At 63.0% G+C, this 57,671-nt stretch carries 47 protein-coding genes and 1 tRNA gene (1 of these 48 running past the window's edge); 19 read left to right on the forward strand and 29 right to left on the reverse strand.

Annotated features, from left to right (window positions below; all coding sequences use genetic code 11):
- Positions 1-206 precede the first annotated feature (206 nt).
- The 4 genes from B5E66_RS07890 to B5E66_RS07905 all read right to left on the reverse strand — a co-directional run bounded on the left by B5E66_RS07890 (position 207) and on the right by B5E66_RS07905 (position 4,194).
- A complete protein-coding gene (locus B5E66_RS07890) occupies positions 207-1,412 on the reverse strand; it encodes an ATP-grasp domain-containing protein (RefSeq protein ID WP_087231128.1) in 1,206 nt (401 codons plus the stop codon).
- A gap of 27 nt (positions 1,413-1,439) precedes the next feature.
- Positions 1,440-2,192, reverse strand: a complete 753-nt coding sequence (locus tag B5E66_RS07895; RefSeq protein WP_087231131.1) for an esterase family protein — start codon at positions 2,190-2,192, stop codon at positions 1,440-1,442.
- A gap of 10 nt (positions 2,193-2,202) precedes the next feature.
- Positions 2,203-2,973: an alpha/beta hydrolase gene (locus tag B5E66_RS07900; RefSeq protein WP_087231134.1), complete on the reverse strand. Its 771-nt coding sequence runs from the start codon at positions 2,971-2,973 to the stop codon at positions 2,203-2,205.
- Between the two features lie 141 nt (positions 2,974-3,114).
- Positions 3,115-4,194, reverse strand: coding sequence for a branched-chain amino acid aminotransferase (locus tag B5E66_RS07905; RefSeq protein ID WP_087231137.1), 1,080 nt, complete (start codon positions 4,192-4,194; stop codon positions 3,115-3,117).
- Positions 4,195-4,453: 259 nt separating this feature from the next.
- Here B5E66_RS07905 and B5E66_RS07910 point away from each other — a divergent pair, with 259 nt between their 5' ends.
- The 6 genes from B5E66_RS07910 to B5E66_RS07935 all read left to right on the forward strand — a co-directional run bounded on the left by B5E66_RS07910 (position 4,454) and on the right by B5E66_RS07935 (position 10,894).
- A complete protein-coding gene (locus B5E66_RS07910; RefSeq protein ID WP_087231140.1) occupies positions 4,454-5,107 on the forward strand; it encodes an HAD family hydrolase in 654 nt (217 codons plus the stop codon).
- Between the two features lie 3 nt (positions 5,108-5,110).
- Complete coding sequence (locus B5E66_RS07915; protein WP_087231143.1) at positions 5,111-5,914, forward strand: Cof-type HAD-IIB family hydrolase; 804 nt, start codon at positions 5,111-5,113, stop codon at positions 5,912-5,914.
- A gap of 142 nt (positions 5,915-6,056) precedes the next feature.
- Positions 6,057-6,440: a desulfoferrodoxin family protein gene (locus tag B5E66_RS07920; protein WP_087231146.1), complete on the forward strand. Its 384-nt coding sequence runs from the start codon at positions 6,057-6,059 to the stop codon at positions 6,438-6,440.
- A gap of 225 nt (positions 6,441-6,665) precedes the next feature.
- The gene (locus B5E66_RS07925; protein WP_087231150.1) at positions 6,666-7,199 is read left to right on the forward strand and encodes a hypothetical protein; all 534 of its coding nucleotides are present in this window, start codon (positions 6,666-6,668) and stop codon (positions 7,197-7,199) included.
- Between the two features lie 56 nt (positions 7,200-7,255).
- Positions 7,256-9,373, forward strand: coding sequence for an AMP-binding protein (locus B5E66_RS07930; RefSeq protein WP_087231154.1), 2,118 nt, complete (start codon positions 7,256-7,258; stop codon positions 9,371-9,373).
- A 51-nt stretch (positions 9,374-9,424) separates the two neighbouring features.
- Positions 9,425-10,894, forward strand: a complete 1,470-nt coding sequence (locus B5E66_RS07935; protein WP_242958130.1) for a class I adenylate-forming enzyme family protein — start codon at positions 9,425-9,427, stop codon at positions 10,892-10,894.
- A 180-nt stretch (positions 10,895-11,074) separates the two neighbouring features.
- On the opposite strand, the gene B5E66_RS07940 is transcribed toward B5E66_RS07935, so the two are convergent.
- The 5 genes from B5E66_RS07940 to B5E66_RS07960 all read right to left on the reverse strand — a co-directional run bounded on the left by B5E66_RS07940 (position 11,075) and on the right by B5E66_RS07960 (position 16,018).
- Positions 11,075-12,574 (reverse strand): lipopolysaccharide biosynthesis protein, encoded by a 1,500-nt coding sequence (locus B5E66_RS07940; protein WP_242958131.1) that lies wholly within the window; start codon positions 12,572-12,574, stop codon positions 11,075-11,077.
- Between the two features lie 14 nt (positions 12,575-12,588).
- Positions 12,589-13,140: a M48 family metallopeptidase gene (locus B5E66_RS07945; RefSeq protein ID WP_087231157.1), complete on the reverse strand. Its 552-nt coding sequence runs from the start codon at positions 13,138-13,140 to the stop codon at positions 12,589-12,591.
- A complete protein-coding gene (locus tag B5E66_RS07950) occupies positions 13,130-14,062 on the reverse strand; it encodes a DMT family transporter (RefSeq protein ID WP_087231160.1) in 933 nt (310 codons plus the stop codon). The genes B5E66_RS07945 and B5E66_RS07950 overlap by 11 nt, the downstream gene beginning before the upstream one ends.
- A complete protein-coding gene (locus B5E66_RS07955; protein ID WP_087231163.1) occupies positions 14,059-14,607 on the reverse strand; it encodes a hypothetical protein in 549 nt (182 codons plus the stop codon). Before B5E66_RS07955 ends, B5E66_RS07950 begins: the two co-directional genes overlap by 4 nt.
- Positions 14,608-14,740: 133 nt before the next feature.
- On the reverse strand, positions 14,741-16,018 hold the full coding sequence (locus tag B5E66_RS07960; protein ID WP_087231166.1) for a glycoside hydrolase family 10 protein: 1,278 nt from the start codon (positions 16,016-16,018) through the stop codon (positions 14,741-14,743).
- Positions 16,019-16,168: 150 nt separating this feature from the next.
- Between B5E66_RS07960 and B5E66_RS07965 the strand changes: the two genes are divergently transcribed.
- The 3 genes from B5E66_RS07965 (at position 16,169) to B5E66_RS07975 (ending at position 18,038) form a co-directional block, all read left to right on the forward strand.
- Positions 16,169-16,245 (forward strand) — tRNA-Ile (locus B5E66_RS07965).
- Between the two features lie 214 nt (positions 16,246-16,459).
- Positions 16,460-17,332, forward strand: coding sequence for an NAD(P)/FAD-dependent oxidoreductase (locus B5E66_RS07970; protein ID WP_087231169.1), 873 nt, complete (start codon positions 16,460-16,462; stop codon positions 17,330-17,332).
- Positions 17,322-18,038: a Crp/Fnr family transcriptional regulator gene (locus B5E66_RS07975; protein WP_087231172.1), complete on the forward strand. Its 717-nt coding sequence runs from the start codon at positions 17,322-17,324 to the stop codon at positions 18,036-18,038. The genes B5E66_RS07970 and B5E66_RS07975 overlap by 11 nt, the downstream gene beginning before the upstream one ends.
- Before the next feature lie 60 nt (positions 18,039-18,098).
- Here B5E66_RS07975 and B5E66_RS07980 read toward each other — a convergent pair whose 3' ends face one another.
- The 5 genes from B5E66_RS07980 to B5E66_RS08000 form a co-directional block, all read right to left on the reverse strand.
- Entirely contained in the window at positions 18,099-19,226 is a 1,128-nt protein-coding gene (locus tag B5E66_RS07980; protein ID WP_087231174.1) for a hypothetical protein, read from the reverse strand.
- A 12-nt stretch (positions 19,227-19,238) separates the two neighbouring features.
- Positions 19,239-20,246 (reverse strand): asparaginase, encoded by a 1,008-nt coding sequence (locus B5E66_RS07985; protein WP_087231176.1) that lies wholly within the window; start codon positions 20,244-20,246, stop codon positions 19,239-19,241.
- A gap of 112 nt (positions 20,247-20,358) precedes the next feature.
- Complete coding sequence (locus tag B5E66_RS07990; protein ID WP_087231179.1) at positions 20,359-22,269, reverse strand: heavy metal translocating P-type ATPase; 1,911 nt, start codon at positions 22,267-22,269, stop codon at positions 20,359-20,361.
- Positions 22,270-22,507: 238 nt separating this feature from the next.
- Positions 22,508-22,726 (reverse strand): cation transporter, encoded by a 219-nt coding sequence (locus B5E66_RS07995; protein ID WP_087231182.1) that lies wholly within the window; start codon positions 22,724-22,726, stop codon positions 22,508-22,510.
- A 29-nt stretch (positions 22,727-22,755) separates the two neighbouring features.
- Positions 22,756-23,082, reverse strand: a complete 327-nt coding sequence (locus B5E66_RS08000; protein WP_087231185.1) for an ArsR/SmtB family transcription factor — start codon at positions 23,080-23,082, stop codon at positions 22,756-22,758.
- A gap of 468 nt (positions 23,083-23,550) precedes the next feature.
- Between B5E66_RS08000 and B5E66_RS08005 the strand changes: the two genes are divergently transcribed.
- Positions 23,551-23,937, forward strand: coding sequence for a thioesterase family protein (locus B5E66_RS08005; protein ID WP_087231188.1), 387 nt, complete (start codon positions 23,551-23,553; stop codon positions 23,935-23,937).
- 2 nt (positions 23,938-23,939) lie between these two features.
- On the opposite strand, the gene B5E66_RS13515 is transcribed toward B5E66_RS08005, so the two are convergent.
- Positions 23,940-24,065, reverse strand: coding sequence for a hypothetical protein (locus B5E66_RS13515; RefSeq protein WP_255396632.1), 126 nt, complete (start codon positions 24,063-24,065; stop codon positions 23,940-23,942).
- Between the two features lie 305 nt (positions 24,066-24,370).
- On the opposite strand from B5E66_RS13515, the gene B5E66_RS08010 reads away from it, so the two are divergent.
- Both B5E66_RS08010 and B5E66_RS08015 read left to right on the forward strand, forming a co-directional pair.
- Positions 24,371-25,732, forward strand: coding sequence for a hypothetical protein (locus tag B5E66_RS08010; protein WP_087231191.1), 1,362 nt, complete (start codon positions 24,371-24,373; stop codon positions 25,730-25,732).
- A gap of 103 nt (positions 25,733-25,835) precedes the next feature.
- Entirely contained in the window at positions 25,836-26,330 is a 495-nt protein-coding gene (locus tag B5E66_RS08015; protein WP_087231195.1) for a MarR family winged helix-turn-helix transcriptional regulator, read from the forward strand.
- Between the two features lie 139 nt (positions 26,331-26,469).
- On the opposite strand, the gene B5E66_RS08020 is transcribed toward B5E66_RS08015, so the two are convergent.
- The 7 genes from B5E66_RS08020 to B5E66_RS08050 all read right to left on the reverse strand — a co-directional run bounded on the left by B5E66_RS08020 (position 26,470) and on the right by B5E66_RS08050 (position 34,653).
- Positions 26,470-26,883: an EamA family transporter gene (locus B5E66_RS08020; protein ID WP_087231198.1), complete on the reverse strand. Its 414-nt coding sequence runs from the start codon at positions 26,881-26,883 to the stop codon at positions 26,470-26,472.
- A gap of 94 nt (positions 26,884-26,977) precedes the next feature.
- Entirely contained in the window at positions 26,978-28,663 is a 1,686-nt protein-coding gene (locus B5E66_RS08025) for a DUF2264 domain-containing protein (protein WP_087231201.1), read from the reverse strand.
- A gap of 52 nt (positions 28,664-28,715) precedes the next feature.
- Positions 28,716-29,876 carry a glycoside hydrolase family 88 protein gene (locus tag B5E66_RS08030; protein ID WP_087231204.1) on the reverse strand — a complete coding sequence of 387 codons (1,161 nt, stop codon included), beginning with the start codon at positions 29,874-29,876 and terminating at the stop codon, positions 28,716-28,718.
- Between the two features lie 106 nt (positions 29,877-29,982).
- On the reverse strand, positions 29,983-30,843 hold the full coding sequence (locus B5E66_RS08035) for a carbohydrate ABC transporter permease (protein ID WP_087231207.1): 861 nt from the start codon (positions 30,841-30,843) through the stop codon (positions 29,983-29,985).
- A gap of 15 nt (positions 30,844-30,858) precedes the next feature.
- The gene (locus tag B5E66_RS08040; RefSeq protein WP_087231210.1) at positions 30,859-31,785 is read right to left on the reverse strand and encodes a carbohydrate ABC transporter permease; all 927 of its coding nucleotides are present in this window, start codon (positions 31,783-31,785) and stop codon (positions 30,859-30,861) included.
- Between the two features lie 101 nt (positions 31,786-31,886).
- Positions 31,887-33,209: an extracellular solute-binding protein gene (locus tag B5E66_RS08045; protein ID WP_087231213.1), complete on the reverse strand. Its 1,323-nt coding sequence runs from the start codon at positions 33,207-33,209 to the stop codon at positions 31,887-31,889.
- Positions 33,210-33,450: 241 nt separating this feature from the next.
- The gene (locus B5E66_RS08050) at positions 33,451-34,653 is read right to left on the reverse strand and encodes an MFS transporter (protein WP_087231216.1); all 1,203 of its coding nucleotides are present in this window, start codon (positions 34,651-34,653) and stop codon (positions 33,451-33,453) included.
- A gap of 342 nt (positions 34,654-34,995) precedes the next feature.
- On the opposite strand from B5E66_RS08050, the gene B5E66_RS08055 reads away from it, so the two are divergent.
- The 6 genes from B5E66_RS08055 (at position 34,996) to B5E66_RS08080 (ending at position 42,936) form a co-directional block, all read left to right on the forward strand.
- Positions 34,996-36,777, forward strand: a complete 1,782-nt coding sequence (locus B5E66_RS08055) for a sensor histidine kinase (protein ID WP_087231219.1) — start codon at positions 34,996-34,998, stop codon at positions 36,775-36,777.
- A gap of 4 nt (positions 36,778-36,781) precedes the next feature.
- The gene (locus tag B5E66_RS08060) at positions 36,782-38,044 is read left to right on the forward strand and encodes a response regulator transcription factor (RefSeq protein ID WP_087231222.1); all 1,263 of its coding nucleotides are present in this window, start codon (positions 36,782-36,784) and stop codon (positions 38,042-38,044) included.
- Positions 38,045-38,055: 11 nt separating this feature from the next.
- Positions 38,056-39,855, forward strand: coding sequence for a heparinase II/III domain-containing protein (locus B5E66_RS08065; protein WP_087231225.1), 1,800 nt, complete (start codon positions 38,056-38,058; stop codon positions 39,853-39,855).
- Positions 39,856-39,878: 23 nt separating this feature from the next.
- Positions 39,879-40,697, forward strand: coding sequence for a carbohydrate-binding protein (locus B5E66_RS08070; RefSeq protein WP_087231228.1), 819 nt, complete (start codon positions 39,879-39,881; stop codon positions 40,695-40,697).
- Entirely contained in the window at positions 40,694-42,118 is a 1,425-nt protein-coding gene (locus B5E66_RS08075) for a hypothetical protein (RefSeq protein WP_087231231.1), read from the forward strand. Before B5E66_RS08070 ends, B5E66_RS08075 begins: the two co-directional genes overlap by 4 nt.
- A 236-nt stretch (positions 42,119-42,354) precedes the next feature.
- Positions 42,355-42,936: a sugar O-acetyltransferase gene (locus tag B5E66_RS08080; RefSeq protein WP_087231234.1), complete on the forward strand. Its 582-nt coding sequence runs from the start codon at positions 42,355-42,357 to the stop codon at positions 42,934-42,936.
- Between the two features lie 99 nt (positions 42,937-43,035).
- Here B5E66_RS08080 and mgtE read toward each other — a convergent pair whose 3' ends face one another.
- The 3 genes from mgtE to nifJ all read right to left on the reverse strand — a co-directional run bounded on the left by mgtE (position 43,036) and on the right by nifJ (position 49,865).
- Positions 43,036-44,619 (reverse strand): magnesium transporter, encoded by a 1,584-nt coding sequence (gene mgtE / locus B5E66_RS08085; protein WP_087231237.1) that lies wholly within the window; start codon positions 44,617-44,619, stop codon positions 43,036-43,038.
- A gap of 783 nt (positions 44,620-45,402) precedes the next feature.
- Positions 45,403-46,038: a hypothetical protein gene (locus tag B5E66_RS08090; RefSeq protein ID WP_087231240.1), complete on the reverse strand. Its 636-nt coding sequence runs from the start codon at positions 46,036-46,038 to the stop codon at positions 45,403-45,405.
- 281 nt (positions 46,039-46,319) lie between these two features.
- On the reverse strand, positions 46,320-49,865 hold the full coding sequence (nifJ, locus tag B5E66_RS08095) for a pyruvate:ferredoxin (flavodoxin) oxidoreductase (protein ID WP_087231243.1): 3,546 nt from the start codon (positions 49,863-49,865) through the stop codon (positions 46,320-46,322).
- A 441-nt stretch (positions 49,866-50,306) separates the two neighbouring features.
- On the opposite strand from nifJ, the gene B5E66_RS08100 reads away from it, so the two are divergent.
- Entirely contained in the window at positions 50,307-50,855 is a 549-nt protein-coding gene (locus tag B5E66_RS08100; protein ID WP_087231246.1) for an NUDIX domain-containing protein, read from the forward strand.
- 99 nt (positions 50,856-50,954) lie between these two features.
- On the opposite strand, the gene B5E66_RS08105 is transcribed toward B5E66_RS08100, so the two are convergent.
- From B5E66_RS08105 to gyrA, 4 genes are all read right to left on the reverse strand, one after another.
- Complete coding sequence (locus tag B5E66_RS08105) at positions 50,955-53,975, reverse strand: ABC transporter ATP-binding protein/permease (RefSeq protein ID WP_087231250.1); 3,021 nt, start codon at positions 53,973-53,975, stop codon at positions 50,955-50,957.
- Positions 53,976-54,098: 123 nt separating this feature from the next.
- Positions 54,099-54,677, reverse strand: a complete 579-nt coding sequence (locus tag B5E66_RS08110) for a manganese efflux pump MntP (RefSeq protein ID WP_087231253.1) — start codon at positions 54,675-54,677, stop codon at positions 54,099-54,101.
- Between the two features lie 541 nt (positions 54,678-55,218).
- Positions 55,219-55,470, reverse strand: coding sequence for a hypothetical protein (locus B5E66_RS12850; RefSeq protein WP_143406948.1), 252 nt, complete (start codon positions 55,468-55,470; stop codon positions 55,219-55,221).
- Between the two features lie 189 nt (positions 55,471-55,659).
- Positions 55,660-57,671, reverse strand: the 3' portion of a protein-coding gene (gene gyrA / locus B5E66_RS08120) for a DNA gyrase subunit A (RefSeq protein ID WP_087231259.1). The gene runs 562 nt beyond the window's last position; only the last 2,012 of its 2,574 coding nucleotides appear in the window; the start codon falls outside the window, past its right edge; it ends in the stop codon at positions 55,660-55,662.

Below are 57,671 nucleotides of genomic sequence, written 5' to 3' on the forward strand. Positions count from 1 at the left end.
AAAAGATAGAGACCCAAAACAGGTTCAAAGGAAGGTCCTTTCCTTTGTGTGCCTATCATAACATACCCCCCCCGGTGTCAAGACCCAATTTCAAAATTTCCCATTTTTTCTTTATTTTCTTTAGTTCGTGTGCTCTAACTTTGGAAGCAAAAGAAAAAACGCCCCGCTTTCGCAGGGCGCTCGTTTGTGTTTGGTTTTGCGTTTCGTTACTCGTTGCAGGCCAGCACGTCGTGGTAGAACTGGTTCATCTCCTCCTCGGTGGAGAAGTTGGCCACATACATCTGGTTGCCCATGGCGTCGGCCAGGGCATCGGGGATGCGGCCTACCATCCGCATATTGTCCTGATACTTCTGCATGATCTGCTCATGGCTGTAATGGAAGGGCTTGCCGTCCCGGCGGCCGGCGTAAGCGCAGAAATAGTGCTCGCCCACCGGCATATCGGTGCCCCCAAAGGCCACCATGTCGGCCCAGATCTTGTAGACGTTGGTGGAGCGGGCAAAGTTGATCATATCGGGGGTGAAGCCGCCGCAGGGGCGCATATTCACCTCCAGGGCCACGATCTTGCCCTTTTCGCCCATGCTGGGCTGGTCCTCGGTCATCCGGAAGAACTCAAAGTGAACGAACCGGCTCTTGACCCCGAAACTCTTGACGGCGGCGCGGCCGGCGGCGCGGGTGTCGTCGGGCAGGTCCTTGACGATGTAGTAAATGGAGTTGTCGTTGTTGTTGACGATGTCCATGATGGACATGGGGGTCACGTTGCCCGCCTCAAAGATGGGGTTGCCGTGGGCGTCGATGATGGCGTCGTAGCTGTTCACCTCGGCGTGGACGAACTCCTCCATGATGTAGGGGGCAAAGGGATGGGCCACATACTTGTAGGCCAGGAAATCCCGCAGCTCCTGGTCCGAGGAGAGCTTGTAGGTATCCGAAGCGCCCACGCCGTTGTCCGGCTTGACCACCACCGGATAGCCCACCTGGTCGATGAACTTGCGGCAGCCGTCGAAGTTGTCCACCATGTGGTAGCGGGCGGTGGTGATGCCCGCCTTCTGGTAGTATGCCTTCATCTTGCTCTTGTACTTGATGCGGGGCATATCCTCCAGGTGGAAGCCGGTGTTGATGTTGAAGTCGGTGCGCAGCCGGGCGTCCTGCTCCAGCCAGTACTCATTGTTGGATTCCAGCCAGTCGATCTTGCCGTATTTGAAGGCAAAGAAGGCCACCGCCCGGTATACCTCGTCGTAATTCTCCAGGCTGTCCACCTTGTAGTATTCCTGCAGGCTGTCCTTCAGCTCGTCCATCAGCTCGTCGTAGGGCTGGTCGCCGATGCCCAGCACGTTCATGCCGTTGTTTTTCAGCTCATGGCAGAACTGCCAGTAGTTGGTGGGAAAGTTCGGGGAGATGAAGATGAAGTTTTTCATACAGATTCCTCCTTGTGTATGCCCCGCTCAGCCCAGCAGATAGGGCATGTAATAAATGACCTGCTTATACCACCAGGGCCAGTCGTGGCAGACGTCGTGCCCCCACAGATCCACCCAGACGGGGATCCCTTTCTGCTCCAGGATCTCTTTCAGCCGCCAGGTGGTGGCGGGCATTTCCCAGTCGCCCTGGCCGCAGCAGATCACCTCTTTCTTGGCCCGGTAGTAGTCCATGAAGGGGTGATCGGCGGGGAAGTTGGCCATATAATCCACCGGCGAATTGCGGTAGACCACATCGTCCATATAATCCCCGAAGCCATAGCTGGCGGTATAGATGCCGCTGAGGGCCAGGCACCCGTCGAACAGGTCGGGGTGGCGCAGATAGAGGTTGACCGCATGGGTGGCCCCCAGGCTACATCCAAAGGGGATGATGCCGGGCAGGCTGTCCCAGCCGTTCTTTTCGCAGGCGATGTGCTGCAGCATGGGGCCCGCCTGCCCCACGATGTAGTCCAGCCACTGCTCGTAGCGGCGGATCCGCCAGTAGGGGTCGCCCCCCTTGTCCGACCAGCTCTCGGCGTCCATGGTGTCGATGGACAGCACCATCACCTGGCCCGACTCGATCCAGGGCGCCAGGGTGCCGGCCATGTGGTAATTCTCAAAATCGAAAAAGCGTCCGTCCTGGCAGGGGATAAAGAGCATGGGCCGGCCTTTGTGGCCGTACAGCTTGCACTCCATCTCCCGGCCCAAAGCCGGGCTGTATTCCTTGAAATATTGGGTCTCCATTGCAGCCTCCTTACAGCTCCAGATCGTAGAACAGGGTCTCCATCACAAAGGGCAGCTGCCGCTCCCAGCTGGCCTCGCTGTGGGTGCCTCCCGGCACGATGCGCATGGTCAGATGGACCCCGCGCGCCATCACCTTGGCCCCGAAGGCCCCAAAATCCCGGCGCATCCCGTTGTGGCTGCCCATCTCCCGGGAGCCGTAGTCCATATACAGCACAGTCCCCGGCTGCAGGGCGGCCCGGGCCACCAGGGCCTTCAGCTTTTCGGGGGCCACCCAGATGGACGGGGACAAAGCCGCCGCCCGGCCATAGATGTGGTTGTAGCGGAACAGGGCGTACAGGCTCATCAGGCCGCCCATCGAGCTGCCCGCGATGAAGGTGTGCTCCCGGTCGGGCAGGGTGCGGCAGTTCTGGTCCACCCAGGGCTTGAACTCCCGGATGAACCACTCCATGGTGTCATCCCCGTGGCCGTCAAAGTGGCCCCAATGGTCGTCGTCAAAGCGGTAGGGCGAGTATTCGTCCAGCCGCTCGTTGTTGCGGCCGGTGTTGCACTCCAGGGCCGCCACGATCAGGGGCACCTGGTTGTCATCCAGAAACCGCTCCATCCCCCAGCTTTTGCCGTAGGTGGCGTCCTCGTCCCAAAAGACGTTCTGCCCGTCGAACATATACAGCACCGGATAGCGGCGGCCGGGCTCCTCCTCGTACCCCACAGGCAGGTAAAGATATGCGTCCCGCTCCTCCTGTCCTCCCACCGCAGGATAGGGGACGCTCCATTTTCTGACCATAGTCCAGCTCCCTCCCGGCCCGGCCCAAAGGCCGGTCCGCTTCTGTTAGTTTATCACAGTAAAGCAAAGAAGTAAAGACCTTTGCCACCAAAAAACTCCCGCCTTTGTGCGGGGCGGGAGTCAGGATGGCTGTGCAGAGGCTCAATAGACCGGTTTGACCGGGACGATCCAGCCCTTGGTGTCGGGCAGGCGGCCCCACTGCATACCGGTCATGGTGTCATACAGTTTCTGGGTGACGGGGCCGATCTTGCCGTCGCCGATGTAGGCGTGCTCGCCCTTCCACACCAGCTCCTTGACGGGGCTGACCACGGCGGCGGTGCCGGTGCCAAAGACTTCTTCCAGCTTGCCGTCCCGGGCGGCCTGCATCACGTCGGCGATGGCCAGCTTGCCCTCGATCACCTCATAGCCCCAGTCCTTCAGCAGCTCGATGCAGCTGCGGCGGGTGACGCCGGGCAGGACGGTGCCGACGGTGGCGGCGGTATAGACCTTGCCGTCGATCTTGAACATGATGTTCATGCTGCCGACTTCTTCCACATACTTCTTTTCCACGCCGTCCAGCCAGAGGACCTGGGCGTAGCCCTGCTCCTCGGCCAGTTCGCCGGCCTTGATGGAAGCTGCGTAGTTGCCGCCGCACTTGGTGAAGCCGGTCAGGCCGGGAGCGGCGCGGATGTAGTCATCCTCCACATAGATGCGCACCGGGTCGATGCCCTCGGCGTAATAAGCGCCCGAGGGGGAGCAGATGATGCAGAAGGTGTAGTGGCGGGAGGCATGGACCCCCAGACCCACGTCGGTGGCAAAGGCAAAGGGGCGGATGTACAGCGAAGCGCCAAAGGTGTGGGGCACCCAGTCGCGGTCCACGTCCACGATGGCCTCCACGGCCTGGATATAATCCTCCTCCGGGATGGCGGGGATGCACAGGCGGTCGGCGGAATCCTGCATCCGCTTGGCGTTGCAGTCGGGGCGGAACAGCTGCACGGTGCCGTCGGCGGTGCGGTAGGCCTTCATGCCCTCAAAGATCTCCTGGGCATAGTGCAGCACGGCGGTGGCGGGGTCCAGCTGGAAGGGGCCGTAGGGCACGATGCGCGCATCATGCCAGCCCTGACCGGCGGTGTAATCCATGACGAACATATGGTCGGTAAAGATCTTGCCGAAGCCCAGCTTTGACTCATCCTCAGGCTTTGCCTTGGGGGTGGAAGTTCGGGTGATTTTGATATCCAACATGATACTCCCTCTTTTCTGCAAGTCGGGAAAGCCGCAAAGGCCCACCGGCCTTCGCTTTCGCCGAAGGTTTATTCCAATTATAATTGCAAGTACAAATTTTACAAGAGGGGCGGCAAATATTTTCATCTTTTCATAATGTAAGTTGCGGCGAATTGTGCTATAATAAAAGTGAGATCCGCCGCCCGGATACGGCCGCGGCAGGCGGAAAACGACCACGACCATGAGGGCATCTCCTGGAGTTTGCCCCGCAAGAGGATCTATGATACAAGGTGTTCTTTTTGATATGGACGGCCTGATGTTCGACACCGAGCCGCTGTGGGGCCAGTCCTGGGAGCCGGCCCTGGCGGCCCATGGGCTGTCCTATAAACCCGGCCTGGCCGAAGCCTGCCGGGGGGCCGGCAGCTCGGTGAACCGCCAGCGTCTGCTGGACTGGTACGGTCCCGACTGTCCCGCCGACGCGGTGATCCGCGATATGCACGACATCGCAGAGGCCAAATTTGCCGCGCCGGTGCCCAAAAAGCCGGGCCTCGACCCGCTTTTGGCCTGGCTGGCCGGGCAGCGCATCCCGATGGCGGTGGTGTCCTCCAGCCGGGAGGCGGTGGTCCGCCGCAACCTGGACAACTGGGCGCTGGGCCCGTATTTTTCCGCCCTGGTGGCGGGGGACAAGGTGACCCGGCCCAAGCCCGATCCCCAGCCCTTCCTGCTGGGGGCGCAGATGCTGGGCCTCGAGCCCGGCCGGTGCCTGGTGCTGGAGGACAGCTACAACGGCGTCCGGGCGGGGGCGGCAGGGGGGTTCGTCACCATCATGGTGCCCGACCTGATGCCCCCCACCCCCGAGATCCGGGCTCTGTGCACCGCGGTCTGTCCCAGCCTGCACCAGGTCCTGGAACTGCTGCGGGCAGGGGAGGTGTGACCGGTGCAGCCGATACGAGCCGCCTTTTTTGACATCGACGGCACCTTGCTCCACTTTGAAAGCCATCGGGCCGCCCCCTCCACCCTGCGGGCGCTGGAGCAGATGCGCGCGGCGGGGATGCTGCTGTTCATCGCCAGCGGCCGCGCGCCCCTCATGCTGGACGCCCTCCGCGACGCCCTTGCTTTCCGCTTTGACGGCTATGTGCTGACCAACGGCCAGTGCTGCACCGACGCGGACCTGGTGCCCTTTTACAATCAGGCCCTGCCCGCCGCATCCATCCCCCTTTTGCTGGACTGGCTGGAACGCCATCCCGAGGTGGTGTGCACCTTCTTCGAGGAGGCCAGCTTTTACGACAACCGCCGCTCGGCCCAGGTGGACGCCGTCTGTGCCGCCCACCGGCTCAAGCCGCCCCGGCATCCCATCCAGGACCCCGTCCGGGCCCTGACCCATCCCACATACCAGCTGAACGCCTACATGCCCCCCGAAATGGACGCCCCCTTTGCGGCGGCGGTGCCTGGGGTCAAAGCGGTGCGGTGGAATCCGGTCTTTGCGGACATCATCCCCGCCGACGGGGGCAAAGCCGAGGGTATGGCCCGGATGCTGGCCCGTTTCGGGCTGCGGATGGATCAGTGCATCGCCTTTGGGGACGGCGGCAACGATATGGGGATGCTCCGGGCCGCCGGCATCGGCGTAGCCATGGGCAATGCGGCTCCCGCCGTCCAGGCCGCCGCCGACTATGTCACCGCCCCGGTGGAAGAAGGCGGCATCTGGCAGGCCGCCGTCCATTTCGGGCTGATCCCAGGGTGATGCAGTCACGGACAAAGGGGCCGGCAGTGGGGTATACTGTTGTCACAAGGCGGGCACAAAGCCCCCTGCAAACCAAAACATACAGGCCGCACCCGGCGGCCCGCAGTCATATTCAACATCGTATCGCAAAGGAGAGAATACCATGAAAGACCTGAAGTTCTATGTTTGCACCCACTGCGGCAACCTGATCGAGACCATCCACAGCTCCGGCGTTCCCATGATCTGCTGCGGCGAGCCCATGAAGGAGCTGGTCCCCAACACCGTTGAGGCCGCCGGCGAGAAGCACAAGCCGGTCATCGCCGTGGAGGGCAGCACCGTCACCGTTACCGTCGGTTCGGTGGCCCATCCCATGACCGACGCCCACCTGATCCAGTGGGTGGTCCTGGAGACCGAGCAGGGCGTCCAGCGCAAGACTCTGACCGCCGACGCCGAGCCCAAGGCTGTGTTTGCCCTGGCCGAGGGCGACAAGGTGGTCGCCGCCTATGCGTACTGCAACCTGCACGGCCTGTGGAAGACCGAAGCCTAAACCAAAGACCCATCCGCCCCTGCTTTCCTCCGGGAAGGCGGGGGCTTTTTGGGTGCCGCCCGCAGCGCACAGAAATGGGTCCACTCTAAAGCGCCCCGCCCCCTGTTCTTCTTGACACAGGCCGGCGGGCGTGGTATTCTTTTGGTGCACCTGTAATACAGGTATACAATCAAACCCGGCAGGGCGGGTGTTTCACCCTGCCGCCGGCAACACAGGGAGGCCTTTATGTCTATCTTCCACAAACCCACCCGTCATCAGGTCATCGTCACCAGCTGCGTGCTGGCATGGATCTTCCTCGTCAACGTGGCCGCTGTCGCCCTTGGCATCACCGCCTGGGCGCTGTATTTCGTCACCATCTTCTTTTTCGCCCTGGGGGCGGACAAAAAGAACATCCCCTCCATCTTTGCGGGGGGCAGCCTGGGCCTGCTGGCCGCTCTGGGCCTGCACGCGGGCACCTTCGGCCTGGCGCCTTCTCTGGGCGCGCTGGGCGCTTTCTCGCTCAGCATCGGCGTGGTGCTGGCCGTGATCATCCTGGGCGGCACCGTCTGCCCAGTGGCCTGCAACAATGTGGCCTTTGCCTACCTGACGGTGGCCACCGTCAACTTTGAGTCCGTCAGCCTCGCCTCGACCGGCTATAACCTGCTGGTGCTGTGGCTGGGCGGCGCCGTCATCCTGGGCGGCTCGGTGGTGGCCGCCGGCATCGGGGAGAAACTGGCCGCCCGCCGCGCCGCCGTCCCGGAAGAAACCCCAGAATTGTAAAATCGGCCGCCGGATGCTACAATAGAAGTATATTTCTCAAAAAGGAGCGTCCGGCTATGGCAATCAAGAAAGTGGTAAAGAGCAGCGTCAGCCAGCAGGTCTTTGACCAGCTGCGGGAGCAGATCCTCTCGGGCAGCTGGAAACCCGGGCAGAAGCTGCCCTCAGAAAACGAGCTGGCCGCCCAGTTTGGGGTCAGCCGGGTGACGGTGCGCAACGCCCTGCAAAAGCTCAGCGGCCTGGGGCTGCTGGAGACCCGCTTTGGAGAGGGCTCCTTTGTGCGGGGCGCGGGGGCGCAGGCCGCCCTCAACCAGCTGGTGCCCATGCTGTACCTGGGGCAGGAGACGCTGCGGGATATCCTGACCTTCCGCCGGATGGTGGAGGGCCCCATCTGCGAGATCGCCTGCCGCCGGGCCACCGACCGGGAGATCGCCGGGCTGCGGCAGCTGGTGGATCAGATGGAGCGGGCGGTGGGAGACCTGGCCGCCTTTGCCCGGCTGGACAGCGCCTTCCACGAGCAGCTGGCCCAGCTGACCCGCAGCACCATGATGCAGCAGATCTACCAGATCATCGACGACGCCATGCAGTCGGCCTACCGCCAGAACGTCCGCCAGCAGAGCGCCCAGGTGGCCCTGCACTGGTACCGGGAGATCCTGGACGCCTTTGAGGCGCGGGAGTCGGTCCGGGCCCGCCAGGCCATGGAGCAGTCCCTGGCCCAGACCTTCTGGATCTCCACCGTCTACCAGAACGTGGTGAACATGGAGTCCGCCTGGCCGGACCGGGTGGCCGTGCGCTATTACGACGAGGCCGCCGGCGGGGTGCGGGAGATCCTGTACAAAGAGTACGCCGCCGACATCCGCCGGATGGTGGGCTGGCTGCAGCGCTCGGTGCCGCAGGTGCAGGGCCGCCACATCGGGCTGCTGGCCCCCAGCGGCTATCCCTATGCGGTGGCCATTTTCGGGTGCATCCTGGCGGGCGCGGTGGCCGTGCCCCTGAACAGCGAGAAAAGCTGGCCCGAGCTTGCCGCCGAGCTGGACCGGGCCGACGTGGACTGCCTGCTCACCGACGGCAGCTATGCCGCCCGGGAACCCGATTTCGCCCAATTTGCAGGCCAGGTGCTGGAGATCGGGGCCTTTGCCCGCTGCACCGAACTGGCCCAGCTGTCCGAATGTCCCGACCAGGACGCTTTGGCCCTCATCCTGTTCACCTCCGACACCACCGGCCGCAGCAAAGGGGTGATGCTGAGCCAGCGCAACCTCTTTGCGCCCATGCGGCTGTTCACCGAGCCCTTCGGGGCGGTGCGCCGCCAGCTGGAGCTGGGGGAGGACTACCGGTTCTCCTGCCTCAGCGTGCTGCCTCTGTTCCACATCGCGGCCCTGACCAGCCTGGTATCCTGGAGCATCAGCGGCAACACGGTGCATTTCTGCACCGACCTGCGCCGCCTGTACCGGGACCTGGCCGCCATGCCCAGCGACGCCATGGCGGTGGTGCCCACCCTGCTCAAGTCCATCCACCACGATGTGATGAAGGGCCGCGCCGCCCGCCTGGGCAAGCTGCGGATCTTCACCTGCGGGGCCGCCACCTACGACCCCCAGATGCTGGCCGACCTGACCGGCAAGGGCTTTCTCATCATCCAGACCTACGGCCTGACCGAGACGGTGGGGGACGGGGGCTGGAACAGCGCCCAGGACGAGGCGCACCTGCCCTCGGTGGGCCTGCGCGACCCCGACATGGAATACCGTCTGGAGGACGGCGAGCTGTGCATGAAGGGGGACGCGGTGATGCTGGGCTATTACAAGGACCCCGAGGCCACCGCCGCCGTGCTGCGGGACGGCTGGTTCCACACCGGGGACCTGGCCCGCATCGACGAGGACGGCTACATCTACCTGACCGGCCGCAAGAACAACCTGATGGTCCTGCCCAGCGGCGAGAACGTCAGCCCCGAGGAGCTGGAGGCCAAGCTGGCCCGCTGCCCCGCCGTGCGGGAAGCCCTGGTCTGCCAGAAGAAGGGCCGCATCTGCGCCCGCATCCTCTGCCGCGCCGCCCTCCAGCCCCAGGTGCGGGCCTATATCCATACCCTCAACCGCACGCTGCCGCTGTACAAGCGGATCACGGCGGTGGAATTTACCGATCAACCTCTGCCCCGCAACGCCCTGGGCAAACTGCAAAGAGAGTGAACCCTCCCTTTCTGCGCCGGGGCGGCCCGGCTCACAGAAAGGATTTGCTCTATGGCTCAGATCAAGATCCCCGTATCCACCATCGATCAGCTCGTCGCCCGGATGGAGACCGTCTATGCGGACCGGGTGGCCATGCGCTACTACGACGAGGCCGCCGGCACGGTGCGCGAAGTGCTGTACCGGGACTACGCCGCCGACATCCGCCGGATGTCCGCCCTGCTGACGGACAAAGTACCCGGCATCCGGGGCCGGCGGGTCTGCGTGCTGGCGGCCAACAGCTACCACTATGCGGTCAGCATCTTCGGCACCATCCTGTCGGGGGCGGTGCTGGTGCCCCTCAACCTGCAAAAGCCTCTTGCGGACATCCGCTACGAGCTGGAGCTGGTGGAAGCCAGCCTCATCCTTCACGACGGCCGGTATCTCGAACGGGAGAGCGGCCTGGAGCAGCTGGCAGGGGACCGGCTGGTGTCCATCACCGCCTACCGGGACTATGCCCCCGGCCCCATCACGCCCTGCGCCGACCGGGACGCTCTGATGGCCATTCTGTTCACCTCGGGCACCACCGGCCACAGCAAAGGGGTGATGCTGAGCCAGCGCAATCTCTTTGCGCCCATGCCCGCCTTCTGTGACCCCTTCCGTGTGATGCTGGAGCAGATGGGGGTGGACCACTACGACTTCTGTCACTTCACGGTGCTGCCCATGTTCCACATCGCGGCGTTCACCAGCCTGGTGTCCTGGGCCATCATGGGGATGGCCCACAACCTCTGCCTGGACCTGCGCAACTTCTACCGGGATCTGGAGCTGATGCCCAGCGACGCCATCGCCGTGGTGCCGGTGCTGCTGGAGACCATCCACCGGGACGTGATGCGGGGACGCCGGGACCGGTACGGCCGCATCCGCATCCTCAGCTGCGGCGCGGCGGCCTATCCCCCCGCTACCCTCATCGACCTGATGCGCCAGGGCTTCTTTGTCATGCAGATGTACGGCCTGACCGAGACGGCCGGGGACGGCACCTGGAACAACGCCCAGGACGAGGCGCACCTGTCCTCGGTGGGCATCGGGGATGAGCCCACCTGCCAGTATTCCATCCAGGAGGGCGAATTGTGCATCAAGGGCGACCCCGTCATGCTGGGCTACTACAAGGAACCGGAGCAGACCGCCGAAGTGCTGGTGGACGGCTGGTTCCACACCGGCGACCTGGTGCGCCAGGACCCCGACGGCTACTACTACATCACCGGCCGCAAAAAGAACCTGATCATCCTGGCCAGCGGCGAGAACGTCAGCCCCGAGGAGCTGGAAAAGCTGGTGCTGGCCTGTCCCGAGGCTCTGGAGTGCCAGGTGATGGAGAAGGAGGAACGCATCTGCGCCCAGGTGTACGCGCCCGATGACCCGGACAAGGTGCGGGCCCACATCACCGGGATCAACCGCACCCTGCCTCTTTACAAGCGGATCACCAAGGTGGAGTTCCGCGCCGAACCCTTCCCCCGCAACGCCGCCGGCAAACAGATCCGGGTCCCATAAATTCTCCCCTGCCCCCGCCTTGCTCCCTTCGGAGGCGGGGGCTTTTTCTGTCCGCCGCCGTTTGTCAAGAGGGGAAAAAGCGTCAAAATGCGTCGGGGGCGGGCAAACAAAAAGCGCCCGCCGGAGCGGACGCATCGCAGGATCGCGGCAGACAGAAATTGGTCCACCCTAAATCTCATTTCAGTGGTAGACCTTCTGCACCACGCCGTCCACCAGGCGCACCAGGGGCGCGGCGCGCCGGCCCAGCAGACGGGGCAGGATGGCGCGGCCCAGGGTCCATACGCCGTCAAAGTTATAGGCGATCACCACAGCGCACAAAAGGCCGGTCCACAGGCCGTACCAGGGCACTTCGGCCAGGGTGATGCCCGCCTCGGCCACCAGCAGGACCACGTTCACCCCCATGTGGGGCAGGTGCAGCCGCAGGCGGATCATCGAGCGGCTGTCGATCACACGCAGCACGAATACCAGCACCATGGCCAGGAAGGACGCATAGGTGACCCCCACCGGGCCAAACCACACGATGCCCAGATAGTTCATGACGCAGTTGGCCACCGCTCCCGCCATCATGGTGTACAGGCTGTGGGTGGACTGCTTGTAGACCACATAGATGCTGTTCATAAACTGGGTGAAGCAGGAGAACACCGCCGCCAGCGTCAGGTAGGGCACGAACTGCCAGGCATCGAAATAGCTGGACTTCATGATCAGCATGACCGGGCGGCAGAGCCACAGGATGCCGCCGGCGCAGCAGAACATGACGCTGGCGTAGCTCTTGAACACGTTGGAGTAAAACCGGCTGCGGCCGTGCTCCTCGGTGACGGCGGACAGCTGCCAGGCGTCGTAAAAGATGGTGCCCAGGGTGGTGAGGATGGTGGGCAGGAAATAGCCGGTGGACAAAAGGCCGCTCCACTCGGTGCCCGAGCGGCCTCCATAGCCCACGCACAGGGCGTTGACAAAGAACATATCCGAGGCGTTGATGATCCAGAAGCTGATCTGTGCCGGGATCATGGGCAGGGAAAAGCGGAGCATCTCCCGCCACAGGGTGCGGTTGATGCGGCTGAAATCGATGTAGCGCCACAGGGTGCCGGTGACAAACAGGAACAGGCTGCTGGCGGCGTCCCCGCAGATGATGGCCAGCAGGTAACCCTCGGCGCCCATATCCAGCACCACCAGGTACAGCACATAGAACATCAGCGTGGCGAAGGTGCACAGCACCCCGTCCACCCCCACCAGGCGGTTCATCTCACGGCTGCGGATGAACTGGGTGCAGAGGGTGCGCAGGCAGCTGGTGAGCACATAGATGCACAGCAGCACCCCGTACCCGGCCACCCCCGGCACCCGCTGCAGCAGCGGCCAGCACAGCAGCAGCACGCCATAGCCCAGCAGGATGGTCAGCAGGCCGTTGGTGAACACCTGCTTTTTGCTGTTGCCCTTGTCCAGGCCAAAGCGGATGATGGCGTTGCTCATCCCCATCGAGACAAAGGGGATGAGGAGGTTGGCGCACTGGCTGAGCAGCTTGGAGATGCCCATGCTCGCGACGTCCCGCATGGCGTAGGTCAAAAAGGGCTGTACGATCAGGGTGAGCAGCTTGGATGAAAAGCTGCTGATGGCAAAGATCATGGTGTTGCCCGCCAGCTTTTCGTATTTGTTCTGCCCCCGGGCGGGGGCCTTTTTTTCTTCCAAGGCGGAATACCTCCTTATTCGTCCCGCAGCAGGGCGCGGCGGGCCTTCCAGTCGGGCAGCCGCCGGGCCACCTGCTCCCAAAAGGCCGGGCTGTGGCCGGGCACCAGCAGATGGCACAGCTCGTGCACCACCACATATTCCTGCGCGGCCAGGGGCATCCCGTACAGCGCCAGCGCAAAGGTGACCTGCCGCTTGGCCGGGGCGCACACGCCCCAGCGGCTGGTCATGGCGCGCACCCTGACGGCCGGGGGCTGCGGCCCCAGGCGGGACGCAAAGGCGGGCCAGGCCGCCTCCACCAGGGCGGTGAAGCGGTCCAAAGCCTCCTGCCGGTCGGGCAGGGGACGCGCGGCGCGCCGGGCCGCACGCTGGCGGGCCTGTTCGATCCAGGCGGCGTGGGATGCCACAAAGGCGTCGGCCTGGGCCGCCGGGACCCGCAGGGGGATGCTGACCGCTACCGTGCCGTCCGCCCGCACCCGCAGGTTCAGATTCTTGACGCGGCGGCGGGTCAGCTGGTAGCAGATCTCCCCCACCTGGCGCCGGCTGACCGCGCCGTCCTTAGCTCCCATGGCTTTCTTTGGCGCGGCGGCAAAGCAACCGGCCCAGCGGCAGCTGCGCCGCCACCACCGCCGCAAAGATCAGCGCACAGCCCGCGATCTCCCGGGCCGTCAGGCTCTGGCGCAGCAGCAGCCAGCCGCCCAGCGCCCCGAACACGCTCTCCAGGCACATGGCGAGGCTGGCGATGGCGGGGTCAAGGTCCTTCTGGCCCAGGATCTGCAGCGTATAGCCCACCCCGCTGGACAGCACCCCGCAGTAGAGCACCGGCAGGGCGTTGGCCGTGATGTCGGCCAGCGTCACCGTTTCGGTCAGCAGGGAAGCGGCGGTGCTCTCCACCGCCACCACCAGAAACTGCACCAGGCTCAGACGCACCCCGTCGGTCCGGGGGGCAAAGTGGTCCACCGCCATGATCTGGAAGGTGAACAGCACCGCGCACAGCAGCAGCACGCCGTCGCTGGGGCGGATGCTCCCAAAGCCGTCCTGCATACACAGCAGGTACAGCCCCGCCACCGACGCCGCCACACAGCCCCAGATCTGCACCGGGCTGCGGCGGCCAAAGACAAGCCCCGCCACCGGCACCAGCACCACATACATGGCGGTGATGAAACTGGCCTTGGCGGTGGAGGGGTCGAGGGTGATGCCGGTCTGCTGGGCCGCCGACGCGGCGAACAAAAGGGTACCGCACACGCACCCGCCGGTCAGCAGAAAGCGGCGGTCCGGGCTTTGGGGCGCGGCGGACGGGGGCGCTTTGCGGCGGCGCATCGCGTCAAAGAGATGGCAGACCGGCCACAGAGCCGCCACAGCCAGCCAGCTGCGGCAGGCCAGAAAAGCAAAGGGGGCCAGCGACGCCCCGGCGCTCTGGGCCACGAAGGCCAGGCCCCAGATCAGGGCGCAGAGCACCAGCAGCAGGGTATTGCGGGTCTGTGTCCTCATCCTGCCACCCCCTGGGCCGCAAACATCCCGTACAGGTAGTAGCGGCTGGAATCGTAGGAGACGGTCAGGCGGTACTGGGCCGCCGGGTCCAGCCCGCCGATGGTGAATTGGTAGTTGGTGCCGTCGGTGGGGATATAGCCGGTGGAGCCGTCGATGTACTGGGCCCCGCCGTCCACCTTTTTCCACAGGGCGATCTTATAGCGCTGGGTGCCCTCGGCGGTGCCGCAGGCGGTGATGGTCAGGCTGTCCCCCGACACCTGGAAATAGCCGGTGTTCCTCGTCCAGATGCCGTTGTACACCCCGTACAGGGTGCCGTTCGACACCACGTTGGTCCACTGGGCGGTGGCGTCGGTCCCTTCGGGCAGCAGGATGGGGTCGGTGGTGGCCGCGGCCCAGTTGGTGGTGTCCTCCTCCTGCTGGGCGTTGCTGGAAAAGCCCAGGGCATTGGCCACCCCGTTTTTGATGCTCTCGCAGCCCGCCAGGCTCAGGGCCAAAGCCCCCGCCAGCGCCAGCGCGCAGAGCGCACGGATGATGCTTCTGTTCATAGAAAAACCTCTTAAAACATGGAAACCATTCAAATCATTGAAAACATTGAAACCATTGATTTCGTTGATCGGTTCAGAGCCTGACAAACTGCGGCGTGCGCAGATACGCCTTATTATACCGCACTTTTGCCTTTTAGACAACCTCTGCGGCGCTGTTTGCCGCCTGCAAAGCCTGGCATTCGGCCTGGGCGAGCTGAGGCCAGGCGCTGTTTGCGAACAGCGAGCCATACCGGTACAGGGCATAGCCCCCCGCGCCCTGTGCGCGCAGTTCATCCACCTGCCGGGCCAGAGCCTGCCCGGTGGACCACTGGGCCGTGCTGTCGGGGTTGGCGCCGCCGTCCCCGTCTCCGATCCGGTAGGCGCCCAGCCCGATGTAAAGGGCCGCAGAGCCCCGGGGCATGGCCAGCCACTCGGCCAGGATATTGGGATAGGCAAAGCGCTCCGAGCCGCCGGACAGGGTATACCCATACCCCCAGTAGAGCTGGGGGCACAGGTAATCCACCACGGCGTCCTCACCCTCGGCCGCCAGCCAGCTGTATACGTCACTGTACTGCTGGTGGACGTCGTTGTCGGGGTTGCCCTGGGGGCTGACCCCAAACCGCAGGGTAGGGTCCTGGGCCTTGACGGCGTCGTGGGCCGCCTTGACCAGGGCGGTGACGTTCTGCCGCCGCCAGGCTTCCAGGTCCTGCGCGCCGCTGGCCGCAAACTGGGCCGCGTCGATGGACGGGTCGGTGGTGGGGTAGAAGTAATCGTCAAAGTGTACCCCATCCACCGCATAGCGGGACACCAGTTCCGCCACCCCGTCCACCACATAGGCGGCCGCCTCAGGGATGGCCGGGTTCAGATAGACGCCGTCGGCCACCGTCACCACCCATTCGGGGTGGGTGCTGGCCAGGCTGGCGGGGCACAGCTGGGCGGGCTGGCTGGCCGAACCCCGCAGCCGGTAGGGGTTGATCCAGCCTTCCAGGGACAGCCCGCAGCTGTGGGCCTCCGCGATCAGGGTATCCAGCGGGTCAAAGCCGGGGTCCTGCCCCTGTACGCCGGTGCACAGGTGGCTCCAGGGGAACAGGGCGCTGGGGTACAGCGCGTCCCCGAAGGGCCGCACCTGCACGATGACGGTATTGAGCCCCAGGGCGGCGCAGTGGTCCATCATAGCCTCCGCCGACGCCCGGAACGCGTCCGCCGAGGTATAGTCCATCCCCTGCAGCTCGATGTAACTGATCCACGCCGCACGGTATTCGCCCGGCGCCGGCTGCTGCGGGGCGGTGGGCTGCGCTTTGCTTTGGCTGCGGCTTGCCCATACCAGGCCGGCCCCGGCTGCCGCCCCTGCGCCCAGCAGGAAAGCCCGCCGCGTCAGACGCCCCCTGGCAGCACGGCGGGGCGCGGTGCGTTTCGTTCTCTTGCGGCTCATCCCATCCGCCTCCTTCGGTGATACTATAACACATCCGCCCCTGGAAGGACAGGTTTCTCATAAAAGCTTTGCATTTTCTTCAAAATCTGCTATAATGTAAATCGTTCCTGTTCGTCCGCTCTCTGCATCCAGCATATGCGGCACGACCATGGGCCAGTAGCTCAGCTGGTCAGAGCTGGCGGCTCATAACCGCTTGGTCCCGGGTTCAAGTCCTGGCTGGCCCACCACCCCCCGCCGATACCGGCGGGGCTTTTTGTTTGCCCCCGAACCGATCAACGAAATCAATGTTTTCAATGTTTTCAATGGTTTCAATGTTTTCAATGATTTGCACGAACGGCGCAGCTCTGTAAGCCGGTCACGGAAAAGCGGGCAAAAAGATGCCATACTATACAAAATATGCTATACTAAAGAAAAACCAAACACCGAAAGGGAGGCTTTACCATGGCAAATGTTGTGATCATCGGCGCCGGGCCGGCGGGCGTATCCGCCGCGCTGTATACCGCCCGGGCCGGAGTGGATACCACCGTCCTCACCAAGGGCCCCGGGGCGCTGGCGCGGGCCGAGGGCATCGAGAACTACTACGGCGTGCCCGGGCCGGTCTCGGGGGCCGAGCTGGAGCGCCGCGGCATCGAGGGGGCCGAAGCGGTGGGGGTCAAGTTCGTGCACACCGAAGCGGTGGGCCTGACCTTCACCGACAAGCTGACGGTGGAGACCCTGGCCGGGGATTTTCCCGCCGACGCGGTCATCCTGGCCACCGGGGCTTCCCGCGCTGCACCGCCGGTGCCGGGCCTGGCCGCCCTGGAGGGCCGGGGCGTCAGCTATTGCGCCACCTGCGACGCCTTCTTTTACCGCGGCAAGGATGTGGCGGTGCTGGGCAGCGGCGAGTACGCCCTGCATGAGATCGCGGCCCTGCTGCCCCTGGCCAAAAGCGTCACCCTGCTGACCGGCGGGGCGGAATTGACCGCCAGCTTTCCCGCACAGGTCGCCGTCCGCACCCAAAAGGTGGAGGCCATCCTGGGTCCGGACAAGGTATCCGGCGTGCAGCTGGCCGGCGGCGAGGTCCTGCCGGTGGACGGCGTGTTCGTGGCCATGGGCGTGGCGGGCAGCACCGCCCTGGCCCGCAAGATGGGCGCCCAGGTGGAGGGCAACAAGATCGTCGTGGACGACAAGATGATGACCACCATTCCCGGGCTGTTTGCCGCAGGGGACTGCACCGGCGGCCTGCTGCAGGTGGCCAAGGCAGTATACGAAGGGGCCGTGGCCGGCAACGAGGCCGCCAAAGCCCTGCGAAAGGGTGGTTTTTATGGAGCGTAACGAGGCCGCGGAAAAGGGCTGCCTGGCCTGCAGCTTCCCGTTCTGGGACAAGCTGACCGAAGCCCAGCAGGAATATCTGTGCCGCTTTGCCCGGCCGGTACACTACGAGAAGGGGGCCCATGTCCACAGCCCCACCGAGAACTGCGTGGGCATCCTGCTGCTGCGTTCCGGGCAGCTGCGGGCCTACCTGCTGAGCGAGGACGGCCGGGACGTCACGCTGTACCGGCTGTTCGCGGGGGATGTGTGCATCCTTTCGGCCAGCTGTGTGCTGGACGCGGTGACCTTCGACGTCCACATCGACGCCGAGGAGCCGGTGGAAGCCTACTGCATCGGCGCGGGCGCGTTCAAGCGGGTGATGGATGAGAACATCTACGTCCGCTGCTACGCCTACCAGATGACCACCGAGAGCTATTCCGAGACCATGTGGGCCATGCAGCAGATCCTGTTCATGAGCGCCGACCGGCGGCTGGCCATCTTCCTTTCGGACGAACTGGCCAAGAGCGGCGGCAGCGACATCGCCATGACCCACGACCAGATCGCCCGCTACATGGGCAGCGCCCGGGAAGTGGTGAGCCGGATGCTGAAATACTTTGCCCAGGAGGGCCTGGTCAAGCTGTGGCGGGGCGGCCTGACCGTCCTGGACAAGCCCCGCCTGCAGCGTCTGGCCCGGGGCGAAGCCGGCCCCCGCTCCCGCAAACGCGGCTAAAACCAAAATAGAAAGCCTCTATCCGTACGATAGGGGCTTTTTTGCATGTCTGGTTTTGCATCAAGATACGCGGCTCCGTTTTTCCTCGTACCACTCCCATTGCTGCCGCACGGCCTCGTTCTCGCCGGGGTAGGGCCACGACGCCAGCGCCGTTTCGAGGGCCCTGCGCTCTTTCCGGGCCTGGGCGGCGTCCCCCTGGGCCTCGGCGCCCGCCCAGCGCACCAGGGCCACCCCGGGATTGTTCTTCATCTGCCGGGCGAACGCCTTGAGGGTACGGTCCTGCAGAGCCTTCGCCACCGCATCCTTTTCGCCGTCCGCCAGACGGAAAAACGCCTGGTCCAGCTGGAGGGCGCAGCGGTGTGCCAGCACCAGATCCCCGGTCTTGAGCAGGGTATCGCACAGGGCGGCGGCCTCCCGGTAGCGCCCCTGGTCCAACAGGCGGCTGTAACGGCAGACCCATACGGCGCTTTTCAGGGGGTCGGTGGGGCCCGCGTCCCCCGGCAGGCTGAACCAGTCCTCCGGCACTTCGCCCAGCCGCAGGCCCTGGGTCTGGGCCATGTTGATGGCCAGCTGCGCCCATACCGCCCGCAGGCTCGCCTTGTCCCGGCGCAGGCGCAGGGCGTTGTAGCCGTCGTTGGGCATCCCCTGGATCTTCATGGGAATGCCGTTCAGCAGACCCAGATACGCCCCCACCAGCGCCCAGACCCCCAGCAGCAGGGCGGCCAGAGGGGCCTTTTCCCGGCAGAGCCAGGCCGCTGCACCGCAGCCGGCGGCGGCCAGGAGATTGGCCAGGGGGCCGCTCAGATTGTACAGCAGGGCGGGGAAGCCGTCCTCCTTCCAGGGCGGCGGGGCCATCAGGCACTGGCCCCCGGTGCCCGGCAGGGTGTAGCGGCCCAGGTGCAGGCGGCCGTCCCGCTTGAGCAGCATCCAGCTGCCCACCCGGAACGACACAAAGGCATAGCCGGTGGCAAGGCCCCCCAGCAGGTGCCCGGCCTCGTGGAGGATGATCTGGCCCATCATGCCCGCCGCCGCCAGGACCAGAGTCCCCGCCAGCAGCAGCGGGCTGAAGTCGATGCGGTCGGCAGCCCATGCGCCCAGCCAGCCGGCCCCGGCGCCCAGCGCCAGCGCACAGGCCAGGGTGATCACCCCGCTTGCAGCGGGCTTGTTCCGTTTTTTGCCCTCTTTCATAAAAGCCTCCTGTCAATGGTAAAAGGTATCGAAGTTGATCTGCCAATAGAACTGCCGCTGGAGCGCCTCAAAGGTGGGGCAGTTCTGGGCCAGCAGCCACATACTCTTGGTGACGGCGGCCTCGATGGTCATATCATGGGCCTCCAGAAAGGCGAACCGGTCCCGCACCCGGCGGCCCACTTCATAGATGCCCACGTCGCTGCCCTCGTAGGTCACCTGGGTGGTGAGGATCAGCACCTTGCGGGTCTCCTCATAGCGGCCCAGACCCTGGGCAAAGCCGTCCATCAGGGCCTGGGGGATGCCCCCCGCGCCAAAGCTCTCCACAATGACGCAGTCGTACAGGCGGAAGATGGCGGGCAGCAGGTCGGGGGCCATGCCGGGGGTCAGCTTGAGCAGGAACACCTTCTGGTCCAGCTTGTGGCTGAACAGCACCGGGCCGGTAGGCCGGGGCGTCTCGATGTAGCGCACCAGACGGTCCCCCTGCACCTGGGCCAGGTGGGGAAAGTTGACCGACGCAAAGGCGTCGTAGCTGATGGTCTTGTTCTTTTTGGCGCGGGTGCCCGCAATGACCAGCCCCCCGAACACCACCATCACCCCGCGGCTGCCGGGGTCCAGGGCGCACAAGACGCTGTCCCGCAGGTTCTTTTTGGCGTCGGTGATCTGGCCCGAGATGGGCTGCTGGGAACCGGTGAGGATGATGGGCTTGTCGGCGTTCTGCACCAGGTAGCTGAGGGCGGCCGCCGAATAGGCCAATGTATCGGTGCCGTGGCAGAGGATGAAGCCGTCGTAGCGGTCGTAGTTGTCCTCGATGGCCCGGGCCATGTCCAGCCAGTGGGCGGGGCTCATGTCGGTGCTGTCGATGCTGCACAAAGCCAGCGTCTCGGGCTGGCACAGGCTCGCCAGGCCGGGCAGGTGGGCCAGCAGTTCCTCGCTGGTCAGTACAGGGCGCAGCCCCTGATCGGTGCGCACGCTGGCAATGGTGCCCCCGGTGGTGATGAACAGGATCTTCTTTTTGGACATAAGCCGCCTCCAGTCGTGATGTATGTCCTATTATAGCACAAACGGCGGCAAATGGGCAGACTGTCAAAAAAGCCCCCATCCCCGGGTAGGGGACAGGGGCAAAGGCTGTGTCTTACGCGAGGCCGTTGCGGCGCGCCAGGTCTTTGGTGTAGAGGGCGCGGGTGGCGTTCAGCACCGCCAGCACCATCACGCCCACGTCGGCAAAGATGGCAAGCCACATCCCCGCCAGGCCCAATGCGCCCAGCAGCAGGCAGGCGGCCTTGATGGCCAGGGCGAACACGATGTTCTGGTACACGATCCGCACCGTCCGCCGGGAAATATCCATCGCCAGGGCGATGCGGGCGGGATCGTCGTCCATCAGCACGATGTCGGCGGCCTCGATGGCGGCATCCGAGCCCAAAGCGCCCATCGCGATGCCGATATCCGCCCGGGACAGCACCGGCGCGTCGTTGATGCCGTCCCCTACAAAGGCCAGGTTTTCACGGGGGGCTTTTTCGGCCAGCAGGGCCTCTACCTGGGTCACCTTGTCCTCCGGCAGCAGCCCGGCCCGGTACTCGGTGATCCCCAGCTGCCCGGCCACCGCCTGGGCCACCGCCTGGGTATCGCCGGTCAGCATGACGGTGCGGCGCACCCCGGCCCGCTTGAGGGCCGCGATGGCGCTGGCCGCCGAGGGTTTCACCACGTCCGAGATGAGGATATACCCCGCATAAGCGCCCTCAATGGCCAGATAGATGGCGGTGGCGCTCTCGCTGGCCGGCGGCGGGGTCAGCCCCAGCTTTTCCATCAGGCGGGCGTTGCCCACCGCCACCGCTTTGCCGTCCACCCGGGCGGTGATGCCGTAGCCGCCCAGCTCCTCCACGCCGGATACCCGGGCGGGGTCCAGCGCTTTGCCAAAGGCTTTTTTGAGGCTCTGGGAGATGGGGTGTTTGGAATAGCTCTCGGCCAGGGCCGCCGTCTCAAGCAGGAAGTCCTTGTCCATCCCCGGGGCAGGGAACACCCCGGTCACCTCAAAGACGCCCTGGGTCAGGGTGCCGGTCTTGTCAAAGACCACCGTGCCGGTGCGGGACAGCTCCTCCAGATAGGTGGAGCCTTTGACCAGGATGCCGCAGGTACTGGCCCCGCCGATCCCCCCAAAGAAAGACAGGGGGATGGAGATGACCAGCGCACAGGGGCAGCTGATGACCAGGAAGGTCAGCGCGCGGTAGATCCAGTCCCCGAAGGCCGCGTCCCGGCCCGCCAGCAGCAGCACCAGGGGCGGCAGGAACGCCAGGGCCAGGGCGCTGTAACAGACCGCCGGGGTATACACCCGGGCAAACCGGGTGATGAAGTTTTCGGCCCGGGCCTTTTTCATGCTGGAGTTCTCCACCAGATCCAGGATGCGGGAGACGGTGGACTCCCCAAACGCACGGGTGGTGCGCACCCGCAGCAGGCCGCTGAGGTTGACGCATCCACTGACCACCTCGTCCCCGGCTTTGACCTCCCGGGGCAGGCTCTCGCCGGTGAGGGCGGCGGTATTCAGGGTGGACGCCCCTTCCAGGACCACCCCGTCGATGGGCACTTTCTCGCCCGGCTCCACCACGATCACCGCGCCCGGCTCTACCTCGTCCGGGTCCACCCGCTCAAAACTGCCGTCCGGCTTTTCCAGGTTGGCATAGTCGGGGCGAATGTCCATCAGGGCGGCAATGTTGCGGCGGCTCTTGCCCACCGCCACGCTCTGGAACAGCTCGCCCACCTGATAGAACAGGATGACCGCGCAGCCCTCCATATACTCCCCCAGGGCAAAGGCGCCCACCGTGGCCACCGCCATCAGGAAGCACTCGTCAAAGGGCTGCCGGTTCTTGACGCCCTTGGCCGCCTTGACCAGAACATCCCAGCCCACCACCAGATAGGGGACCAGGTACAAAAACGCCGCGGGCACCGGCGCCGCCAGCAGCGCCCCTGTGGCCGCCGCAGCCTGGATCAGCAGGATGAGCACCGCCGCGGCGATGATCCTGTACAGCATTTTTTTCTGCTTGGGGTTCATACGAAACGCCTCCTTATACCGTCGCGCTCCCGGGCGAAAACGCCCTTTTCCACAGCTTTTTGGGAAAAATCCGGGGTTTCTCCACCGATTCCACAAGTTTTCCCCAAAAAAACGGGGGCAAAAACCACTTTTTCCCGCTATTTTTGGCTTTCCTCAAAAATTTAGTGGAAAAAGCGGTGGAAAACGTTGAAAACTCCACCTTTTTCACAGCCAGCCCCTGTGGAAAATCCGGCCCGCCTTACAAAAAGATCTCGCAGTCATCCTCCACCCGCTTGCAGTTGGCACGCACCTGCTGCATCACGGCCTTGGGGTCCTGGCCCTCCTCAAACTCCACGCTCATTTTCAGGGTCATAAAGTTGACCGCAGCCGCCTTGACGCCAGGGGTCTTTTGGGCGGCAGCCTCCATCTTGTTGGCGCAGTTGGCGCAGTCCACGTCGATCTTGTAGGTCTTTTTCATCGTGTATCCGTCCTTTCTGATGCAGGGTGTCATTCTTCGATATGCTCCATTCCCAGCGACAGGATGCTCCGCACATGGTCGTCATCCAGCGCATAATAAACGGTCTTGCCCTCCCGGCGGAACCGCACCAGCTTGGAATCCTTCAGCACCCGCAGCTGGTGGCTCACCGCCGATTGGCTCAGCGCCACCGCCGCAGCGATATCCTGGACGCACAGCTCCTGGTCGTGCAAAGCATACAGGATCTTGATCCGGGTGGAATCTCCAAACACCCGGAACAGATCCGCCAGCTCATACAGCACCTCATCGTCCGGCATCGCTTCGGGCACGGCGGCCCGGGCCTGTTCGTTCTGCTCCATGGTCAGCCTCCTTCGTTTTGATATGTGAGCATCTGTTCATATGTACAGTATAGCACGCCCTTTTCAAATGTCAATAGAATCACAAAGAAAATTCCATCAAATGAACAAAAAAGTCCTGTCCAGCCGACATATGCGGATGGACAGGACACATACAGGACAGCGAAGCTGAGGCGCGTCCTGCGGACGAAACAGCCGAAGCGGAGCTGGGGCAGCCGTCCAAATTTACGAGCGCGCTGCGAAAATCGGCTAAGCGCAAGAGAGCCAGGGGGAAGAATTTCTGACCTGCGCATGCAGGCAGAAATTGGTCCACCCTAAAGCGTGTCAAACGACACGCTCAAGCGCCCCGCTTTTGCAGCAAAACAGGCATACATTGCTGTAAAAAGCGGAGGCGCACATTCTGAAATTGTGGTATACTGGTATCATCAGCGCCGGGTATGGCCCGGCTGTGCATCAAAGGAGGAAACAACTATGCTGGAAGCTGGCATCAGCGGCCAGGCCGCTGTCATCGTTACGTCCGCCAATACCGCCCGGGCTATGGGCAGCGGCACGTTGGAAGTATTCGCTACACCGGCCCTGGCCGCCCTGGCTGAACGGACCTGCTGGGAGAGCGTGGCCCCCCATCTGGCGCCGGGACAGGGCACTGTGGGCACCAAACTGTCCCTGGAGCACACCGCCCCCACCCCTGTGGGGATGACGGTCACCTGTACCAGTGAACTGCTGGCGGTCAATGGGCGGACCCTGGTTTTTTCGGTCTCGATGGCGGACGACAAGGGCCCGGTGGGCCATGGCGTCCATGAGCGGGTCATCATCGACGAGGCGCGGTTTTTGTCCAAGGCGCAGGCCAAGCTGGGCTGAATTTACTGCGGCGGCGGCTCCTTTTCCTGCAAGCGGAGGGGAGGGGGTTCCTGGGCCAGGTAGGCCGCCTCGGCCCGGGCCTGGGCCTGCTGCAGCAGACGGATGGCCGCCTCATTGGCGCGGAACATCTCCAGGTAAAGCTCTCTGTAATCCGGCGCGGCAATGCGCCCCCTTTCTGCCAGAATACTTGTAGGGTGCCCCGCGCCGGCCCGGTCCATCCGGGGGAAGGTTTTCCAGCCGGCCGGGCAAAAAGAAAAGCCGTTTTGAAAAGGTATACCTTTCCAAAAGCGGCCCTGCCTGCGTCTTGCACATCGGATTATAGCACACCAGCGCACGTCTTGCAACCGGCGCGGCCCGAAGGCCCCCTGTTTTGCAGTGTATACCTTCCAAATCCGCCCCTGCCCATCCCATTCAACGATAAGGAGGAAGTTTCATGCAAAAGATCGTAAGTTTTCTCACGGCCATCGTCATGACCCTATCGGGCTTTTTCTTCCCGGGGTCCAGCGGACAGATCTACCTGTTGGGCGAATCCCACGGCGATTCTTCCATCATGGCCGTTGAACTGGAGACCTGGGACCGGTACTACCAGCAGGGAATGCGGCATCTGTTCATCGAATGGCCCTACTACGATGCGGAATTCCTGAACCTGTGGATGCAGGCAGAGGATGACGCCATCCTGACCCAGCTGTTCGAGGATATGGCCGAAACCGCCGCAGCCCAACCGATCTACTGGGATTACTGGCACACCTTCAAGGAGAAGTATCCCGAGACGGTGTTCCACGGCACCGACATCGGCCATACCTACCAGAACAGCGGCCCGCGCTATCTGCGCTATCTCGAGCAGACCGGACAAAAGGACTCGGAGGCCTACCGCATCACCCTGGAAGTGATCGAGCAGGGCAGAGCCTATTATGAGGACCACGGCGGCAGTTATGCCTTCCGGGAGCCTCTGATGGTCCACAACTTCCAGCGCGCCTACGACGCTTTGCCCGCCGGCACCAGCATCATGGGCATCTACGGCGCGGCCCACACCAACCCCGGCGATACCGTCGAGGGCACCAGCGACCCCAACATGGCCAGCCAGCTGCAGGAGATCTACGGCGACCGCCTGCACACCACCGACCTCACCGCCTATACCATCGACGACAGCCAGACCGGCCAGACCCAGCCCGTAACCATTGGCGGCCAGGACTTCACCGCCGTGCAGGTGCTCCGGGCCGTCCGGCAGTCCACCGGTGAGAGCTATACCTACTGGCTGGTGCCCGACGCCTACACCGCCGCACTGGGTCAGCCCCGCAACGAGACGTTCTCACCCATTTCCAATTTCCCGGCCGCACTGGAAGTCGGTCAGGTGTTCCTCTACGACCACAGCCTGCCGGATGGTTCCACCGAGCGCTTTTTCTATTATTACGATGGCTCGCAGTATTTGGATGTGCAGGTGGCCTGGGGCTTTGGCGCCGATCTGGAGCCGCTCCAAATCGGTCAGACCCGGACCCTCACCATTGCCGGCAAAGATTACACCGCCGTCAACCAGGGGACCACGGACCTGAGCGTTGTTTTTCCCCAGTACCGGAGCCGGACCTTCTGGCTGGTCCGGGACGCCTACGGCGATGTGAAAAACCTGCCCGCCATCGCCAATATGCTGCCCTATGACAACTACCCCGACGATGTGGAGGAGGGCCAGGTGTGGGCCATAGAGTACACGCTGCCCGACGGCAGCATCCAATGGGAATACTACCGGGCCGACGGCGCCTTGTACAACGGCCGGCCCGCCACCACCCAGTTTGAGGGCTGACAGCCCGAAGAAAAGCCGGACTTTTCTCCCGGCAGGGGTTTCACTTTGTTCAAATTTGTGATATAATACAAAGTGTAGATATACCCAGAAAGGGGGAAAGTCCATGCTGGAGGACGTGTTCCAGGCCGTATACACCAAATTCAAGCTGCATTTTTATCAAAAGGTGTTCCATCGGTTCGCCACACGGGAGGCCACCCTGACCACCGTGGAATCCTTTTGCATGGAGGGCATCATGGCCCTGGGGGAACCCACCATCGCGGAATTTTCCCGCATGATGCAGATCTCCACCCCCAACGCCGCCTATAAGATCGGCAGCCTTGTGCGCAAGGGCTATGTGGAGAAGATCCAGTCCACCACCGACCGGCGGGAATACCACCTGCGCCCCACCCAGAAGTATATCGACTATTACAGCATCAGCTATGCATACCTGCACACCGTCATCGAGCGGGTGCGCCAGCGCTTTTCGCCCGAGGACGTGGCCAAGCTGGAGGAGATGCTGACCATCATCAACGACGAGCTGATGCCCGAGCTGCAGCTGCCTCCCAAAAAAGAGGCGGGCGCCGGGGCCTCCAAACCTTCCGGCTCCGACCCGGAATGACCATCCCACCCAAAACAGCAACACCGCTCCGGCGCGATCGGCGCCGGGGCGGTTTGTTTTTGTCCGCAAAGGGCAGGGGCGGCGGGCAAAACAAAAAGCGCCACGCTTTCGCGGGCGCATACGGCGCATCCATTCTATTTTACAGCACCATCAGCAGGGTGCCCGCGCCGATCAGGACGCAGCCGAACAGGCTCTTGGATGTGAAGGGCTCATGCAGAAAGACAAAGGCCAGCACCAGAGTGATCACCACACTGAGCTTATCCACCGGCACCACCTTGCTGGCCGCGCCGATCTGCAGCGCATGGTAATAGCACAGCCAGGATGCCCCTGTGGCCAGGCCCGACAGGATCAAAAACAGCCAGCTTTTGGGGCCGATGCCCTGGATGCCCTTCTGGGCGCCGGTCAAAAAGACCATCCCCCAGGCCAGCGCCAGGACCACGGCCGTCCGTATGGCGGTGGCCAGGTTGGAGTCCACCCCCTCGATGCCCACCTTGGCCAGGATGGATGTCAGGGCCGCGAACACCGCCGACCCCAAAGCAAACAGAAACCACATTCCGTATCACCTCGATGTTTTTATTATAGCGCTGCTCATCCTCCTGTACAAGAGCACAAAAACGCCCCCATGTTCAAAACACGGGGGCGCCGTTTTAACCCTGGGCTTTGATCTCGGTTTCGAGAACGGTGTGGCCCTGGGGGATGTCATAGCGCACCGCCGGGATGCGGACGTTGGGGCTGTACAGGCTGACGTTGGGGTCGCACTGGATGACGGTCCCTTCGCCGCTGCCGCTGACGGTGCAGCTCAAAGTCCGGTTGCGGGCGCTGGCCTGGCCGCCGGCGGTGGACTCCAGATAGCCGGGGGCAAAGCAGGGGACCGCAAAGCCGCAGTCATACGCTTCGCACGCCCAGCTGCTGTCGATCTCGTGGCGGCGGATGTGGCCCTGGGGGGTGGGTATGATGGTGGTGGTCACCTGGATGCCCGGGAAGGGGCTCCACCGGCTGACCACGCGGTCCTCCTGGATCTGGTGGGAGAGGGATACCTTCCGCACAAACACATTGTCGTCGATGACAAAGGCCAGCATACTGTCGGGAGCCGCCTGCCAGATCACCTCGCGGCTGCGGGAGGCGCAGAACCCAAACCGGGTATCGTAGGCGAACTTGGCGTATTTCTCGGGGAACTGGCCGTGGCCATGTCCCTCGTTGACCCCGGCGGCATAGGCGGTCACCCGGCCGCCGGAGCGGGCCACCAGCATATTGGCATGGGGCATGGGCTTGACCGCGTCCAGCTCGGGCAGGGGCAGGGCCTCCGCCTGCCAGAAGGGGTGGTCATCCGGCAAAGCCAGCAGAATGAAGCTCTTCATCCCCCAGTAGGGGCTGCCGGGGGCGTTGTACCGCTCGGCCATGTACATCTGGGGATAGCAGTAGCCGATGGTCAGGATGCCGTCCCGGTCGAACATCTTCTGCTCCAGCCACCAGTGGAAGTTGCGGACGATCAGCCCCTTCATCACCCCCAGGGGGAAGGGCTCCAGCCCGGCCCAGACGCAGGCCGCCCAGAAGCAGTTTTGGGCGAAGCGGTAGGTCAGGCTGCGGCCATAGGGCAGGGCCGCGCCGTTCTCGTCGAACCAGTAGATGAACTGCTGTGCGAACAGCTCCGCCCGGCCGCGGTAGAGCGCCGCCCGCTCGGGGTCGGTGTCCGCGGCGAATTTGGAGTAGAGCACCCCGTAATACTGGATGGCCCAGGGGATGTAGTAATCCTTCTGGGGGCTGGCGCCGTCGGTGGACCAGCCGTCCCCGCTGTAATAGCTGTCGATCCGGGCCAGGCCCCGGGCCATGTTGTCGGGGTCGTAGGGCATCCCGCACTTTTTCAGGGCCAGGTTGACCAGGATCATAAAGAACTGCCAGTTGCACTCGGGGATCTGGTGGTGGTTGATTTGGTCCAGCCAGCGGGCCAGGTTCTGCTTTTCGGTGTCCGAGAGGGGGTCCCACAGCTTTTCGGGGACGGTGAGCAGGCCGCAGGCGATGGCGGCCATCTCGACAAAGCACTGGTCGTAGTCCCCGCACTCCCCCCAGTATTCGGGGTTCTGGGGGTCCGCGCCGGCGGCCAGGCCGCGGCGGTAGATCTCCTCAAAGGCGGGGTCCGAACCGCCCCCCGCCCAGAAGGGCACCAGCGCCCACAAAGGCCGGCTGAACGCCTCCAGCTCGATGGCGGCCTGGCCATAGGTGACGCCGGTCTCCCCCAGGTGGAGCCGGGCCCGCCCCGCCGAATAGCAGGGCTTGAGAGGGTCAAGGAACAGGTGCATCAGCGCCTGGAAATCCTGTTTGGAAGAAAGCTGCATACAGTTTGCCTCACTTATCGTTTCTAGGTCCAAAAGCAGGCAGAGCGCCTGCTCACCAATACATCTCCCAGTCTTTGGTCAGACGGGTCAGCGCTTCCATATAGAAGTAGTCGCCCCAGCTGGTACACTCATCCACGCCCTCAGGGGTGCAGGTGTTGTAGGGGCTCTTTTTGCTGTAAGTGCCGTGGAGCAGCTGCCCCGAACCCAGGGTGCCGGGCCGGACGGCGTAGTGGTCCCACAAAGAGGCCACCATCTGCCGGGCCAGGGTGCGCCAGCTCTCGGCCTCGGCGGGGTCGGCATACTTGGCCGCCTCTAGCAGGCCGCAGGCCACGATGGCCGCCGAGGAGGAGTCCCGGGGCTCGCCGCTCTCGGGGGCAAAGATCATATCCCAGCAGGGCACCAGGTCGTCGGGCAGCCGGGAGAGGTAGAACGCCAGCGCCTTGCGGAACACCTCCAGGAATTTGGGGTCGTGGGTGTAGGTGTAGCCGATGGCGCTGCCATAGACCCCCCAGGCCTGGCCCCGGGCCCAGAAGCTGTCGTCCTTGTAGCCCTGGCAGGTACGGCCTCCCTTGGGGGTGCCGTCGGGGTTCATGTAGAAGGTGTGGTAGGTGCTGCCGTCCGACCGGAAGGAATAGGCCAGGCAGGTGGCCGTGTGGGCCGCGGCGATCCGGCGGTATTTGTCATCCCCGGTCTCCTCCGAGGCCCAGTAGAGCAGGGGCACATTGAGCATACAGTCGATGATGAAGCGGTAGTTCTCGGGGTCGTCCATGGTGCCCCAGGCCTGGAGAAAGCGCCCGCTGGGCTGGTAGCGGGTCAGCAGCTGGTCCGCCGCCGCAAGGGCGGCCGCCCGGCCCTTTTCGCTGCCCACCAGCTTCCAGGCTGCCACGCAGGAAGGGCTGTACAGAAAGCCCATGTCGTGGTGGTCCACCTCCACCTTCCGGCGGATGCGGTCGGCAAAGCTGTCCACCTGGGCCAGGGCGGCGGCTTTCAGGGTCTCCTGGCCGGTGGCCTCATAGGCCAGCCAGATCTCCCCGGGCCAGAAGCCGCAGGTCCACTGGTTGTTGGGGCAGCCGGGGTAGACGCCGCCCACGCTGGAGTGGTTCTGGCACTGCCAGGTGTACAGGGGAAGGTTGGTCTCCACCTGGCGGCAGGCGTCGGCCAGGGCCTGCCGGGCCTCGGAGTCGGTGAGGACGCGGTTTGGGAAGGTGCGCATACAATGCCTCCTTGCAGACAAAAGAAGGCGGGGCCGGGCAAACGCCCCGGCCCCGCCCCGTTGATGTTGGGATATCGTCAAAGACAGGGTCCCTCGCGGGCGGATCTCAGCCCTTGATGCCGCTGGAAGCGACGCCCTGGACGAAGTATTTCTGGAGGGACAGGAATACGATCAGCACCGGGATCAGCACCACGACCGACGCGGCCATGATCAGGCCATATTCCGCCGAATACTGGGAGATGAACATGCGCAGGCCGATCTGGATGGTCTTGAGCTCGGTCCGGGTCAGGTAGATCAGGGGACCAAGGAAGTCGTTCCAGGTGTTGACGAAGGTGAAGATGGTCAAGGTGGACAGGGCCGGCAGGCTGAGGGGCAGCATGATGTGCCACCAGATGCCGTATTCCGTCAGGCCGTCGATCCGGGCGGCCTCGCACAGCTCGCTGGGCACCCCTTCATAGAACTGCTTCATCAAAAAGACGCCGAAGGCGCTGAACGCCTGCAGGCACATGATGGCCAGGTGGGTGTTGTTCAGTCCCCAGGAGCTCATCATCATGAACTGGGGCACCATGTAGGCCTGCCAGGGCACCGCGATGGTGGCGATGTAGCCCAGGAACAGGACGTTCTTGCCCTTGAACTGCATCTTGGCGAAGGCGTAAGCCGCAAAGGACGAGGTGAACAGCTGCAGCAGGGTGACCACGATGGTGATCTTGGCGGTGTTCTTGATGAAGGTCAGCAGGGGGATCTCGGTCCAGATGTCCACATAGTTCTGCCAGCGGGGGTTTGCGGGGATCCACTGGATGGGGAAGCCGAACACGTCCTTGTTCTCTTTGAAGGAGGAGGAGAGCATCCACAAAAAGGGCAGCAGCATGAAGGCGGTAATGACGATCAGGAAGAAGTAGATCATGAACCGCATGATGGCGTTGCGCCGCTTCTGGGACGCATGATCTTTGACAGCAGAAACAGCCATGGTTATCCTCCTCCCTTAATTTTCGCCCCGCGAGCCGCGGAACTGGATGACGGTCACGATCAGCACCAGTACGAACAGCACCATGGCGATGGCGCTGGCATAGCCATACTTGGGGGTGTTGACGAACGCGACGTTGTAGATGTAGTACACCAGGGTCATGGTGGCGTTGCCGGGACCGCCCTGGGTGATCATGTACATCTGGTCGTAGACCTTGAAGCCCGAGATGGTCAGCATGATGACCACAAAGAAGGTGGTGGGGCGCAGCTGGGGCAGGGTGATGTGCCAGAACTGCTGCCAGCGGTTGGCGCCGTCCAGTTCAGCGGCCTCGTTCAGGTCGGGGTTGCAGCCCTGCAGGCCGGCCAGATAGATGACCATATAGTAGCCCATGTTCTTCCACACGCTGAACAGGATGACCGTCAGCATGGCAGTATCCTTGCCCGCAGCCCAGCGGGGCAGGTTCTCCACGCCCAGGGCGGCCAGCAGCGAGTTGACCGGACCCATGGCGGGGTTGAAGATCATGTTCCACACGGCGGCCACCGCGACCAGCGATGCCACGTAGGGGAAGAAGGCCACGGTGCGGAAGAAGTTGCGCAGGCGGACGTTCTGGTTGAGCAGAACCGCCATGGCCAGGCTGCACACCAGCGTCAGGGGCACCGTGCCCACCACATAGACGATGGTGTTGACCAGAGCCGCCTGGAAGATGCGGTCGGTCTGGAACAGTCGGATGAAGTTGGAAATGCCCACAAACTCGATGGCGTGGCGGCCGTCCCAGGAGCAGAAGGCCAGCGCGATGGCAAAGACCATGGGCACCAGTGTAAAGACACAGAAGCCGATGAAGTTGGGGGCGATGAAGGTGTAAGCGGTCAAAGTATCCCGCACCGATTTCCGCAGCACTTTGCGGGGCGGCTTGTCCGCCTTGACGGCAGCGGCAGGATTGGCCATAGGGGAGTTCCTCCTTTCCGAGTCACTTACAAATAAAGCGGGGCGGGCGTCAGATGCCCGCCCCGCACCGGTACAAAAGGATCAGGCGCTCCGCACAGCAATCAGGCCAGGATGACCGACACCTGATCGTTCATGTTCTGGATGCCCTCGTCCACCGTCTCGCTCAGGGTCATGATGGCGTCATGCTCTGCATTGAGGATGGTCTCGATGTCGGAAGCGTACATGGTGTAGGGCATCTCCAGGTAGACGGCGGTGGTGTTCAGCGCCTCGATGGAAGCCTCGTCCTGGGGGAAGCCCTCGGTGGCGCTGATGATCTGGTTGGTCTCAGCGGAACCGCAGGCGGGGAAGGTGCCGGTCTCGGCGATGATCTTGGCGCCCTCCTCCGACACACACCAGTTGATGAAGTCGGCGGCAGCCTCAGCCTTGGGCGAATCCACGTTGATGGCCAGGGCGGTCACGGTGCCCAGAGTGGAGCCGGCGGGGGCGTTGGCGGGGTGAGGATACTTGACCATGCCCCAGTTGAAGGGAGTCTCGGCCTCGGCCATGTAGGTCTGCAGGGTGGCGATGAACCAGCTGCCCATGGGCATCATGGCGCACTGCTGGTTCTCGAACGCTGCCGAGTAGTGCAGGGAGGAGGTCTTCAGGTAGCCGTAGTCCATGCAGATGCCGTCGTTCTGCTGGGCCAGCACCAGGTCGTAGGTGGGCTTCATGAAGTCGTAGGTGCCGTCCACGATGGTGTGCTCGCCGTCCAGGATGGAGAACAGGGACACGCAGGAGCGCCAGGTGTGGTAGTGGGTGCCGTACACCTTGCCGTCGCCCTCGCCGCTGGTCATCTGACGGGCCAGAGCGTCGTACTCCTCCATGGGCAGGTCGTTGGCGGGGTAGGGCACGCCGGCGGCGTCGAACAGATCCTTGTTGTAGAACAGGACCCAGAAGTCATTGCGGAAGGGCACGGCGTAGAAGTTGCCGTCATCGGTGGTCAGCTGCTCGATGGTGCCGTTGAAGTCGGCGGTGTCACGGGTCAGCACGTCGTTCATGGGGGCCAGGTAATCCAGGTTGATCAGGTTGGCGTAGCCGGGGATATCCTTGATGCTCAGGATATCGATATCGGCCGAGCCGGCCAGCTGGGTGGCCAGGACGGTCATGTAGTCGGTGGAACCCAGGTCCAGCATCTCGATGGTCACATCCGAGTGGCTGGCCATGTAGCCGTCCGCCATGGCTTTCCAGTATGCGGTGGACTCCATATCCCACACGGTCCAGACCAGGTTGGTGGCGCCGCTCTCGGAAGCAGCGCCGGACGCAGCGGTGGAACCGGCCGTGGAAGCCGCAGTGGAGCTGGAGCTGCCGCCGCAGGCAGCAAGTGCAGTGGTGCCGGCGACGACCGCGGCAGCCTTCAGGAACGAACGGCGGGAAATCTTTCTCATGATCTTTGCCTCCTGTGGAAATCTTCTTCTCTTTCTTCTTGGGACCTTTGGGGAATCCCGGCGTCCCGCCCGGGTCTCGATGGGCGGGCGCCTTCTTTATCTATACTATAATGCGGCGGGCTTTTGTTCGGAATGGAAAATCCCCAAAACGGCCTGCAATATTTTTAGGATTTGCAGAAAAGATGCAATATCTTCAGCTCAAAGCTGTAAATCCTTCATCTTTTGCACAAAAGCAATTGTCTTATTCGATATTTTCGGTACTATATATACAAAGACCTTCCCGTCCGATGGTCCGGGCGGCCCAGGCGCCGCAGCCGGCCAGGGCGGCGCCCACCGCCCAAAAGCAGGCGGCGGCCCCGGCTGCCGCCACCGCCGACGAGCCCGCCAGGAAGGCCGCCTCCAGGGCGCTGCTGCTCATGTGAAAGACCGACAGCGCCCAGGCCCGGTCGTCCTGCAGGCCCCGGGCGTCGATGAAGGCGTTCTCGCCGGCCTCCAGCAGACAGGCGGGCAGCTGCAGCAGCAAGGGCAGCGCCAGCATCAGCGCCAGGGCAGGCCCGGCCCGGCGCACAAGGCCCAGCGCCGCCATGACCGCGCCGGCCGCGCCGCAGCACAGTCCCAGCGCCCGGCTGCGCCAGGCGGCGGGAAGGCGCCGCAGCAGAGGAGCGGCCAGCATCTGCAGGGCCGAATACCCCAGGATGACCGGGGTCATCCACTCAGGGCGCAGGCCGCAGGCCGCCAGCTTGTCCGCATAGAAAAAGTTGACCAGCAGCTGCCCCATGCTCAGCGCCGCCAGGGCCGCCATCAGAGCCAGGGACCGGCGGTCCAGCAGCTGCCCGATCCGGGCGCGGCCGCTTCCGGGGCGGGAGGGGGCAGGGGACTTTTTCTCGGCGGGCAGGGTACAGGCGGCCAAAAAGGCCACCCCCGCCGTGCACACGGTGGCGGCCAGCAGGCCGGTCAGCCCCTGCCAGGCGTACAGCCCCGCATACAGGACGGTGCTGGTGATGAAGCCCGCCGTCTCCCGGTTTTCCACCTGGGCGGTGCGGGCCAGGAAGGCCTCGGGGGGCACAGTCGCGTAGAGATAGGCGCTGCGGGTGCCCGAATCAAAACCAAGGGCCACCCCTTCCACCGCCGCTTCCAGCCCGAACAGGGCCGGCGAGCCGCACAGAAAAGCCGTCAGCAGCAGCGTCCGGGCCAGCAGGAACAGCCCTTCGCACAAAACCAGGGTGTTGCGGTAGCCGATCCGGTCGGTCAGACGGCCGGCCGGCAGTTCGGACAGCAGCGCGGCGCAGGCCAGCGCCGCCTGCAGCAGAAAGAACTGCCCCACCGTCACGCCGGCGGCGGTCCGCACCAGCAGCGCCACCGGCCCAAAAAAGACAAGCCCGTCAAAAAAGGACTTGACGTCCAGGCCGTCCAGCGGGCGGCCTGCTTTTCCAGCGTATTCCATTGTACGATCCTCCAGTGCAGCGCACAGGGCGGGCCGGCAGAAGGCCGCGCACCGCTCTTGCGCATCCGTCAAAGCAGCAAAAAAACACCGCCGCGCACCCAAAAGCACGCCCTTTGGCAGCGGGCGTCCGGGAGCGGGGCAGAGCGCTTTCAGACAGATGTCAAGGCAGGATCACATGGAACAGCATGGTCAGGTTCCTTTCTTCACGGGCTGATGATCTGGCCTCATTATAGCACGGCGCCCTTGTCTGCGCAAGCCGGGAATGAAGGTTGACATCCCGGCCAAAAAAAGCTACTTTATAAAAAGACCGATCCGCATGTTCCACAAAAAGGGGGGAGCGCCATGAAGTTTGCGTGGATCCGCAGGATGTCCCTGCGCCGTCAGATCCTGTGGGGGACCCAGCTGTTCACCGCCGTTGTCAGCCTGCTGGTGGGCCTTGTGCTGTTTTATGTGTCCGACGCCAACATCCGCTCCAACACCCTGCGTTCGGTGGAGTTCAACCTTCAGCAGATGGCCACCTCGGTGCAGACCAGCATCAAGACCGCCAACGATCTGCTGAACTGGGCCTCCACCGACAGCACCCTCCGCCGCTATCTGTCGGTGGACACCCTGGACGGCCTGCTGACCTCCTCGGCCTACAATACGTTCCAGGACCGGTATCTCTCCAGCCAGCTGCAGACCCGGATCACCCGGTTTTTCATCACCAACGGCACCGACCGCTTTTTGCAGCAGGGCAGCCTGAGCAGTTCGGTGGCCCTGAACGCCCAGACCCTGCCCCTGTTTGAAGGCTTCCCGGCGGGGCAGCTGTCCTTTGCCCAGGACCCGCTTCTGGCCACCCACCCCGACTGCCTGGTGATGGTGCGGGAGATCCGCTCCAACCGCGTCAACGTGGGCTGGGTGTACCTGGGCCTGGACACCGCCGTCATCACCGGCGCGGCCGACAATTACATCATGCCCGAAAACGGCGCCCTCTACTGGAAGCTGGGGGAGCAGCTGTGGCGGATCGACGGACGGCACCTCTCCGCCCTGGAGGAGGGCCTGGACGCCTCCTCCTACCACGCCAGCGGGCTGGCCTCCCCCGATACCCGGGTCTACCGTGTGATGCGCAACGGCAACCCCTTTCTGGCGGTGGAAGTGCGCCTGGACGGCTGGGACGCCGGGCTGGTGCAGCTTTTCCCCGAGAGCACCCTGCTCAGCCAGCGGATGATCTATCTGGTGCTGATCGGGATGGGGATCCTGCTTTTGTGGCTGATGGACGCGCTGCTGCTGCGCTGGCTGGACGCGGTCATCACCCGGCCGGTGGCCGCCCTGCGGCACCGCATCGACCAGATCAGCGAGGGGAACTTCACCATCGACCACGACATCGAGTGGACCAACGAGCTGGGGGACATCGGCCGGGGCATCAACCACCTGGCCGGCAACATCGAGGGCCTGCTGGCCCGCCGCCTGGAGGACCAGAAGCGGAAGCAGGACCTGGAATACCAGATGCTGCAGACCGAGATCAACCCCCACTTCATCTACAACACCCTCAATTCCATCCGGTGGATGGCCACCATCCAGAACGCGCCCGGCATCGCCGAGATGGTCACCGCCTTTGCCCGGCTGACCAAGAGCGTCTCCAAGAGCACCCAAAAGCTGGTGACCCTGCAGGAAGAACTGGCCCTCCTCAACGATTACTTTACCATCCAGCAGTACCGCTATGGCGGGGATATCCAGATCGAGGTGGCCCACATCGATGACGAAGCCATCTGCCGGGACTGCATGATCCCCCGGTTCACCCTGCAGCCCCTGGCCGAGAACGCCATCTTCCACGGGCTGGAGCCCCGGGGCGGCTACGGCAGCGTCCTGCTGGAGATCCGCACCAGCCCCGACAACGGGGACGTACTGGTGACCATGACCGACGACGGGGTGGGGATGCCGCCCCACCAGGTGGCCCATCTGCTGGACCCGCCCGAGACCCAGGCCGACGCACAGGACAAGATCCGCCATGTGGGCCTGTGGAACGTCCACCGGCGGCTGCAATATTCCTTTGGGCCGAATTATGGGCTGGCCATCGAGAGCGAGCCGGGGGTGGGCACCGCCGTGACCATCCGTCTGCCCTACCGCAAGAAGGAAGGAGGCTGATTTCATGCTGCGGATCTTACTGGCTGACGACGAACCCCTGGTGCTGATCGGGCTGCAGGGGATGATCGACTGGGAAAAACAGGGCTACACCATCTGTGCCACCGCCCGGAACGGCAAGCTGGCCCAGGAGGCCATCCAGCGGGAAAAGCCGGATATCGTCATTGCCGACGTCAAGATGCCGGTGCTGGACGGGCTGACCCTGGCCCGGGCCTGCCATGAAAAAGGGCCCCTGCCGGTGTTCATCCTGCTGACCAGCCTGGAGGACTTCACCTATGCCCGGCGGGCCATCGAAGCCGGGGTGGTGGATTACCTCGTCAAGATGGAACTGACCGCCCAGAGCCTCTGTTCCGCCCTGGCCCGGGCCGCCGACCAGGTGAACAAGGAAAAGGCCCTGACCGGCCAGATGCCCAGTCAGAAGGTGGTGGCCGAGGGCCTGCGCACCATGCAGGACCGGTTTCTGATCCAGCTGTATGCCGGGCTGATCCCCGACGAAAAGCATCTGGAGCGGGAGATGAACGCCCTGAACCTCCACCTGGACCACCCCACCCTGGTGGTGGCCTTCTGCGAGATACGCCCCGCCAACCCCAACATGACCAGCGAGCAGCAGCTCAAGCTGAACCTGGCCTGCTGCCAGATGGTGGAGACCACCCTCCAGAACTACCTGTCCTGCCGGGCCACCGGCACCGACGTGCTCCATTTCAATGTGCTGTTCGGTGTGACCGAGGAGCAGGGCCAGGCCGTCAAGCCCCTGCTGGAACCCCTGCTGCAAAAGGCCAGCCAGATCGTCTACAACTATTTTTCGGCCCGGCTGCTGTGGGCGGTGGGCCGGCCGGCCACAGCTCCCCTCAGCCTGTCCCGGCGGTGCCGGGAGCTGGACAATTTCCGTCCGCTCCTGTCCGAGCGCAATCCCATCCTCTTTGCCGAAGAGATGGAGACCGATGCCAGCGCCTCCAAGCTCCAGACCGTGGCCCAGGTCAAAGCCTACATCCGGGAGCATCTGTCCGAAAAGCTGACCCTGGCCGATGTGGCGGCGGTGTTCAATTTCTCCCCGGGCTACCTCAGCCAGCTCTTTGGCAAATACGGGGGCGGCTTTGTGGAATACATCACCGAGGCCCGGGTGGCCGCCGCCAAAGAGATGCTGGAAAAAGGGGACAAGAAGATCTATGAGATCGCCGAGGAGCTTGGATTTGAGAGTTCCTTCTATTTTTCCAAGGTCTTTAAAAAGTCCACCGGCTTGAGCCCCCGGGAATACCAACAGAACCTTTGAGGAGGTGCGCCATGATCTCTGAATGCCTGCCCTTTCTGCCTGAGGTGCTGCCCTCTTTCAGGCCGTGCCCGCCCGCCCATGACCGGGCCGGGTGGGAGACCCTGCCCCCCGCCGCCAAAAAGCGGCTGATGGCCGCCGGCGCCGCCGAGGCAGCCAAGCCCCTGCCCGCCCTGCCCCTGTCCCTCTGGCTGGACTTTGCCCGCACCGGGAAGCGGTCTGAATGGGAGGAAGCCTGCTTTGCCCGCCGGGCCCGGCTGTGCGCCCTGGCCGCCGCCGAGTGCGTGGAATACCAGGGCCGCTTTTTGGACGCCATCGCCGACACGGTGTGGGCCATCTGCGAGGAGAGCGCCTGGCAGCTGCCGGCCCACAATTCCTATGTGCGGGACACCCCCCAGCTGCCTTTGCCCGACACCGCCCGGCCCCTGATCGACCTGTTCGCCGCCGAGGCGGGGGCTTTGCTGTCCACCGTCCACTATCTCCTGGGCGCCGAGCTGGAGCAGGCCTACCCGGGCCTTGCCACCCGGATGGAGCGGGAGGTCCGCGCCCGCATCCTGACGCCCTACCTCCGGGACCACTTCTGGTGGATGGGCAACCGGGACGAGCCCATGTGCAACTGGACCAGCTGGTGCACCCAGAACGTGCTGCTGTGCTTTTTCCTGCTGCCCGACGTCAGCCAGGAGGAGCGGCGGGACGCCGTCCGTCAGGCCGCCTACAGCCTGGACTGCTTTTTGAAGGACTACGGCCCCGACGGCTGCTGCAACGAGGGCGCCCAGTATTACCGGCACGCCGGGCTGACGCTGTGGGGGGCGCTGCGCATTTTGTCCAGCGCCGCGCCCGAGGCTTTCGGACCCGTCTTCCGGGAGGAAAAGATCCGGAACATCGCCGAATACATCCTGAACGTCCATGTGGACGGGCCTTATTATCTCAACTTCGGGGATTGCAGCCCCCTGGCCGGCCGCTGCGGCGCCCGGGAATACCTGTTTGCCCGGGCAGTGGGCAGCCCCGCGCTGGAGGCTTTGGCCGCCGCGGATTTCCGGGCCGACCCCGACCCCGACCGCCTCACCGCCCAGGACGCCAGCAGCCGGATCAACCTGTGGTACCGCCTGCTGACCGCCTTCACCCAGCGGGAAATGATGGACTGTCCCGATCCAGGCCCCGCCCCGGCCGGAGATGTATGGTATCCCAGCGTGGGGATCTTCGCGGCCCGCCGGGGAAGCTGGGTGCTGGGGGCCAAGATGGGAGGCAACGGGGACAGCCACAACCACAACGACACCGGCAGCGTCACCGTCTACAAGGACGGCTGCCCCTTCCTCATCGACGTCGGGGTGGAGAGCTACACCCGCAAGACCTTCAGCCCCCAGCGGTACGAGATCTGGACCATGCAGAGCGGCTGGCACAACCTGCCCACCTTTGACGGGGTGATGCAGCTGCCCGGCGCGGCCTACGCGGCCCGGGACATCCGGGTGGGGGAGGGATGCATCTCGGCCGAGCTGTCCGGGGCTTACCCGCCCATCCGGGGGCTTGGCAGCTACCGGCGCACCGTGTCGGTGACCGAAGAAGGGGTGGCCCTTTCGGACCGGACCGACTGGGACGGCGAAGTGGAGCTGACCCTGATGACCCAGCGCCGGCCCCAGCTGAGCCCGGGCGGTCTGGCGCTGGAGGATCTGGGGGTGATCCGGATCAGCAGCGGCGCCGAGATCAGCCTGCAGCCGGTGCCGGTGGAAGACCCCCGGCTGCGCACCGCCTGGCCCGATACGCTGTGGAAGATCAGCATCTATTTTTACAAATCCCTCGACCTGTTCCTCGAGTAAACAGCAGAAAAGGAGATCCTACGATGGAAACCATCAAGCTCAAAGTTCTGGACCAGGCAGGCCACACCCTGATGACCTGCCCCGGCAGCCAGGAAGTATCCCTGGTCTACACCGGCGCCTATCAGCCGGGGGACCGCATTGCCCTGGAGATCGACCACCCGGGCCAGTTCTGCGTCATCCAGCTGGAGGACACCATGCTGCCCGCCCTGGTGTATGTGGTCAAGCGGGAGATCAACTTCCACATCCCCTTTGGGGAGCAGGCCATCACCTATTCCCCCAAGAGCTTCCAGGGCAGCCGCCACCTGATCCGGGCCCGGCTGGCCAGCCCGGAAGAGCTGGCCGCACGCCGCAACCTGGCCTTCAACTGCTACGACCAGCACGGGGACACCGGTTTTTACCCCCACGCTTCCGCCAACGTCGAGACCCGGGGGGAGGCGGTGTTTGCCGCGCGCAACGCCATCGACGGCATCTTTGAGAACACCGCCCACGGGGAATACCCCTACCAGAGCTGGGGGATCAACCGGGACCCCAACGCGGCCCTGACTTTGGATTTTGGCCGGGAGGTGCTGCTGGACGAGCTGCGGATCACCGAGCGGGCGGACTTCCCCCACGACAATTACTGGGTGCAGGCCACCGTCACCTTCTCGGACGGCAGCCAGATGGAGCTGCCCCTGGTCAAGAGCGCCAAGCCCCAGTGCTTTTCCTTTGCGCCCCGGCGGGTGCGCAGCCTGGTGCTCAGCCAGCTGATCCAGGCCGAAGGGCCGTCCCCTTTCCCGGCCCTGACCCAGATCGAGGCCTGGGGCAGAGAATGCCTGCCTGAAAAGGAAGGTGTCCAGGCATGAGCTGGTTCGACGCTTTCTACGGAGGTCCGGGCCGGGGGGTGGACCCCAACGAGCCCGAAAAGAAGGGGCTGCGGCGCTTTTTGCAGATGGTGGGCCGGGATTTCGGACAGTTGGTCGGCACCAACTTCCTGGCCTGCGTCCTGCTTTTGCCCGCGTCCCTGGGGGTGTCCCTGGGGGTCATCCTGCTCAACTTTCCCTTCACCCTGCTGATGGGCCTGGTGTCCGGCCTGACAGGCGGGCTGGGTCTGCTGCTGCTGGCGGACTGCGGCCTGCGCAGCCTCTGCAACGACCCTTCCCCCTGGCTGCACCGGGCCTGGCAGACGGTGAAAGCCAAATGGAAAACCACCCTGCCCCTGGGTTCTCTGATCATCACCCTGCTGGGGGCTCTGTGTTTTGTGTGGGCCTACATCTTTGAGGTGATGCAGGCCACCGGGCAGTATCCAGGCAGCGCGGTGGTGGTGTTCCTGGGCTTTGATATGCTGGTGCTGGCGGTGGGAGGCACCCTCTGTGTGGCTGTACTGGCCGCCGCGGCCCCCGAAGGGCTGCGCTTCCGGGACCTGTTCCGGGGGGCGGGGTCTATGCTGCTGGCCGCCCCGGGGCGGTGCATCGCCGGAGGCGCCGTCTCGATGGCGGGCGTGGCGGTGCTGATCCTGTTTTTCCCGGTCAGTACCTTCTGGGCCATGCTGTTCGGGTTCTGGCTGCCGGCCCTGGTTGCCATGCAGCTGCTGTTCCCCCTGCTGCGGGAGGGGTACGACCTGACGGTGCAGCGCCGTTCGGACGCCATGCCCGGCGCTGATGCGCCCCTGACTGAAAAAGAGAAAAAAGCCCGGGCCCGGGCCAACTGGTGGTATTACAACTGGGGCGTGGTGGTGCTGGCCATCGTCCTGGCGGCCGGCGTAGCCTATGTGATCTACGGGCTGAACACGGAAGTGGACCCCGACTACTCGGTGGCGGTGGTCACCGCCGACACGCTGCCGGACGCCTCGGCCCTGCAGCTGCAGCAGGTCCTGGAAAGCTACGGCCAGGACCGCAACCAGGACGGCGCGGTGGTGGTCAGCCTCAACGTATACACCTGGAGTGCCAACGCCTCCCTCACCGACATGAACAGCCAGATGGCGGGCGCCACCCGGATGAACACCGACCTGGCCAACGGGGACAGCGGCATCTGGGTGCTGGCCGACCCCGAGGGCTTTGAGGAAGCCTACGGCGCCCTGAGCGAGCATCTGGGGGAGAACTGGCGGGACCAGCTGTATAACTGGACCGACGTGCCCGCCCTGGCCGGGGCCGACCTTGGCAGCTACAACACCTCCGCCGACGGCTCTGCCAGCCAGTCGGTGCAGGAACTGTTCGCCTCCTACAAGATCGCGGTGCTGGACGCCTCCGACGGACTGTGGGATGCCATCCAGGACGCCGCCTCCTGACGGGAGTTGTATTTTGTCGGTTTTTTAATAGTTTTAGTCCAAAAAGAGATTGTATTCCACCCGTGCCGGATGTATCCTAAAGGTGCGGAACGGAGCAACGGCCGGGACGCGATTCTCCAAAAAATCAACACACACACGCTGATAGGGGACGGGACACACCGCCCCTTATTGGTGTTTGCGCCCGTGCGGCGCGGGCGGCGTTTCAGCGGATTTTCCGCACAAAAGGAGGACCCCTTATGACGGAACGGGAAAAGATGGACCTGGGCCTTTGGTACGATGCCAACTTCGACCAGGACCTGGTGGAGGAGCGCTGGAAGGCCGCATCCCTCTGCCTGGCTTTCAACAACTGCGACCCCATGGACACCCAAAAGCAGAGCGAGCTCAAGCGCCAGCTTCTGCCCCATGCGTCCGAGACGGTGGGCATCGCGGCCCCCTTTCAGACCGACTACGGCTGGAACTGCTACATTGGGGAGGGCACCGACATCAACCGGGGCGCTTACCTGATGGACGGCGGCCGCATCACCATCGGCGCCCACTGCTTTATCGGACCCAACTGTGGGATGTACACGGCCAACCACCCCCTGTGCTACCAGGAGCGGAACCGCGGCTTTGAGAAGGCCGGCCCCATCACCATCGGGGACAACGTCTGGCTGGGCGGCGACGTGACCATCCTGCCCGGCGTCACCATCGGCAGCGGCGCGGTCATCGGGGCAGGCAGCGTGGTGACCCACGACATCCCCGCCAACACGGTGGCCTTTGGCAACCCCTGCAAACCCCATCGGGCCATCACCGACGCCGACCGGGTACTGGAGGAGTAAAACCGGCCCGCAGGGCCCTGCATAACAGAAACCCCCGGCTTGTTTTCCACATTTTGTCTGTGCATCTGTGGAAAACGGGCCGGGGTTTTGTATTCAGTTTCACATCAGGCTGTGGAACACCACGGTGGCGATCTGGAAATAGATCAGCAGACTGCAGGCGTCCACGATGGTGGACAGGAAGGGGTTTGCCATGATGGCCGGGTCGAAGCCCAGTTTTTTGGCGCCCAGGGGCAGCAGGCCGCCCACCAGCTTGGCCAGGATGATGCTGAGGAACAGCGCCAGGCTGACCACCACCACATAATCCATCACGTTGGGGTATTGGCCGCCCCCAAACACGCCGTACATCAGCCAGATGCGCAGGCCGTTGGCCACGCCCAGCACGGCGCCCACAATGACCGCCACCCGCAGTTCCTTGTATACTACCTTGAGGAAGTCGCGGGGTTCGATCTCATCCAGGGCCAGGCCGCGCACCATCTGGGTGCTGACCTGGTTGCCGCAGTTGCCGGCGGTGCCCATCAGCATGGGCATGAAGGATACCAGCAGGGGCAGGGCCACAAAGGCCTGCTCGTAATGGGTGGTGACCATGCCGGTAAAGGTGGCGGACAGCATCAGGATCATCAGCCAGGGAATGCGCTGCTTGGCGTGGGTCCAGACGCTGGTGCCAAAGTAGGTGGTGGCCTCGTCGTCGGGGAGAATGGCCGCCATTTTCTGCATATCTTCGGTGGATTCTTCGGTCAGGACGTCGATGGCGTCATCGATGGTGATGATACCCACGAACATCCCTTCGTTGTCCAGGACCGGCATGGCGGTGAAGTCGTAGCGCTGCATCTCACGGGAGACGAACTCCTGGTCGTCGTTGACGTGCACCGCGATGACGTTGTCGTCCATGATCTCAGTGATCGGGGTATCCAGTTCGGCCAGCAGCAAACTGCGCACCGACACGATGCCCAGCAGCCGGTTTTTGTCCACCACATAGCAGGTGTAGAGGGTCTCGGCCTGCTCGCCCTGCTGGCGGATGGCGGTGAACGCCTGGCGCACCGTCATCTCCCTGCGCAGGCGGACATACTCGAGGGTCATCAGACTGCCGGCCGAATTTTCGGGATAGTGCAGCAGCTTGTTCAGGCTCTCGCGGGTCTGCGGCGAGGACTTTTCCAGCACCCGCTTGACCACGCTGGCGGGCATATCCTCCAGCAAGTCGGCCGCGTCGTCCAGGCTCATCTCCTCAATGGCGCCGATCAGCTCCACGTCGGTGAATTCATCCACCAGCTCGTCCCGGGCCTCGTCCGACATATAGGTGAACACCTCGGTGGCCACCTCTTTTTTCAGCAGGCGGAACACCACCAGACGGTTGTTTTCATCCAGTTCTTCCAGCAGCTCGGCCAGGTCGGCGGGCTGCATATCCTCGGTGACCTCCCGCAGCTTGACATACTGCTTTTTGACCAGCAGCTTGAGCAGGCGGCTTTTGGTCAGCTTATTGGGGGCGGCGGGGGCCTCTCTGGCCTCCTCCCGCTCGGCCTCATGGATATCCTGCCGCAGATCCTCGGCGGCTTCCTTGTCGTTCAGATCCCGCACCAGCTTTTCCCGCACCTCGGCGGGGATGTCGGCGGGCAGTTCCTGGACGGGCATCTGTACCAGATGTTCCAGAGCCTCGTGGTCCAGGGTGTCATTCTCCTTCTTGTCCATTGGTCTTTTCCTCCTCCGTTGGTTTTTACAGGAGGGTACAGTCCATCGGAAGATCGAAAAACAGAAAAAATGCGCGGCCTGCCCGGGAAAGCACTCCTCCATCCCGCCCTGAACCATTCCCCAAAAAGCACCGGCACAAAGCGTATCCACGCCATACCAAACGCGGCCCGCCCACCCGGGGCGCAAGCCAGCGCAGCCGATGTACTTTTCGGAAGGATCGAACCGCAGCGGGGGTTTTCAGAGTTGCCTATCCCTGCAAAGCTGCGCTTTGCCGCCTGTGTGCCCAGACGGGAACAGGGGAGACCCGCAGGCTCCCCTCACACAGCACGTCCAAGGCCAGGGCATGACCGCCTCAGGCCTTCCAGTCCACCCCAAAGGCGAACGCAGCTTTTCCATTGTCCGATGCGCTGTACCGCTCGGATCTACTATGATCCGGGTCCATTTTCCTGCGTTCACCTCCCATTGTGTTTATCGTTTTGATTATAACGCGGCGTGCAGAAAGGGTCAACCCCCAACCGAAATTTTACGTATCTTTTCCAAAAGGCAAAACAATGCGGGGGCCGGCCGTATGGCCGACCCCCGCAGAGGGACCCTATCTTTCGTGACGCAAAAGTTCTTTTGTTTTGGTGCGATCAACAACAGAAGGAATATGGTTCTATTCCTCTTTGCCGCCACATCGGATGGGTGTTTTACCCGAGCGTGCAGGTGGTCTCTGGCACCCGCACGCCCCTTATATCATCTCCCGGTATGGTGCCCCGGGGGTGTTATAAGTAATGATTTGTTTTAGACGTTGGTCTTGGAGGTTCCTTTCAGAACAGCCACCACATACGGCTCAGTCTTGTTGTCATTAGTAACCATGCTGCCCTCATAAACATACATGGTATAATCAATATTCACAGTCGTGTTAGCCGAGACAACAACATTCTCCAAGCCTTTCATACTTTCAGCAATCTGATTTGCTGCCAAGGTACGCACAGAATCAACAGAAGCGCCTGCACCATTAGAAACAACTGCATAACGCCAGAAGGTCTGACCATTCCCGGTGAAAGCATTCTCAAAATTAGTCATATCATCAGAATCAAGCAACTGATGAGCATCAGTGAAAGGATCAGCAGTAAATACCATATTCAGTACATTATTGCGTACAGTTGCTTCGACCACCTGGGTGTAAAGGTTCTGGTTGTTCTCGTTGTACTTCTTCATCGCATTGTTCAGAGCGGTATTCTCTTCAACAGTAATGACCAGATCACCGTTCTTATCAGCGATGGCATTCTTCACAGTGCTCACGACGCTAGCAGTGGTGGGCTGGCTGCTGGAAGAGCCACTATTGCCGTTGTTAGTTCCCTCACCGCAAGCGGCGAGCATGCTGACGGCCATGATGCCGGCCAGCGCCAGAGAAGCAATCTTCTTGAGTTTCATAATGAATTTTTCCTCCTTATGGTGTATAAAAGATAGAGACCCAAAACAGGTTCAAAGGAAGGTCCTTTCCTTTGTGTGCCTATCATAACATACCCCCCCCCGGTGTCAAGACCCAATTTCAAAATTTCCCATTTTTTCTTTATTTTCTTTAGTTCATGTACTCTAACTTTGGGCGCAGGGGACTTGGAGGCAGCAAAAAAGCGCCCCGTCTGTCAGGGACAGACGGGGCGCTCTCGGTTTTTTCAGGGTACGGCCAAAGCCTTGCCCAAGGCGGACCTCAATTACTTGTACAGATCCACCAGGCGGGTCAGGTGCTCATAGCGATCCTGGGCAGCCTTCTCGTTCTCAGCGAACAGCTTCTTGGCGCGCTCGGGGAAGGCGCGGGTCAGGCGGCTGTAACGGGTCTCGGTGGCCAGCAGGTTCTGATACTTCTCAGAATCAACAGGCTTGGAGGTGAGGGTGAAGGGGTTCTTGCCCTGGGCCTTCAGAGCGGGGTTGAAGGTGAACAGATTCCAGTAACCGGACTCCACAGCCTTCTTCATCTCGTTCTGGCAGTTGGTCATGCCGCCCTTGATGCCGTGCAGCTCGCAGGGAGCGTAGCCGATGATCAGGGACGGGCCGGGGTAAGCCTCAGCCTCGGCGATTGCCTTGATGGCCTGGTTCATGTTGGCGCCCAGAGCGATCTGAGCCACATAGATATAGCCGTAGGTCATGCAGATCTCGGACAGGCTCTTCTTGCTAATCTCCTTGCCGGCAGCAGCGAACTGGCAGACCTCACCGATGTTGGAGGCCTTGGAAGCCTGTCCGCCGGTGTTGGAGTACATCTCGGTGTCGAAGACCATCACGTTGACATCCTCGCCGGAAGCCAGGACGTGATCCAGGCCGCCGTAGCCGATGTCGTAAGCCCAGCCGTCACCGCCGAAGATCCAGACGGACTTCTTGGCGATGTACTGCTTGCTCTTGAGCACCTCAGCGGACTTCTCGTAGCCGGCGGCAGCAGCCTTCTCCAGCTCAGCGATCAGAGCCTTGGCGGGCTGGTCGTTGGCGCGGGTGTTGTTCTTGGTCTCGATGAACTTGGCGTAAGCAGCCTTCAGATCCTCGGAAGCCTTGTCGGAGTTGACGATCTCGTCGATCTCACGGATCAGGTTCTCGCGGATGGTCTTCTGGCCCAGATACAGGCCCAGGCCGTGCTCAGCGTTGTCCTCGAACAGGGAGTTGATCCAGGCAGGACCATGGCCGCTGTCCTTGTTGACGGTGTAGGGAGAGATGGCCGCGGTGCCGCCCCAGATGGAGGAGCAGCCGGTGGCGTTGGTGATATACATCTTCTCGCCGAACAGCTGAGTGATCAGGCGGGCATAGGAAGTCTCGGCACAGCCAGCGCAGGAGCCGGAGAACTCCAGCAGGGGCTGGTTGAACTGGGAGCCGATGACGGTATCATCTGCAAACTTGCTGGGCTTCTTGGAGATGTTGGCCACGCAGTAGTCGAAGACTTCCTGCTCGGCAGCCTGGCTCTCCTGGGGCACCATGGTGATGGCCTTGGTGGGGCAGACGGTGACACACTCGCCGCAGCCCATGCAGTCCAGCGGAGAAACAGCCATGACGAACTGATACTCGTTGGCGGGACGGTTGTCGCGGTGCTTGGTCTGGGCGGGCGCAGCAGCCAGCTCCTCAGCGGTCAGCTGGAAGGGCCGGATGGTGGCGTGCGAGCAGACGAAGGCGCACTGGTTGCAGCCCACGCACTTGCCGGCATCCCACTCGGGGACCATGACGGCGGTGCCGCGCTTCTCATAGGCGGAAGCACCCTGCTCCCACTGGCCGTTTGCATTGTGGGCAAAGGCCGAGACGGGCAGGCTGTCGCCGTCCATGCGGGCGATGGGCTCCATGACGTCGCGGATCTGCTTGACCAGCTCGGGACGGCCTGCCAGCTCCTTGGGAGCGGGATCGGCGTCGGGGTTGGACCAGCTTGCGGGCACGTCCACCTTGTGGATGGCGTCCACGCCGGCGTCGATGGCCTTCCAGTTCATCTCAACAACGTCCTGGCCCTTCTTGCCGTAGCTCTTCTGGGCGGCCTGCTTCATGAACTTGATGGCGTCGTCGATGGGCATGACCTCAGCCAGCTTGAAGAAAGCGGACTGCAGGATGGTGTTGGTGCGCTTGCCCATGCCGATCTCGATGGCCTTGTCGATGGCGTTGATGGTATACAGCTGGATGTTGTTGTCAGCGATATACTTCTTGGCCTCGGCGTTCAGGTGATGGCCCAGCTCCTCATCGGTCCACTGGCAGTTGATCATGAACACGCCGCCGGGCTTGACGTCCTGGACCATCTTCATGCCCATGTTGACGTAAGCGGGGTTGTGGCAGGCCACGAAGTCAGCCTGGTTGATATAGTAGGGGCTGCGGATGGGCTTGTCGCCGAAACGCAGGTGGCTGATGGTCACGCCGCCGGTCTTCTTGGAGTCATACTGGAAGTAAGCCTGAACGTACTTGTCGGTATGGTCGCCGATGATCTTGACCGAGTTCTTGTTTGCGCCGACGGTGCCGTCGCCGCCCAGGCCCCAGAACTTGCACTCCTTGGTGCCTTCTGCAGCGGTGATGGGGGCGGGCTTGATCTCGGGCAGGGACAGGAAGGTGACGTCATCGGTGATGCCGATGGTGAAACGCTCCTTGGGCTGGTCCTTGGTCAGCTCGGTGTAGACGGCAAAGATGGAGGACGGCGGGGTGTCCTTGCTGCCCAGGCCGTAGCGGCCGCCGATGACGGTGATGTCGTTCTTGCCGGCCTCACGCAGGGTGGCAGCCACATCCAGGTACAGGGGCTCGCCCAGGGCGCCGGGCTCCTTGGTGCGGTCCAGGACAGCGATCTTCTTGACGGTGTCGGGCAGGACCTTCAGCAGGGAAGCGGACACCCAGGGACGGTACAGGCGGACCTTGATGATACCGACCTTCTCGCCGCGGGCGTTCAGGTAGTCGATGACCTCGTCGGCCACGTCGCAGATGGAGCCCATGGCCACGATGACGCGGTCGGCATCGGGTGCGCCGTAGTAGTTGAACAGGTCGTAGTTGGTGCCGATCTTCTCGTTGATCTTGGCCATATACTTCTCAACGATCGCGGGCAGGGCATTGTAGACCGAGTTGCAGGCCTCACGATGCTGGAAGAAGACGTCGCCGTTCTCATGAGAGCCGCGCATCTTGGGATTCTCGGGGTTCAGCGCATTCTTGCGGAACTCCTCCACGGCCTCCATGTTGCACATTTCCTTCAGGTCGGCGTAATCCCACTTCTCGATCTTCTGATACTCGTGAGAAGTACGGAAGCCGTCGAAGAAGTTCAGGAAGGGAACATGGCCCTCGATGGCGCACAGATGGGCCACAGGGGACAGGTCCATGACTTCCTGCACAGAGCTCTCAGCCAGCATGGCAAAACCAGTCTGGCGGCAGGCCATGACGTCGCTGTGATCGCCGAAGATGTTCAAGGCCTGGGTGGCGACGGTACGGGCCGACACGTCGAACACGCAGGGCAGCTGCTCGGCTGCGATCTTGTACATATTGGGGATCATCAGCAGCAGGCCCTGCGATGCGGTGAAGGTGGTGGTGATGGCACCTGCACCCAGGGCGCCGTGGACAGCGCCAGCGGCGCCGGCCTCAGACTCCATCTCGACGACCTTGACCTGATTGCCGAAAATATTCTTCTGGCCTGCTGCAGACCACTGGTCCACAGAGTCAGCCATCGGAGAAGAAGGGGTAATCGGATAGATGGCAGCAACGTCGGTGAACGCATAAGCTACATGCGCGGCCGCGGTGTTGCCATCCATGGTTTGCTTTGCTCTAGGCATTTTTCTTCCTCCATTACTTTTTATTGGGCGGCCCGCCGGGCCGGCATCTGACGATATGCCGGCTGGCCGCCCTGGGGTACTTTGCAGAACATTCCGCCCCCGCCGGCCACAGGTCCTGCCGGAAGGGCATGATTGCTCATCTATTATAATAGCAAATTCCCGCCCCAAAGTAAACGCAATCCGTCTGGTAAAACACACCAATAATTTGATTAAAAATTTGTGAGGTTTTTATCTTTTTTCTTTTGATCTCCCTGGTTTTTGCCTTTTTGCACCCCGAAAGGCCCAAAAGAGCGGTTGACAGGCCGCCCCGGTGCAGGTAAACTGAAGATACAGGCCGGTACGGGTGTTTTCCACCCTTTCAACTTGTTTTCCACCCGCGGACGGTCTGGCGCCGGGCGCGGCCAGGCGCGCCGTTTCAGACCACTGAGAGGGGGAACTTTTATGCCAACGCATTTTGAAAAGACCATCCGCAGCCAGACCGTGTACGAAGGGCGTGTGATCACCGTCACCCAGGACACCGCCCTGCTGGAGAACGGCGAGACCGCCCTGCGGGACGTGGTGCACCACCACGGGGGCGCCTGCATTCTGCCCTATTTTGAGGACGGCACCATCTGCATGGTGCGGCAGTTCCGGTACGCCATGCAGCAGGAGCTGTGGGAGCTGCCCGCCGGCAAGCTGGAAAAAGGGGAGGACCCCTTTGAGGCGGCCAAACGGGAATTGACCGAGGAGTGCGGCGTCACCGCCGACGAATATATCTCCCTGGGGCAGATCTATCCCACGGTGGGCTACGATACCGAGGTCATCTACATCTGGGCGGCCCGGGGGCTGCACCCCGCCGCCATGCACCTGGACGACGACGAGTTCCTGACCCCCGAGCGGGTGCCCCTGGAGAAAGCCATCGACATGGTGCTGTCGGGCGAGATCCGGGACGCCAAGACGGTGGCGGGCATCCTGAAATTCAAAGCCCTGCTGGACCGCGAGACGATCTGATCTTCATACCACCGGCCCCTGCCCTTGCGGCAGGGCTTTTTTGTTTGGGCGGGGTGCAAAAACGCCCTGCCGGTCACCGGGACAGGCAGGGCGGATGGGTCATTCGCTGCGCAGGGCCACCACAGGGTCTTTCTTGGCGGCGCTGCGGGAGGGGATCAGGCCCGAGATGAGCGTCAGCAGCATGCTGATGCCGATCAGGACCAGGGCGGCCGGCAAGGGAAGCACGGCGTTGAGGTTGCCCGCGCCGGTCACGGCGTGCATCACGGCGCTGATGGGGATGCACAGCAGATAGGTCACCACCACGCCGATGACGCCGGAGGAGAAGCCGATGATCACCGTCTCGGCGTTGAACATGATGGACACATCCCGCTTGGAGGCGCCGATGGCCCGCAGGATGCCGATCTCACGGGTGCGCTCCTGCACCGAGATGAGGGTGATGACCCCGATCATGATGGAGGACACCACCAGGGAGATGGCCACGAACGCGATCAGCACATAGGTGATGGCGCTGATCATCGAGGTGACGGTGGACATCAGCAGGCCCACATAGTCGGTGTAGGAGATCTGGTGCAGCTCATCCACCGTGCTGTTGTAGTCGGCGATCACCTGTTCCACCGTGTCCTTGCTCTCGAACGAGGCCGCATACAGGTTGATGGAGGCGGGGGAATCCAGGTCGATGCTGCCCAGCATGGTCAGATTGTCCTCGTAGGTGGAGTCGGAAAACTCCATCACCAGGTCATAATACCGGGCCCACTGGTCCGGGGTGTAGCCGTCCATGGCAAGCTCCAGGGCGTTGACCTTCTGAGCGTCGGGCACCATGGCCAGCTGCTGGCTCACCTGCTGGGCATACTGGTTCTGCATCTGCACTTCCAGCAGCTGGGAGAAGGTGCTGCGCAGATCCTCGTCGCTCATCTGCTGCACATAGCGGTCGATCTGTTCCTGGCTGACGCTCATCTGCTGGGTCAGCACCTGGGACAGGGTCGAGACGATCTCCTCGCGGCTCATCTCCGCCAGCATGGCGTCCACCTGCCGGGTGATCTCGTCCTGGTCGGGCTGGCTCATGATCCGGACATAGACCTGGGCCTTGCCCGCCTGGTCCAGCCCGTCGATATAGGCCCGCAGCTCCTGCTCTTTCTCCGCCCGGGTCAGGCTGTCGGCCCGGGAACGGAAGGGCAGCCCGGTCAGGATATCCCGGCTGGGATCGGCCTTCTGGGCCGCCACCGCCTGGGACTGTCCGGCCTGCTGCACGATGTAGTCGATCAGGTCCGCAGTGTAGCAGATCCGCCCCGAGATCATGCCGCTTTCCACATCGGGGTTTTTGCGGATGATGCCGGTGACGTGGAGTTTCAGGGCGTTGTCGTAGAGGTATTTCAGCCCCGCGTCGGTCTCCCGCAGGTCGGTATACAGGCCGGTGGCCTCGTCGTAGGTATAGCAGTCGGAGGGCAGGATGACCCGGAAATCGGTGGAGCAGATCTCCTCGTAGCTCCAGCTGGTTTTGGCGCCGGCGGAAGCCTCTTTGCCGTCGGCCAGGGCCTGCATCTCCTCCTCGGGGATGAGGCCGAGGGCATACAGGGTCATGTCGTCCAGTTCGTTGTTCTCGTCCACCACCAGGACGATCTGGTCATAGCTGGCCGGCCAGGAGCCGTAGATCAGGTCATACTGCCGGGTCAGCAGGGGGTTCACCGCCGCGCCGTTTTCCCCGGGCAAAAGCTCCTGCCAGAGGTTCATCATCCCGCCGCTCATCATGGTGGTCATCCCGGCCGTGCCGGAGGTACCGCCCGACGCCGCGCCGCCCGTCCCGCCCATCAGGGTGGAGAGGCTGGAGGAATCCATCACCGACACCAGCAGTTCCTGCATCAGCTGGGTGGTGTCCGAGTGGATAATGGTGCCGTCCACGTTCTGGGTGTAGACGCTGGGCCGGATGCTGTAAGTGTACTGGATGCCGCTCAGCGCTTCCCGGAAGGGGGAGGAGGGGTCGGCCAGCTGGTTTTCCAGATAGGTCTTGAACGAGCGCAGGTCGTTCTGGGCCACGTCCAGGTTGTACACCGCCGACACCAGATCCCGCACGGCAGGCCGCTCGTACACCGCGTCCCGCCCGTGGTCGCTCTCCCCGACGTTCAGATCCATGAAGGTCTGGATCAGACTGGTGAGGTCCACATTGGTGGCCTGGATGGAAAGGGGATAGGACGCAAGGGCGTCCTCCTGCATGACGTTGATGTAATCGGTCATCCCCTGGGACACCGACAGGATCAGCGCGATGCCGATGATGCCGATGGACCCCGCAAAGGCAGTGAGGGTGGTGCGGCCCTTTTTGGTAAACAGGTTCTTGAGGGACAGCCCGAACGAGGTGGCGATGGACATGGTGGGCTTGCGGATCTTTTTGCCCCGGCTTGCCTCCACCTCGGCCTGGTCCTGGGCCCGGTTGGCCTCCAGTTCGGCGGGGGAGAGGGGGTCGGAGTCGTCGGTGATCACGCCGTCCAGCACCCGGATGATCCGGGAGGAATATTTCTGGGCCAGAGCCGGGTTATGGGTCACCATGACGATCAGGCGGTCCTTGCTGATCTCCTTCAGCAGTTCCATCACCTGGATGCTGGTCTCGGTGTCCAGCGCGCCGGTGGGCTCGTCGGCCAGGATGATATCGGGGTTGTTGACGATGGCCCGGGCAATGGCCACCCGCTGCATCTGGCCGCCCGACATCTCGCTGGGGCGCTTGTACAGCTGGTTGCCCAGGCCCACCTTTTCCAGGGCCTCCGCCGCCCGGTCCCGCCGCTCGGCCCGGCTGACCCCCGACAGGGTCAGGGCCAGCTCGACGTTGCGCAGCACCGTCTGGTGGGGGATCAGGTTGTAGCTCTGGAACACAAATCCTACCGAGTGGTTGCGGTAAGAATCCCAGTCCCGGTCCTGAAAGGATTTGGTGGAGCGCCCGTTGATGATCAGATCGCCGTCGGTATACTGGTCCAGCCCGCCGATGATGTTCAGCAGGGTGGTTTTGCCGCAGCCCGAAGGGCCCAGGATGGAGACGAACTCCGAGCGGCGGAACTGGATGCTGACCCCTTTCAGGGCATGGACGGTGCCTGCGCCCATGGGATAATCTTTCTTGATGTCGCGTAACTCAAGCATGGCGGATCTCTTTCACTTTCCTTTACCGTAAAGCCTGTCGTGATGGATTCACTTTTGTAGTATACCGTACAATTATGAACGTTTTCTATACATCCCACGCGACTTTTATGAAACTTTCACCGGTCACAGGGAGGTGACGAAGATCTCCACCCCGATGAAGATCAGGATGGCGCCGCCCAGCAGCGAGGCCTTGCCCGCCAGTTTGGTGCCGAAGGTGCGGCCGATCACCAGGCCCCCGGTGCAGATGACAAAGGTGACCGCCGCAATGATGGCGGCGCAGACCAGGGCCATCAGGGGGCCGTATTCCGCAATGGTAAAGCCCACCGACAGCGCGTCGATGGAGGTAGCCACCCCCTGCAGCACCAGGCCGCCCCGGCTCACCGCGCCGGCGTCGTCTTCTTCCTTGCTGCGGATGCCCTCCAGCAGCATCTTGCCGCCGATGTAGCACAGCAGGATCAGGGCGATCCAGGGGATCAGGACGGTGAAGCCCTCGAACAGCTGCACCACCGTGTGGACGCAGATCCATCCCAGCAGGGGCATCAGGGCCTGGAAGCCCGCAAATACCCCCGCAATGCCGAACATCCGGCTGCGGCTCATGCCCGGTTCATGGAGGCCGTTGGCCATCGAGACCGAAAAGGCATCCATCGCCAATCCCACTCCCAGCAGGGCGCTGTTGATAAAAAAGACCAGATTCCATTCCATTGTGCGTTTCCTCCGTCGCAGAAAGAGCGTTGCGCAAAAAAACCGGACACAGCGGCGGCTGTGCCCGGAAGTCGGCGGAACAAAGATGCGGCGGCTCCATGTACACAGCCCGGGCGGCGTCACCGCCCCAGCGCTGGGAACATGAGTCTCGCAATGGGTATAAGCAAGCCAGGCCCGGCGGGCCAGTATGTTGACTTGCTGCGCCGCGGTTTGCAGGCGGCGCTTGCTACTCCCTCATGGGTTTCTTTGGTTCTTGCAGCCACAGGATACCATATGAGCCGCCGGTTTGTCCATAGAAACCGCACACGCAAAACAATGCGGGGGCCGGCCGCATGGCCGACCCCCGCAGAGGGACCCTATCTTTCGTGACGCAAAAGTTCTTTTGTTTTGGTGCGATCAACAACAGAAGGAATATGGTTCTATTCCTCTTTGCCGCCACATCGGATGGGTGTTTTACCCGAGCGGGCAGGTGGTCTCTGGCACCTGTGCGCCCCTTATATCATCTCCCGGTATGGTGCCCCGGGGGTGTTATAAGTAATGTTTAGTGGTTATCTTTGGTAAAATCAAAATCTACCAGAATACCAATCACAAAACACTCGCCATTCTTTTTGACATCACCATCATACTTGCCATCAGCAGTGACAATTCGAATGGACATATTGCAGTTTTCTTCATCAGAAACATTCTGCACATATTGATCAACATAATTCGCAAGATTACCTGCAATCCATTCGTCACTGCGTTCGCGGCTAACAATGAACAGGCCAGCATATGTTACGTCAGTATCATTCAAACTTCCGCCAAAATCATCGTTTGTTTCAAACCGAGTGTAGTCACTAGTTTTTCTTTATTTTCTTTAGTTTGGAATCTCTAACTTTGAGGCAGGGAGGAATCGCCCGCCTTGCCGTCCGGCTGCCAGCCCGATGACACGACAAAAAGAGGGTATACACCTGCGCGGTGCATACCCTCTTTTGCTTTTCGTTTATTCCTCGTCCGGGGTGGTCTGGACGTCCTGTTCCGCCTGTTCGGCGGCTTCCAGGGCGGCCACTTCCTCGGCGGTGGGCTCGGTGTCGCCGGCCTCCTGCTCGGGCTTGGCCGTCTCGGCCTCGTCGTCATGGTCGGTGCGGGCCACCACCGTCACACAGTCGGTGTCGCCCAGGCGCATCACACGGACGCCGCTGCCATAGCGGCTCTGGACGGTGATATCCGCCGCGTGCATCCGGATGATGACCCCTTCCTGACTGCTGAGCAGCACATCGTCGGTGTCATCCACGATCTTGATGCCCGCCACCTTGTCCTTGGAGACGTCGTAGTTGCGCACGCCCTTGCCGCCGCGTCCGGTCAGACGGTAATCCTCGATCTGGCTGCGCCGGCCCTTGCCGTGCTCGGTGACGGTCAGGACAGTGGCGCCCTCCCGGCAGATGGACACACCCACTACCTGGTCGCCTTCCTCCAGACGGATGGCGCGGACGCCGTGGCCGCCGCGGCCCATCGGCCGTGCGTCGCTCTCGTAGAACCGGATGGCCTGGCCGTTGCGGGTGGCCACGATCAGGGTGTCGTTGCCGGTGGTCAGGCGGGTCCATGCGATGGAATCCCCCTCATTGAGGGCAATGGCGATCAGGCCGCTCTTGCGGATGTTGGCGTACTGGCTCAGCGGGGTCCGCTTGATCAGGCCCTGCCGGGTCACCATGGTCACATAGCCGCCCTCGGCTGTGTCCTTGGTGGACTGCCGCAGCATATTGGTCACCTTTTCGCCCTCGGCCAGCTGCAGCAGGTTGACGATGTGCGCCCCCTTGCTGGTGCGGCTGCCCTCGGGGATGGTGTAGCCCTTGAGCTGGAACAGCCTGCCCCGGTTGGTGACGAACAGCACATAGTCGTGGGTGGAGCCCACGAACATCTCCTGCACGATGTCCTCTTCCTTGCGGGTCAGGCCCAGGATGCCACGGCCGCCCCGGTGCTGGGCCTGGTAAATGGCCTTGGGCTGACGCTTGACATACCCTGCCTCGGTGAGGGTATAGACGCACTGCTCCTCGGCGATCAGATCTTCGATGTCCACCTCGCCGGTCACCGTCTCAATCTCGGTACGGCGGGGGTCGGCAAAGCGGCGCCGGATCTCCAGCAGCTCCTCCTTGACGATGGCAAGCACACGGCTGTCATCCGCCAGCACGGCCTGCCAGTCCTCGATTTTGGCCCGCAGGCCCGCCAGTTCCTCCTCGATCTTGAGGATCTCCAGCCCGGCCAGGCGGCCCAGCTGCAGCTTGACGATGGCGTCTGCCTGGGGATCGTCAAAGCCGAACCGCTCCATGATGGCCGCCTTGGCCTCGGCCATGCCGCCCTTGCAGGCCCGGATGGTGGCGATCAGTTCGTCCACGATGTCGGTGGCCTTTTTCAGGCCCTCCAGGATGTGGGCGCGCTCCTGGGCCTTTTTCAGGTCGAAGCTGGTGCGCCGGCGGATCACCTCGTCCTGGAACTCCACATACTTGGCGATCATCTGCTTGAGGGTGAGGACCTTGGGCACCTTGTGGTCGATGGCCAGCATATTCACGCCCACCGTGTCCTGCAGCTGGGTGTAGCGGTAGAGCTGGTTGAGCACCACCTGAGGGTTTGCGTCCCGGCGCAGGTCCACCACGATTCGCATTCCCTTGCGGTTGGTCTCGTCGTTCAGGTCGGTGATCCCCTCGATCCGCTTGTCTTTCACCAGGTCCGCGATGTTCTCGATCAGGCGGGCCTTGTTGACCATATAAGGGATCTCGGTGATGACGATCTGGAACCGCCCGTTCTTTTTCTCCTCAATGACGGCCCGGCCCCGCAGGGTGATCTTGCCCCGGCCGGTGGCGTAGGCCGCCCGGATGCCGCTGCGGCCCATGATGATGCCGGCGGTGGGGAAGTCGGGGCCCTTGATGTGTTCCATCAGGCCGGCCAGGTCGATGTCGGGGTCGTCGATGTAGGCGATGCACCCGTCGATGACCTCGCCCAGGTTGTGGGGCGGGATGT

The sequence above is a fragment of the Faecalibacterium sp. An121 genome (assembly GCF_002160915.1).
GTDB classification, from domain to species: domain Bacteria; phylum Bacillota; class Clostridia; order Oscillospirales; family Ruminococcaceae; genus Faecalibacterium; species Faecalibacterium avium.

Excerpts from the sequence above, each read along its gene's own strand:
- B5E66_RS07890 (WP_087231128.1), bottom strand. The coding sequence starts at position 1,412 with ATGAAAAACTTCATCTTCATCTCCCCGAACTTTCCCACCAACTACTGG.
- B5E66_RS07895 (WP_087231131.1), bottom strand. The coding sequence starts at position 2,192 with ATGGAGACCCAATATTTCAAGGAATACAGCCCGGCTTTGGGCCGGGAG.
- B5E66_RS07900 (WP_087231134.1), bottom strand. The coding sequence starts at position 2,973 with ATGGTCAGAAAATGGAGCGTCCCCTATCCTGCGGTGGGAGGACAGGAG.
- B5E66_RS07905 (WP_087231137.1), bottom strand. The coding sequence starts at position 4,194 with ATGTTGGATATCAAAATCACCCGAACTTCCACCCCCAAGGCAAAGCCT.
- B5E66_RS07910 (WP_087231140.1), top strand. The coding sequence starts at position 4,454 with ATGATACAAGGTGTTCTTTTTGATATGGACGGCCTGATGTTCGACACC.
- B5E66_RS07920 (WP_087231146.1), top strand. The coding sequence starts at position 6,057 with ATGAAAGACCTGAAGTTCTATGTTTGCACCCACTGCGGCAACCTGATC.
- B5E66_RS07925 (WP_087231150.1), top strand. The coding sequence starts at position 6,666 with ATGTCTATCTTCCACAAACCCACCCGTCATCAGGTCATCGTCACCAGC.
- B5E66_RS07930 (WP_087231154.1), top strand. The coding sequence starts at position 7,256 with ATGGCAATCAAGAAAGTGGTAAAGAGCAGCGTCAGCCAGCAGGTCTTT.
- B5E66_RS07935 (WP_242958130.1), top strand. The coding sequence starts at position 9,425 with ATGGCTCAGATCAAGATCCCCGTATCCACCATCGATCAGCTCGTCGCC.
- B5E66_RS07945 (WP_087231157.1), bottom strand. The coding sequence starts at position 13,140 with ATGGGAGCTAAGGACGGCGCGGTCAGCCGGCGCCAGGTGGGGGAGATC.
- B5E66_RS07950 (WP_087231160.1), bottom strand. The coding sequence starts at position 14,062 with ATGAGGACACAGACCCGCAATACCCTGCTGCTGGTGCTCTGCGCCCTG.
- B5E66_RS07955 (WP_087231163.1), bottom strand. The coding sequence starts at position 14,607 with ATGAACAGAAGCATCATCCGTGCGCTCTGCGCGCTGGCGCTGGCGGGG.
- B5E66_RS07960 (WP_087231166.1), bottom strand. The coding sequence starts at position 16,018 with ATGAGCCGCAAGAGAACGAAACGCACCGCGCCCCGCCGTGCTGCCAGG.
- B5E66_RS07970 (WP_087231169.1), top strand. The coding sequence starts at position 16,460 with ATGGCAAATGTTGTGATCATCGGCGCCGGGCCGGCGGGCGTATCCGCC.
- B5E66_RS07975 (WP_087231172.1), top strand. The coding sequence starts at position 17,322 with ATGGAGCGTAACGAGGCCGCGGAAAAGGGCTGCCTGGCCTGCAGCTTC.
- B5E66_RS07980 (WP_087231174.1), bottom strand. The coding sequence starts at position 19,226 with ATGAAAGAGGGCAAAAAACGGAACAAGCCCGCTGCAAGCGGGGTGATC.
- B5E66_RS07985 (WP_087231176.1), bottom strand. The coding sequence starts at position 20,246 with ATGTCCAAAAAGAAGATCCTGTTCATCACCACCGGGGGCACCATTGCC.
- B5E66_RS07990 (WP_087231179.1), bottom strand. The coding sequence starts at position 22,269 with ATGAACCCCAAGCAGAAAAAAATGCTGTACAGGATCATCGCCGCGGCG.
- B5E66_RS07995 (WP_087231182.1), bottom strand. The coding sequence starts at position 22,726 with ATGAAAAAGACCTACAAGATCGACGTGGACTGCGCCAACTGCGCCAAC.
- B5E66_RS08000 (WP_087231185.1), bottom strand. The coding sequence starts at position 23,082 with ATGGAGCAGAACGAACAGGCCCGGGCCGCCGTGCCCGAAGCGATGCCG.
- B5E66_RS08005 (WP_087231188.1), top strand. The coding sequence starts at position 23,551 with ATGCTGGAAGCTGGCATCAGCGGCCAGGCCGCTGTCATCGTTACGTCC.
- B5E66_RS13515 (WP_255396632.1), bottom strand. The coding sequence starts at position 24,065 with ATGTTCCGCGCCAATGAGGCGGCCATCCGTCTGCTGCAGCAGGCCCAG.
- B5E66_RS08010 (WP_087231191.1), top strand. The coding sequence starts at position 24,371 with ATGCAAAAGATCGTAAGTTTTCTCACGGCCATCGTCATGACCCTATCG.
- B5E66_RS08015 (WP_087231195.1), top strand. The coding sequence starts at position 25,836 with ATGCTGGAGGACGTGTTCCAGGCCGTATACACCAAATTCAAGCTGCAT.
- B5E66_RS08020 (WP_087231198.1), bottom strand. The coding sequence starts at position 26,883 with ATGTGGTTTCTGTTTGCTTTGGGGTCGGCGGTGTTCGCGGCCCTGACA.
- B5E66_RS08025 (WP_087231201.1), bottom strand. The coding sequence starts at position 28,663 with ATGCAGCTTTCTTCCAAACAGGATTTCCAGGCGCTGATGCACCTGTTC.
- B5E66_RS08030 (WP_087231204.1), bottom strand. The coding sequence starts at position 29,876 with ATGCGCACCTTCCCAAACCGCGTCCTCACCGACTCCGAGGCCCGGCAG.
- B5E66_RS08035 (WP_087231207.1), bottom strand. The coding sequence starts at position 30,843 with ATGGCTGTTTCTGCTGTCAAAGATCATGCGTCCCAGAAGCGGCGCAAC.
- B5E66_RS08040 (WP_087231210.1), bottom strand. The coding sequence starts at position 31,785 with ATGGCCAATCCTGCCGCTGCCGTCAAGGCGGACAAGCCGCCCCGCAAA.
- B5E66_RS08045 (WP_087231213.1), bottom strand. The coding sequence starts at position 33,209 with ATGAGAAAGATTTCCCGCCGTTCGTTCCTGAAGGCTGCCGCGGTCGTC.
- B5E66_RS08050 (WP_087231216.1), bottom strand. The coding sequence starts at position 34,653 with ATGGAATACGCTGGAAAAGCAGGCCGCCCGCTGGACGGCCTGGACGTC.
- B5E66_RS08055 (WP_087231219.1), top strand. The coding sequence starts at position 34,996 with ATGAAGTTTGCGTGGATCCGCAGGATGTCCCTGCGCCGTCAGATCCTG.
- B5E66_RS08060 (WP_087231222.1), top strand. The coding sequence starts at position 36,782 with ATGCTGCGGATCTTACTGGCTGACGACGAACCCCTGGTGCTGATCGGG.
- B5E66_RS08065 (WP_087231225.1), top strand. The coding sequence starts at position 38,056 with ATGATCTCTGAATGCCTGCCCTTTCTGCCTGAGGTGCTGCCCTCTTTC.
- B5E66_RS08070 (WP_087231228.1), top strand. The coding sequence starts at position 39,879 with ATGGAAACCATCAAGCTCAAAGTTCTGGACCAGGCAGGCCACACCCTG.
- B5E66_RS08075 (WP_087231231.1), top strand. The coding sequence starts at position 40,694 with ATGAGCTGGTTCGACGCTTTCTACGGAGGTCCGGGCCGGGGGGTGGAC.
- B5E66_RS08080 (WP_087231234.1), top strand. The coding sequence starts at position 42,355 with ATGACGGAACGGGAAAAGATGGACCTGGGCCTTTGGTACGATGCCAAC.
- mgtE (WP_087231237.1), bottom strand. The coding sequence starts at position 44,619 with ATGGACAAGAAGGAGAATGACACCCTGGACCACGAGGCTCTGGAACAT.
- B5E66_RS08090 (WP_087231240.1), bottom strand. The coding sequence starts at position 46,038 with ATGAAACTCAAGAAGATTGCTTCTCTGGCGCTGGCCGGCATCATGGCC.
- nifJ (WP_087231243.1), bottom strand. The coding sequence starts at position 49,865 with ATGCCTAGAGCAAAGCAAACCATGGATGGCAACACCGCGGCCGCGCAT.
- B5E66_RS08100 (WP_087231246.1), top strand. The coding sequence starts at position 50,307 with ATGCCAACGCATTTTGAAAAGACCATCCGCAGCCAGACCGTGTACGAA.
- B5E66_RS08105 (WP_087231250.1), bottom strand. The coding sequence starts at position 53,975 with ATGCTTGAGTTACGCGACATCAAGAAAGATTATCCCATGGGCGCAGGC.
- B5E66_RS08110 (WP_087231253.1), bottom strand. The coding sequence starts at position 54,677 with ATGGAATGGAATCTGGTCTTTTTTATCAACAGCGCCCTGCTGGGAGTG.